39 protein-coding genes and 5 pseudogenes (1 of these 44 running past the window's edge) are annotated in these 57671 nt (G+C 75.0%); 20 read left to right on the plus strand and 24 right to left on the minus strand.

The window, feature by feature from the left end; genetic code table 11:
- From HCK00_RS27110 to dacB, 3 genes and pseudogenes are all read right to left on the minus strand, one after another.
- Positions 1–367 (minus strand): annotated as a pseudogene (locus tag HCK00_RS27110) (tRNA lysidine(34) synthetase TilS); the annotation flags it as partial.
- A gap of 487 nt (positions 368–854) precedes the next feature.
- Positions 855–2021: an Rv3626c family coenzyme F420 biosynthesis-associated protein gene (locus HCK00_RS00010; protein ID WP_168099634.1), complete on the minus strand. Its 1167-nt coding sequence runs from the start codon at positions 2019–2021 to the stop codon at positions 855–857.
- A 72-nt stretch (positions 2022–2093) separates the two neighbouring features.
- A complete protein-coding gene (dacB, locus tag HCK00_RS00015; RefSeq protein WP_375781888.1) occupies positions 2094–3695 on the minus strand; it encodes a D-alanyl-D-alanine carboxypeptidase/D-alanyl-D-alanine endopeptidase in 1602 nt (533 codons plus the stop codon).
- Between the two features lie 86 nt (positions 3696–3781).
- On the opposite strand from dacB, the gene HCK00_RS00020 reads away from it, so the two are divergent.
- Positions 3782–4276, plus strand: a complete 495-nt coding sequence (locus HCK00_RS00020) for an inorganic diphosphatase (RefSeq protein ID WP_168099979.1) — start codon at positions 3782–3784, stop codon at positions 4274–4276.
- A 458-nt stretch (positions 4277–4734) separates the two neighbouring features.
- Positions 4735–6540 (plus strand): threonine/serine exporter family protein, encoded by a 1806-nt coding sequence (locus HCK00_RS00025; RefSeq protein ID WP_168099636.1) that lies wholly within the window; start codon positions 4735–4737, stop codon positions 6538–6540.
- A gap of 438 nt (positions 6541–6978) precedes the next feature.
- On the opposite strand, the gene HCK00_RS00030 is transcribed toward HCK00_RS00025, so the two are convergent.
- The gene (locus tag HCK00_RS00030) at positions 6979–8460 is read right to left on the minus strand and encodes a DedA family protein (protein ID WP_168099637.1); all 1482 of its coding nucleotides are present in this window, start codon (positions 8458–8460) and stop codon (positions 6979–6981) included.
- 318 nt (positions 8461–8778) lie between these two features.
- Here HCK00_RS00030 and wrbA point away from each other — a divergent pair, with 318 nt between their 5' ends.
- Positions 8779–9420, plus strand: a complete 642-nt coding sequence (wrbA, locus tag HCK00_RS00035) for an NAD(P)H:quinone oxidoreductase (RefSeq protein WP_168099638.1) — start codon at positions 8779–8781, stop codon at positions 9418–9420.
- 81 nt (positions 9421–9501) lie between these two features.
- On the opposite strand, the gene HCK00_RS00040 is transcribed toward wrbA, so the two are convergent.
- The 3 genes from HCK00_RS00040 to HCK00_RS00050 form a co-directional block, all read right to left on the minus strand.
- Complete coding sequence (locus tag HCK00_RS00040) at positions 9502–10254, minus strand: PadR family transcriptional regulator (protein ID WP_168099639.1); 753 nt, start codon at positions 10252–10254, stop codon at positions 9502–9504.
- 186 nt (positions 10255–10440) lie between these two features.
- Entirely contained in the window at positions 10441–11898 is a 1458-nt protein-coding gene (locus tag HCK00_RS00045) for an aldehyde dehydrogenase family protein (RefSeq protein ID WP_168099640.1), read from the minus strand.
- Between the two features lie 84 nt (positions 11899–11982).
- On the minus strand, positions 11983–12819 hold the full coding sequence (locus HCK00_RS00050; protein ID WP_206319739.1) for a Sco1979 family transcriptional regulator: 837 nt from the start codon (positions 12817–12819) through the stop codon (positions 11983–11985).
- A gap of 343 nt (positions 12820–13162) precedes the next feature.
- Here HCK00_RS00050 and HCK00_RS00055 point away from each other — a divergent pair, with 343 nt between their 5' ends.
- Complete coding sequence (locus HCK00_RS00055) at positions 13163–13699, plus strand: ATP-binding protein (RefSeq protein ID WP_168099642.1); 537 nt, start codon at positions 13163–13165, stop codon at positions 13697–13699.
- A gap of 397 nt (positions 13700–14096) precedes the next feature.
- Here HCK00_RS00055 and HCK00_RS00060 read toward each other — a convergent pair whose 3' ends face one another.
- Positions 14097–14336 (minus strand): DUF397 domain-containing protein, encoded by a 240-nt coding sequence (locus HCK00_RS00060; RefSeq protein WP_168099643.1) that lies wholly within the window; start codon positions 14334–14336, stop codon positions 14097–14099.
- Between the two features lie 588 nt (positions 14337–14924).
- Between HCK00_RS00060 and HCK00_RS00065 the strand changes: the two genes are divergently transcribed.
- Positions 14925–16460 (plus strand): ATP-dependent DNA ligase, encoded by a 1536-nt coding sequence (locus HCK00_RS00065; RefSeq protein WP_168099644.1) that lies wholly within the window; start codon positions 14925–14927, stop codon positions 16458–16460.
- A gap of 136 nt (positions 16461–16596) precedes the next feature.
- Positions 16597–16860, plus strand: coding sequence for a GlsB/YeaQ/YmgE family stress response membrane protein (locus HCK00_RS00070; protein WP_168099645.1), 264 nt, complete (start codon positions 16597–16599; stop codon positions 16858–16860).
- Between the two features lie 315 nt (positions 16861–17175).
- Here HCK00_RS00070 and HCK00_RS00075 read toward each other — a convergent pair whose 3' ends face one another.
- Positions 17176–18081, minus strand: a complete 906-nt coding sequence (locus tag HCK00_RS00075) for a LacI family DNA-binding transcriptional regulator (protein ID WP_311765080.1) — start codon at positions 18079–18081, stop codon at positions 17176–17178.
- A 168-nt stretch (positions 18082–18249) separates the two neighbouring features.
- Positions 18250–20907, minus strand: coding sequence for a glycoside hydrolase family 2 protein (locus HCK00_RS00080; RefSeq protein ID WP_240965130.1), 2658 nt, complete (start codon positions 20905–20907; stop codon positions 18250–18252).
- Positions 20908–21237: 330 nt separating this feature from the next.
- On the opposite strand from HCK00_RS00080, the gene HCK00_RS00090 reads away from it, so the two are divergent.
- Positions 21238–23634: an alpha-galactosidase gene (locus tag HCK00_RS00090; RefSeq protein ID WP_240965131.1), complete on the plus strand. Its 2397-nt coding sequence runs from the start codon at positions 21238–21240 to the stop codon at positions 23632–23634.
- A 26-nt stretch (positions 23635–23660) separates the two neighbouring features.
- Here the strand turns inward: HCK00_RS00090 and HCK00_RS00095 are convergent, their stop codons facing one another.
- The 4 genes from HCK00_RS00095 to HCK00_RS00110 all read right to left on the minus strand — a co-directional run bounded on the left by HCK00_RS00095 (position 23661) and on the right by HCK00_RS00110 (position 29802).
- Positions 23661–24791: an ABC transporter ATP-binding protein gene (locus HCK00_RS00095; RefSeq protein ID WP_168099646.1), complete on the minus strand. Its 1131-nt coding sequence runs from the start codon at positions 24789–24791 to the stop codon at positions 23661–23663.
- Positions 24788–26866 carry a dipeptide/oligopeptide/nickel ABC transporter permease/ATP-binding protein gene (locus HCK00_RS28325; protein ID WP_168099647.1) on the minus strand — a complete coding sequence of 693 codons (2079 nt, stop codon included), beginning with the start codon at positions 26864–26866 and terminating at the stop codon, positions 24788–24790. The genes HCK00_RS00095 and HCK00_RS28325 overlap by 4 nt, the downstream gene beginning before the upstream one ends.
- A gap of 24 nt (positions 26867–26890) precedes the next feature.
- Positions 26891–27880, minus strand: a complete 990-nt coding sequence (locus HCK00_RS00105; RefSeq protein ID WP_168099648.1) for an ABC transporter permease — start codon at positions 27878–27880, stop codon at positions 26891–26893.
- 224 nt (positions 27881–28104) lie between these two features.
- Positions 28105–29802, minus strand: a complete 1698-nt coding sequence (locus tag HCK00_RS00110; RefSeq protein ID WP_168099649.1) for an ABC transporter substrate-binding protein — start codon at positions 29800–29802, stop codon at positions 28105–28107.
- A gap of 435 nt (positions 29803–30237) precedes the next feature.
- On the opposite strand from HCK00_RS00110, the gene HCK00_RS00115 reads away from it, so the two are divergent.
- Positions 30238–31668 (plus strand): ROK family transcriptional regulator, encoded by a 1431-nt coding sequence (locus HCK00_RS00115; protein ID WP_311765081.1) that lies wholly within the window; start codon positions 30238–30240, stop codon positions 31666–31668.
- Between the two features lie 137 nt (positions 31669–31805).
- On the plus strand, positions 31806–32459 hold the full coding sequence (locus HCK00_RS00120) for an HXXEE domain-containing protein (protein WP_168099651.1): 654 nt from the start codon (positions 31806–31808) through the stop codon (positions 32457–32459).
- Here the strand turns inward: HCK00_RS00120 and HCK00_RS00125 are convergent.
- Positions 32388–33098, minus strand: a complete 711-nt coding sequence (locus HCK00_RS00125) for a sigma-70 family RNA polymerase sigma factor (protein WP_375781889.1) — start codon at positions 33096–33098, stop codon at positions 32388–32390. The genes HCK00_RS00120 and HCK00_RS00125 overlap by 72 nt on opposite strands.
- Before the next feature lie 213 nt (positions 33099–33311).
- On the opposite strand from HCK00_RS00125, the pseudogene HCK00_RS00130 reads away from it, so the two are divergent.
- A pseudogene (locus HCK00_RS00130) lies at positions 33312–34331 on the plus strand (MerR family transcriptional regulator); the annotation flags it as partial.
- Positions 34332–34689: 358 nt separating this feature from the next.
- Here the strand turns inward: HCK00_RS00130 and HCK00_RS00135 are convergent.
- Positions 34690–36075, minus strand: a complete 1386-nt coding sequence (locus tag HCK00_RS00135) for a cryptochrome/photolyase family protein (protein ID WP_168099653.1) — start codon at positions 36073–36075, stop codon at positions 34690–34692.
- A 1419-nt stretch (positions 36076–37494) separates the two neighbouring features.
- On the opposite strand from HCK00_RS00135, the pseudogene HCK00_RS28330 reads away from it, so the two are divergent.
- The 4 genes and pseudogenes from HCK00_RS28330 to HCK00_RS00155 all read left to right on the plus strand — a co-directional run.
- Positions 37495–38772, plus strand: a pseudogene (locus HCK00_RS28330) (polyprenyl synthetase family protein); the annotation flags it as partial.
- Between the two features lie 809 nt (positions 38773–39581).
- Positions 39582–41135, plus strand: a complete 1554-nt coding sequence (crtI, locus tag HCK00_RS00145; protein ID WP_168099654.1) for a phytoene desaturase family protein — start codon at positions 39582–39584, stop codon at positions 41133–41135.
- Positions 41132–42106 (plus strand): annotated as a pseudogene (locus HCK00_RS00150) (phytoene/squalene synthase family protein); the annotation flags it as partial. The gene crtI and the pseudogene HCK00_RS00150, both read left to right, overlap by 4 nt.
- A gap of 428 nt (positions 42107–42534) precedes the next feature.
- Positions 42535–43581 (plus strand): DUF5914 domain-containing protein, encoded by a 1047-nt coding sequence (locus tag HCK00_RS00155; RefSeq protein ID WP_311765083.1) that lies wholly within the window; start codon positions 42535–42537, stop codon positions 43579–43581.
- Positions 43582–43935: 354 nt separating this feature from the next.
- On the opposite strand, the gene HCK00_RS00160 is transcribed toward HCK00_RS00155, so the two are convergent.
- The 4 genes from HCK00_RS00160 to HCK00_RS00175 form a co-directional block, all read right to left on the minus strand.
- Positions 43936–45546, minus strand: a complete 1611-nt coding sequence (locus tag HCK00_RS00160) for an FAD-dependent oxidoreductase (RefSeq protein WP_168099656.1) — start codon at positions 45544–45546, stop codon at positions 43936–43938.
- 194 nt (positions 45547–45740) lie between these two features.
- Positions 45741–46949 carry a lycopene cyclase family protein gene (locus tag HCK00_RS00165; protein WP_168099657.1) on the minus strand — a complete coding sequence of 403 codons (1209 nt, stop codon included), beginning with the start codon at positions 46947–46949 and terminating at the stop codon, positions 45741–45743.
- A 307-nt stretch (positions 46950–47256) separates the two neighbouring features.
- Positions 47257–47457, minus strand: a complete 201-nt coding sequence (locus HCK00_RS00170) for an MFS transporter small subunit (protein WP_168099631.1) — start codon at positions 47455–47457, stop codon at positions 47257–47259.
- The gene (locus HCK00_RS00175) at positions 47454–48920 is read right to left on the minus strand and encodes an L-lactate MFS transporter (RefSeq protein WP_168099658.1); all 1467 of its coding nucleotides are present in this window, start codon (positions 48918–48920) and stop codon (positions 47454–47456) included. The genes HCK00_RS00170 and HCK00_RS00175 overlap by 4 nt, the downstream gene beginning before the upstream one ends.
- A 589-nt stretch (positions 48921–49509) precedes the next feature.
- Between HCK00_RS00175 and HCK00_RS00180 the strand changes: the two genes are divergently transcribed.
- Positions 49510–51024: a N,N-dimethylformamidase beta subunit family domain-containing protein gene (locus HCK00_RS00180; protein ID WP_240965132.1), complete on the plus strand. Its 1515-nt coding sequence runs from the start codon at positions 49510–49512 to the stop codon at positions 51022–51024.
- On the opposite strand, the gene HCK00_RS00185 is transcribed toward HCK00_RS00180, so the two are convergent.
- Positions 51012–51314, minus strand: coding sequence for a hypothetical protein (locus HCK00_RS00185; RefSeq protein ID WP_168099985.1), 303 nt, complete (start codon positions 51312–51314; stop codon positions 51012–51014). The genes HCK00_RS00180 and HCK00_RS00185 overlap by 13 nt on opposite strands.
- 262 nt (positions 51315–51576) lie before the next feature.
- On the opposite strand from HCK00_RS00185, the gene HCK00_RS00190 reads away from it, so the two are divergent.
- Positions 51577–52371, plus strand: a complete 795-nt coding sequence (locus HCK00_RS00190; RefSeq protein WP_168099659.1) for a helix-turn-helix domain-containing protein — start codon at positions 51577–51579, stop codon at positions 52369–52371.
- Entirely contained in the window at positions 52364–52585 is a 222-nt protein-coding gene (locus tag HCK00_RS00195; RefSeq protein WP_168099660.1) for a DUF397 domain-containing protein, read from the plus strand. Before HCK00_RS00190 ends, HCK00_RS00195 begins: the two co-directional genes overlap by 8 nt.
- Before the next feature lie 71 nt (positions 52586–52656).
- On the opposite strand, the gene HCK00_RS00200 is transcribed toward HCK00_RS00195, so the two are convergent.
- Positions 52657–53151: a GNAT family N-acetyltransferase gene (locus HCK00_RS00200; protein WP_168099661.1), complete on the minus strand. Its 495-nt coding sequence runs from the start codon at positions 53149–53151 to the stop codon at positions 52657–52659.
- A 222-nt stretch (positions 53152–53373) separates the two neighbouring features.
- Here HCK00_RS00200 and HCK00_RS00205 point away from each other — a divergent pair, with 222 nt between their 5' ends.
- Entirely contained in the window at positions 53374–53595 is a 222-nt protein-coding gene (locus HCK00_RS00205) for a DUF397 domain-containing protein (protein WP_168099662.1), read from the plus strand.
- Between the two features lie 322 nt (positions 53596–53917).
- On the opposite strand, the gene HCK00_RS00210 is transcribed toward HCK00_RS00205, so the two are convergent.
- Entirely contained in the window at positions 53918–55180 is a 1263-nt protein-coding gene (locus HCK00_RS00210; RefSeq protein ID WP_168099986.1) for a helix-turn-helix domain-containing protein, read from the minus strand.
- A 228-nt stretch (positions 55181–55408) separates the two neighbouring features.
- On the opposite strand from HCK00_RS00210, the gene HCK00_RS00215 reads away from it, so the two are divergent.
- Positions 55409–55876, plus strand: a complete 468-nt coding sequence (locus HCK00_RS00215) for a glycine-rich domain-containing protein (protein ID WP_168099663.1) — start codon at positions 55409–55411, stop codon at positions 55874–55876.
- Positions 55877–55983: 107 nt separating this feature from the next.
- Positions 55984–56679, plus strand: a pseudogene (locus tag HCK00_RS00220) (class I SAM-dependent methyltransferase); the annotation flags it as partial.
- A 688-nt stretch (positions 56680–57367) separates the two neighbouring features.
- On the opposite strand, the gene HCK00_RS00225 reads toward HCK00_RS00220, so the two are convergent.
- On the minus strand, positions 57368–57671 hold the 3' end of the coding sequence (locus HCK00_RS00225) for a Fic family protein (protein WP_168099665.1). It continues 1139 nt past the right edge of the window; only the last 304 of its 1443 coding nucleotides appear in the window; its start codon lies off the right edge, out of view; the stop codon is at positions 57368–57370.

Raw genomic sequence — 57671 nt, forward strand, 5'->3', positions numbered from 1 at the left:
GCCGCGCCGAGGCCGGGCCGGCCGCGGACCGGGCCGGCGCGACCGGGGAACCGGGGGAACCGGCGGAACCGGCGGAACCGGCGTCGGGGGAGCCGAGGGATGCCGGAGCGATGCGCCCGGCCGGAGGCGTGGCAGACGAACGGCCGGCGGCGGCGGACGGCGGGACCGAGGGAGCGGAGGGAGCAGGGGGAGCGGAGGGGACCACGGGGGCGGGCGGCGCCAGGAGGGCGGCCACCGCATGGGGGGAGGCGTAGGCGGCGGGGGCGGCGGGGGCGGCCGCGTCGGGCCGGCCGAGGTCGGCGAGGAGGTCGTGGAGCGTGCGGCGTACCGCCAGGCGTATCGCCGCGACCGCTGGATGGGGACCCATGTCGGTTCCCTTCCTGTCAGGGGGGAGGTCTCGGGGGGCGTGCGCGCCGGGGCGGCGGGAGGCCGGCCCGCCGGAGCCCGGCTTTCGTCACACTGTGTAGGTAGATGGTGACAGAAGCGGGCCGTTACCCGAGCATCGCACGCCTGACGGTTCCTCACGGTCCCTCGGACGGGTGATGTGCGGGACTGTCATTCGGTCACTCCGGTCCGTTCGTCCCCTCGCCCGGATCCTCCGGTCACTCCGGTCACCGTCCGCCGCGCGGCTCCCGGGAGCCGCCACCGGCCCCGGCCGCGCGGCCTTCCCCGTCCGGCCCGGGACTCTCCGTCCGCCCCGGGACCGGGCCGCTCCGGCCGGCCCGCCCTCCCCGGGGCCGGTGGGGACGTTCTTCTCGGCATGTACCGGCCGTCTCCGGTGATCCCCGGCCTTCTCCGGCTTCTCCCGCCATCCGTGGCGTTCCCCAGGATTCCGCGGTCACTCCCAGGCTTCCTCAGGCCTCCTTGCGGTGCACCCGGGCCACCCACTCGGCCGGGGCCGAGATCTCCGCCTTGGTCGGCAGGGTGTTGGGCGAGGTCCAGACCCGGTTGAAGCCGTCCATGCCGACCTCGTCCACCACCGCCCGGACGAACCGCTCGCCGTCCCGGTACTGGCGGAGCTTGGCGTCGAGTCCCAGCACCTTGCGCAGGGCCTGGTCGAGCCGGCTCGCGCCGCTGGCCCGGCGGCGCTGGAACTTCTCGCGGATCTCCGCGACGGAGGGCACCACCTGAGGCCCCACCCCGTCCATGACGTAGTCGGCGTGGCCTTCGAGCAGGGACATCACGGCGGTGAGCCGGCCGAGGACCTCCCGCTGGCCGGGGGTCTGCACCAGCTCGGCGAAGCTGCGGCCGCCGTCCGCCTCGGCGCCCTCCGCCCGGTCCGCCCCGCCCGCCCCGTTCTCCTGACGTCCGCCGACGAAGCTCTGCGCGGCCTCGCGGAGACGTTCGAGGAGGGTGCCGGGGTCGATGTCGGTCTCGGCGAGGAAGGCGTGGATCTCGCCCTCGATGTGGTCCCGCAGCCAGGGGACGGCGGTGAACTGCGTGCGGTGGGTCTCCTCGTGGAGGCAGACCCAGAGCCGGAAGTCGTGCGGATCGACGTCGAGTTCCCGCTCGACGTGGACGATGTTGGGCGCGACGAGGAGCAGCCGCCCACCGTTCGCGCCCCCGGGCAGGTCCCGCCCCACCGGGGCGAACGTCTCGTACTGGCCGAGGACCCGGGAGGCGAGGAAGGAGAGGAGCATCCCCACCTCGACCCCGGTCACCTTGGAGCCGACGGCGCCGAGGACCGCGCCGCCGGGGCGGTCGGCGCGCCGCTCCCCCACCTTCTCCAGCAGCGGCCGCAGCAGCGCGCGGAAGCCGGCGACGTTGGCGCGGATCCAGCCCGCCCGGTCGACCACCAGCACCGGGCCGGCGTCGGGGGCCGGCTCGCCGTCCGCGGACGGGGCCGCCATCCGGGTGAACGAGCGCACATGGGCCTCGGACGCCTCCGCGTGCCGGCGCAGTTCGGCCACGACGGCGCGGGCCTCGTCCCGGCTCACCTCGGGGCCCGGCCGCACCAGCCGGGTCGCGGTCGCCGCCGCGAGATTCCAGTCGACCATCGGGGCACCGCCGAAACTCGTCATGACTTCACCGTACGTGGCCCGCGCGGTGAGCGGGAGGCGCGGCGGGCGCGGGGTGCGCGGGCGCGGGACCGCTCAGCGGCAGCCGCAGTTGGCGAGCGCGGAGGCCAGCCGGTCCAGGGCCGTCTGGGCGCCGTGCGGGTCGGTGGAGCCGTTGGTGACGAAGGCGAAGGAGAGCAGGCGCCCGTCGGCGTCGACGACCGTGCCGGCGAGGGTGTTGACGCCGGTGAGCGTGCCGGTCTTGGCCCGGACCATGCCGGTGCCCGCCGAGGCGTCCGTGTACCGGCCGCGGAGGGTGCCGCTGAACCCGGCCACCGGCAGCCCGGTGAGGACGGGGCGCAGCTCCGGCCGGGCGGGGTCGGCCGAGCGCACCAGCAACTGTGCGAGCAGGGCGGCCGTGAGCCGGTCGTCCCGGTCGAGGCCGCTCCCGTCGGCGAAGCGCGCCCCGCGCAGCGGCAGGTCCAGTCCGGCGAGGCGGTCCCGGACGGCCCGGCCCGCGCCGGAGAAGCTCGCGGGGACGCCGGCGGCGACCGCGGTCTCCCGCGCCAGCGCCTCGGCGATGTCGTTGTCGCTGTTGGTGAGGGCGCGTTCGACCAGGGCGGCGACGGGCATGGAGCGCACGGCCGCCAGCCGCTCCGCGCCGGCACCGGCCGTGGCCTGCCGCGGCTTGCCGCTCACCGTGATCCCGCGCTCCCGGAGCAGCCCGGCGAAGGTCCCGGCCGCGTCGCGGGCCGGGTCCGCCGAGCGCGGCGCGGGGCCGCGGACGCTGTCGTCCAGCCGGCCCATGTCCGTGCTGAGCGGGACGACGGGGGCGATGTTCTCGTTGACGCCGATGGAGTGGCGGGCCTTGCCGGACCAGCGCGAGGTGTCGTAGGCCAGCCGGACCGCGCGGGTGTCCTTCTCCTTCAGTGCCCGGGCGGTACGGTCGGCGAGGTCGCGGAGGCTCGCCGGGTTGCCGGGGCCGCGCGCGGCGCGGGCGGTGAGGGTCGGGTCGCCACCGCCGACCAGCACGATCGTCCCGTCGCCGGCCGCCGCGCGCTTCCGGGCGGCGCTCTTGCCGTCCTCCCCTGCGTCCTTCCCGCCGGCCTCCTCCGTGCCGTCACCGCCCTTGCCGTCACCGCCCTTGCCGTCGCCCTCGCCACCACCGCCGGTGACGACCTCGGTGGTGAGCCGGTGGTCCGGGCCGAGCGCGCTCAGCGCCGCCACGGCCGTGGCGATCTTGATGGTGGAGGCGGGCACGACCGGCGCGTTCCGCCGGGTGCCGTGGACGATCCGGCCGGTGAGGGCGTCGGCCACCGCGACGCTGCTCCGCGAGCCCAGCGCCGGATCGTCCAGCAGCGGGGTCAGGGCGTCGCCGAGGCCGGTGGCGGTGGGCGGCGGCGCCGAGCCCGCGGTGGCGTCGAGCGCCGCGAGCACCGCCGTGGCCTGCGGCGCCACTCCCCCGCCGGGCTGCCCGGGCAGCCCGCCGCCGTGACGCTCACCACCCCCGCGCTCCCCGTGGGCCGCGCGCGCCCGCTCGGCCGTACGCTGTCCGGAGTCCCACGGTCCCGCCGCGGTCACCGCCCCGGCGGTGAGGGCCAGTCCGAGCACGGCGGACACCGCCGCCAGTTGCCACGCCGGCAGGTCCCACCATCCCCCGGCGGGCCGCCTGGAACGCCACCATCCGGTCTCGGGCACCCCGGACCAGCCCCTTTCGCACCCTCGGCCCCGCATACGAGACACTTGACCATCAGAATTATGGCCTGATCATGGAGGAGCCACCCGTGGAGTTCGACGTCACCATCGAGATCCCGAAGGGGTCGCGCAACAAGTACGAGGTGGACCACGAGACGGGCCGCATCCGGCTGGACCGCCGGCTCTTCACCTCGACCAGCTACCCTGCCGACTACGGGTTCGTCGAGAACACCCTCGGCGAGGACGGCGACCCGCTCGACGCCCTGGTGATCCTCGACGAGCCGACCTTCCCGGGCTGCCTGATCAAGTGCCGGGCCATCGGCATGTTCCGGATGACGGACGAGGCCGGCGGCGACGACAAGCTGCTGTGCGTCCCGGCCTCCGACCCCCGGGTCGAGCACCTCCGTGACATCCACCACGTCTCGGAGTTCGACCGGCTGGAGATCCAGCACTTCTTCGAGGTCTACAAGGACCTGGAGCCCGGCAAGTCCGTGGAGGGCGCCAGCTGGGTGGGCAGGGCCGAGGCGGAGGCGGAGGTCGAGGCCTCCGTCAAGCGGCTGGAAGCCGCCGGCGGGTCCCACTGACGGACCGTCCCACCGGGCCGGGGTGACCCGGCCGCGGGCCGCCGCCGCGGCCCGCGCCGACCGCAGGACCGGGCGGCGCACCTCCACCGGGTGCGCCGCCCGAGGTCTGCCCGCCCTGGCGCGCCGTCACATGAGTTGCGGGCGGGGTGGGAACGCATCTGTGGGGCACCCGGGGACGGCGGTGCGCCGGAACGGCCCCCGAACGGGGTCGTCCGGTCCGCGGCCCCGCGGGTGCTCCGAGGGGCGCCCGGACCACGGCGGGTCCACCGCAGAACCCTCCCGGGAAACCGGTGGACGTACGGCAGGAACAAGCAGAAGCACGGCAGAAGCACCACGGAACCACCGGCCCGCGGGTCCCCCCGCGGACCCACTGATCAGACAACCCCAGACGCAGTAACCCACGGACCCGCAGACCTCTGGACGCCCCACGAGAGTCCCGGGAGGAGGAACGGAACACCATGGTGGCGGACCCCCAGCGGGGCGGCGCCGTGTCGGAGCGCGTGCTCGACCGGCCCGACCGAACCGACCGAACCGACCGAACAGACCCGGCTGACCAGGCCGACCGGGCCGAGCCGTCCGGCCGTACCGACCGCGGCACGGACCGCGCCGGCCTCGGCACCGACCGCGCCGACCGCAAGCCCCCGTCCGACGAGGCCCACAGCGCCTTCACCCCACCGCTCGGCCTGCCCCTGCCCCCGACGCCCGAGGAGGAGCACCCGACCTCGGAGTTCGCGCTGCCCGACGGGCTGGCGACGGCGGATCCGGCGGCCGAGCCGGAGGGCTCCGCCTTCACGGCGCCCGGCGGGCGGGGCGGCGGCTCCGGCTTCCCGGCCTTCACGCCCCCGCACGGCATCCCCGCCGTCCGGCTCTCCAAGGAGCAGCCCTGGCAGGACCGGATGCGGACGATGCTGCGGATGCCGGTCGGCGACCGCCCGCTGCCGGAGCGCGCCGAGCGCCACGAGGACGAGTCGGGCCCCGCCGTGCCTCGCGTGCTGGACATCTCGCTGCGGATCGGCGAGCTGCTGCTCGCCGGTGGCGAGGGCGCCGAGGACGTCGAGGCCGCGATGTTCGGTGTGGCCCACGCCTACGGGCTGGACCGCTGCGAGCCGACCGTCACCTTCACCCTGCTCTCCGTCACCTACCAGCCCTCGCTGGTGGACGACCCGGTGACGGCCAGCCGGACGGTGCGCCGCCGCGGCACGGACTACACCCGGCTGTCGGCCGTCTTCCGGCTGGTGGACGACATCACCTCGGACGACGTGGACATCACGCTGGAGGAGGCGTACCGCCGGCTGGCCGACATACGCCGGAACCGGCACCCCTACCCGGGCTGGGCCCTGACGATGGCCGGCGGGCTGCTCTCCGGCTCGGCGAGCATCCTCGTCGGCGGCGGCTGGCTGGTGTTCATCGCCGCGGCCGTCGGCGCGATGCTCGGCGACCGGCTGGCGTGGCTGGCCTCCGGGCGCGGACTGCCGGAGTTCTACCAGTTCGTGGTGGCGGCCATGCCGCCGGCGGCGATCGCGGTGACGCTCGTCCTGTCGCACGCCGAGGTGAAACCGTCAGCGGTGATCACCGGTGGGCTCTTCGCGCTGATCCCGGGACGGGCGCTGGTGGCGGGGGTGCAGGACGGCCTGACCGGCTACTACATCACCGCCTCCGCCCGGCTGCTGGAGGTCGCCTACCTGGTGGTCGGCATCGTCACCGGGGTGCTGCTGGTGCTCGTGGTCGGGGTGGAGCTGGGCGCCAACCTCTCCCCGGACGAGGGGCTGGGCAGCATCCAGCGCCCGGTGACCCAGACCGTCGCGGCGATGCTGCTGGCGCTGGCCTTCTGCATCATGCTCCAGCAGGAACGTTCCACCGTGCTGGCGGCCACCGTCAACGGCGGTGTCGCCTGGGTGGTCTACGGGGCGCTGCACGACGTCGGGAACATCTCCCCGGTGGCGGCGACGGCGGCCGCGGCCGGGCTCGTCGGCCTCTTCGGCCAGCTCCTCTCCCGGTACCGCTACGCCTCGGCGCTGCCCTACGTCACCGCGTCGATCGGTCCGCTGCTGCCCGGTAGCGCGACCTACTTCGGTCTGCTGGGCATCGCGCAGGGCGACCTGAGCGCGGGCCTGGCCTCGCTGACCAAGGCCGCCACCCTGGCGCTCGCCATCGCCATCGGCGTGAACCTCGGAGGGGAGCTGGCGCGGCTCTTCCTCAAGGTGCCGGGGGCGGAGACGGGCGGCGGCGAACGCCGCGCGGCCAAGCGGACCCGCGGCTTCTGACGCGGGGCCGCGGCGGGACGGCGAAGGCAGGTCGGCCGCGGCGGGACGCTGCGACGGGCCGGCGGGGCCCCGCCCCGGCGACGGCCGGCACGCGCGCCGGCGCCCGGCGCGGGGAACAGGGACGCTCCAGCGGCTGCCGGGCCGGGGGCCGGCGGCGCGCGGAGAACGCGGGCGCGCAGGGACGCGAAGGCGCCGGGAACACGAAGGCGGGCACGGAGGCGGGAAACACGAAGGCGCGGAGGCCAGGTCTCGCCGGACCGGTCTCCGCGCCTTCTCAGCATCTCCTGGACGTCCCGGTCTCCCGGGATTCCCCTTCCCCGTCCGCCGTGCTCCGCGGACTCCGCAGACTCCGCAGACTCCGCAGTGACGGGGGTCCCGCGCCTGTCCCTCCCCCGGGCCGGGCGCGGGATCGCCGTCCCGTCGTCCGCTTCTCCGGCCCTACTGCCCGTAGGGGCCCTGGGCATCGTACGGGCCGGGCCGGGCGGGGTTCCGCTCCCCGCCCCGGGGCTGCTGCTCCGGCTGGGGACCGCCGTACGGCTGCTCCTGGGGCCGGGGACCGCCGTACGGCTGGGGCTGCGGCCGGCCGTACGCGCCCTCCTGGCCCTCCTGCCCCGGGTAGGGCTGCTGCCCCTGGCCGTAGCCGCCCTGGCCCTGGGCGTACCCGTTCGGGCCGTATCCGCCCTGCGGGTGACCGCTCCCGGCGAATCCGTCCTGCGCGTAGCCGTTCTGGCCGTAACCGTTCTGGCCGTAGCCGCCCTGCGGCTGACCCTGCCGGCCGTCGCCGCCGTACGGCGCGCCCTGCGCCCCTTGGGGCTGTCCGCCGTAGGGCGGCTGCCCCTGGCCGTACCCCTGCGCGCCGTACCCCTGGCCGCCGTACCCCTGCGCGCCGTATCCCTGGCCGCCGTACCCCTGCTGCGCCTGGCCCTGGCCCGGGCCGTAGGGGCCGGGCTCGCCGTACGGGCCCGGGGCGCCGTACGGCTGGTCCGGACGCGCGGGGTCCCCGTACGGGGGCTGCTGGGGGCCGTGCCCGTGGCCGCCGTTCCCGGCCGCGCCGTTCCGCCCGTCGTACGGGGAGGGCGCACCGGCACCGTTCCGCGATCCGGGCCCGGCGTACTGCTGCGGATGCGGCTGGGCCTGAGGCTGGGCCTGGTCCTGAGGCTGGGCGGAGAAGGTGAGGGTGGGGGCGTCCTGCCCCGGCGCTCCGGCACCGTTCCGCTCGTGGTTCCCCTCCGGGTTCCCGCCGCGCTCCCCGGCGTCCGGCCCGGCGGGGCCGTCCGTCTCCCCGGCGGCCTCGGCCCGGCGCTTCTCCCGGCGGGCCTTGAGCACCTCGATGACGATCGGCAGCACCGAGAGGAAGACGATCAGGAGCAGCACCTTCTCGATGTGCTGCTGGACGAGGGCGATCTGGCCGAGGAAGTAGCCGAGGATCGTCACCCCGGCGCCCCAGAGCACGCCACCCACGATGTTGAAGGTGACGAAGAGGCGGTAGTTCATGCGGCTGACGCCGGCGATGATCGGGGTGAACGTCCGCACGATGGGCACGAAGCGGGCCAGCACCAGCGACTTGGGCCCGTGCTTCTCGAAGAACTCGTGCGCCTTCTCCACGTTCTCCTGTTTGAACAGGCGCGAGTCGGGGCGCTTGAAGAGGGCCGGGCCCACCTTGCGCCCGAAGAGGTAGCCGACCTGGTCGCCCGCGATCGCCGAGAGCACGATGAGTGTGCAGACCAGCCAGAGCGGGTAGGCCAGGACATCGGTGGCCACCAGCAGACCGGTGGTGAACAGCAGGGAGTCACCGGGCAGGAAGAAGCCGATGAGCAGGCCGGACTCGGCGAAGACGATGGCGAGGACGCCGATCAGGCCGAAGGTCTGGATCAGATAGTCCGGGTCGAGCCAACTGGGGCCCAGCGCGATGGTGGTCACGGAAGCGGAGACTCCTGGATCGGCGGCGCAGGCTCGATGATGCCCGGGCGCGGGGGGAGGGGTCGGCTGATGAGCCCTTCCCAAGTTACCAACGCCCGTTCGAGGGGGGCGGTTCCGGATCCTCCCGTTCGCCCGCACGGCCACGGGAGGGCACCCGCACGGGGGTAGGCGCGCGCCGGTGAGCAGGGGCGACGAGTAGCGCCCCCGTCCCCGGGCACTCGAAGTGATGCTGCCCACCCCGGGACGGACGCGGGACCGGGCCCCCGGCCCGCTCACCACCCGTTCCGGGCCCATCCGCGGAACGAATGGAGCAACCTCATGGCCCCTGCGAGCGAGACCGTCCGGCTGGCCGTCATCTACTACTCCTCCACGGGGACCAACGCCGCCGTGGCCAAGGAGATCGCGGACGCCGGCGAGCGGGCCGGAGCCGAGGTCCGGCTCCGCCGGGTGGCGGAACTCGCGCCCCCGGAGGCCGTGTCCGCCAACCCCGCCTGGGCGGCGAACGCCGAGGCCACGGCGGACATCCCCGAGGCGTCCCCGGACGACATGCTCTGGGCCGACGCCGTGGTCTTCGGGACGCCCACCCGCTACGGCAATGTGTCCTCGCAGCTCAAGCAGTTCATCGACACCCTCGGCGGGCTGTGGGCCGAGGGCCGGCTCGCGGACAAGGTCTACAGCGGTTTCACCTCGTCCGCCACCGCCCACGGCGGGCAGGAGACCACGCTGCTGGCGCTCTACACGACCATCCACCACTTCGGCGGCATCGTCGTGTCCCCCGGTTACACCGACCCGTCGAAGTTCGGTGACGGCAACCCGTACGGCACCTCGCACGTGGACGCCCAGGGGGAGAAGCCGGTGGACGAGACGACCCTGGGCGCGGCCCGGATCCAGTCCGAGCGGGTGGTCCGGTTCGCCCGCGCGATCAAGACGGGCCTGGCGGCGGAGCGGCCCGCCGGCTGAGCGGTCCGCCCACCGGGCCGGCCCCGCCGCTCACGCGGCCGGCCACCGCCCGGACGGCATGAGCGGCGGGGCCGGGGCGGGTCAGTCCCGGCCCCGGCCGCCGTCCCGCCCCTCGCCGCCGTCCGGTCCCGGGCCGCCGGCCGGTCCCGTGCCACCGTCCGGTCCCGTGCCACCGTCCGGTGCCGGGCCACCGTCCGGTGCCGGGCCGCCGTCGCGGCCGGCGCCGGCGTGCGGGTTCTCCGCGCCCTCCGGGAGCACGTCAACCGGGCGCTCGCCCTCGCCCGCCATCACGTAGGCGCCGGCCTCCAGCCGGGCGATCAGCCCGCGGGCCCACGCGGCGCCGCTCTCCGCGCTGTGGGTCCACAGCCCCATGATCTCCCCGATGTGGCCCCACTCCTCGGGCGGCCCGGGCGGCAGCCATTCCCGCCGGACCTCGGCGCGCCACTCCTCCAGCGCCGCGACCCGCCGCCGCAGCAGGGAGACGGCCTCCTCGCGCGGGAGGTCGACGAGGAAGCCGACCGCGGCGGTCAGCAGGTCGGGCTTCTGGTCGTGGCGCACCAGTGCCTCGCGGAGCAGCTCCAGGTACTCCCGGTCGCCCTCCGGCGTCAGCTCGTACTCGGTACGGGGCGGGCCGCCGGCCGGGCTGGGCTCGGTGTCGTGCGCCACCAGCAGGCCTTGTTTCGCGAGCTGGCGGAGGGCGTGGTAGATCGAGCCGGGCTTGACGGTGGACCACAGATGGGCGCCCCAGAACTCCAGGTCCCCGCGGATCTGGTAGCCGTGTGCCCGGCCGTGCTGGCGGACCGCCCCGAGGACCAGCAGTCGCGTCGCTGACATCGGCCCGTCTCTTCTCCCGCTCTCCCGCCCCCGGTCGCGTGCTACGGCGCCACCCTAGTGCGGCGCCGGGGCCGGCCGCCGCCCGGACCCCGGCGCGTGCGGCGACGCGGCGCCCCGGGCCACCCCGAGGTGCGGTGCTGTACCGCGGTGCCGCCCGGCGGTTCCCCCGCGCCGGGCGGCGGGCGGTCAGAAGGGGAACCGCGTCCGGCCGTACTGGATGGAGACCCACCGGGTGGTGGTGAACGCCTCCACCATCGCCTCACCGTTGAGCCGGCCGAGGCCGGAGTGCTTCTCACCGCCGAAGGGGACGATGGGCTCGTCGTTGACGGTCGAGTCGTTGACGTGGATCATGCCCGTCTCGATCCGCCGCGCGACCCGCACCCCGCGTTCGACATCGGCGGTGTGGACGGCACCGCTGAGGCCGTAGGGGGTGTCGTTGGCGATCCGTACGGCCTCGTCCTCGTCGTCGAACGGGATGAGGACCACCACCGGGCCGAAGATCTCCTGGCGGAGCGCCTCGGAGCCCTCGGGCACCCCGGTGAGGACCGTGGGCGAGACGAGCGTGCCCTCGGCGGTGCCGTGGACCAGCGCGGTGGCCCCGGCCTCGACGGCGCGCTCCACCAGGGCGGTGACGGAGTCGGCCTGCGTCCGGTTGATCAGCGGGCCGATCTGGGTCTCCGGGTCGGCCGGGTCGCCGACCTTGAGGGCGCGGACCCGGGCGGTGAACTTCTCGGTGAACTCGCGTTCGACGGCCCGGTGGACCAGCACGCGGTTGGCGGCCATGCAGACCTGCCCCTGGTGGACGAAGCGGCTGAAGACCGCCGCGTCCACCGCGTAGTCGAGGTCCGCGTCCTCAAGGACGATCAGCGCGCTGTTGCCGCCCAGTTCGAGGATGACCCGCTTGAAGTGCGCGGCGCCGACGGTGGCCACGTGGCGGCCGACCCGGTCGGAGCCGGTGAAGGAGATGACCTTGGGCACCGGGTGCTCGATGAAGGCGTCGCCCACCTCGGCGATATCGGTGATCACCACGTTCAGCACCCCGGGCGGCAGCCCGGCGTCCTCCAGGATCCTGGCGACCAGGACACCGCCGGCGATCGGCGTGTTCTGGTGCGGCTTGAGGACGGCGGCGTTGCCGAGGGCGAGCGCCGGGGCGACCGATTTCAGCGACAGCAGGAAGGGGAAGTTGAACGGGCTGATGACGCTGACGACACCCACCGGTGTCCGGTAGACCCGGTTCTCCTTCCCGTCGGCCGCCGCCGGGACGAGCCGCCCCTCGGGCCGCAGGGAGAGGTGCATCGCCTCGCGCAGGAACTCCTTGGCGAGGTGGAGTTCGAAGCCGGCCTTCAGCCGGGTGCCGCCCAGCTCGGCGATGATCACCTCGGTGATCTCCGCCTCGCGCTCCTCGACGAGGCGCAGCGCGCGCTCCAGGACGGCCCGCCGGGCGTAGGGGTTGGTGGCGGCCCAGTCGCGCTGGGCGCTCTCGGCGGCCCGGTAGGCCTCGTCGATCTCCCCGGCCGTGGCGATGGTGATGGCGGCGAGCTTGTCCCCGTTAAAGGGGTTGAAATCGATGATGTCCCACGATCCGGAACCTGATTTCCACTTACCTGCTATATATTGCTGAGCCCATTCGGTGAAGTAGGACATGCCACCCCTGTCTGGAGACCGGAGCGCCGTCCCCGGCGCCCGCGGAGGGTTCGGACTCCTGATGGCATGTCATCGTACTTTGTGTCAGTACTCGCGCAGCATTTTCGTGATGAGTTCCCGGCTCTCGGCCGGATCGGGACTGTCCGTGAGCAACCGCTCCATCACCGTGCGGTAGTGCCGCACATCCTCGGGTTTGTCGAGGTAGAGGGCGCTGGTGAGCTGTTCCAGATAGACGACGTCGGGCAGTTCCGGCTCGGGGAAGCCCAGCAGCGCGAAGGCGCCGCTCTCGCCCGCGTGGCCGCCGAAGGAGAACGGCATGACCTGAAGCGTCAGATGCGGATGCTCGGAGACCTCCAGCAGATGACGGAGCTGGCCCCGCATCACCTCGCGGTCCCCGTAGGGACGGCGCAGCGCGGCCTCGTCGAGGACGGCGTGGACACGCGGCCCGTGCTCGGCGACGAGCAGCTTCTGCCGTTCCAGCCGGAGGGCCACCCGTTTGTCGATCTCGGCCGGGGTGGCGCCGGGCAGGCCGCGGGTGACCACCGCGTGCACGTACCCCTCGGTCTGGAGCAGGCCGTGGACGAACTGCACCTCGTAGAGACGGATGTCCGAGGCGGCGCCCTCCAGACCGACATAGGTCTGGAACCAGCCCGGCAGGACGTCCCCGAAACTGTGCCACCAGCCGGCGGCGTTGGCCTCGCGGGCCAGGCCCAGCAGGGCGTCCCGTTCGGCGGCGTCGGTGACCCCGTAGAGGGTCAGCAGGTCTTCCACGTCACGGGCCTTGAAACTCACCCGGCCCAGCTCCATCCGGCTGATCTTCGATTCCGAGGCGCGGATCGAGTAACCGGCCGCCTCCCGTGTGACGCCGCGGGACTCACGCAGCCGTCTGAGCTGTGAACCGAGGAGGATCCGGCGCACCATCGAGCCACTGGATCCCCCCGACCCTTCCGTTCCGCTTCCCGGCTGCCCTGTGCGCATGTACCGACTACCCGTCTCCGTGGTGGATGCACTGCGACCGTCAACAGGCGAAGTGTGCCACCTTCGGGCTCCGTTGCGTGCAGGTCCGGTTACACAGATGGGATGTGGGTGGAAGGCCGGGACGGAACGTCATGAAAGATTAAACGACCTTTCTCCACGAAACGCCGCACTTCCGTCAGCTGCACGTGCATCTGCCCTTGCATCGGGCGTCGGCATTGGGAACCATGGGAGGTGCACCACAGCACGGCTGCCTTGACCGAATTCACTTGGGCCGGGAGTTGCTCGCATGGGGACCAGAGGATCGACCATGCTCGAGCCGTTACGGCGGGAACTCGCGCCCATCGGCTATGAGGCGGTCGCGGGCAGCGCGTCCTGCACCTTGTCGCCGGAGTACGCGTCGGTGCGCGACGCCCGCCGGTTCACCAACTCCGCCCTCGCCGAGTGGAAGCTCGACGATCAGTGTGACACGGTCGCCCTGGTCGTCTCCGAGCTGGTCACCAACGCTCTGCGGCACGCCCTCCCGGAGGCCCTGGCCCTCGGCCGGCGCGTGCCCGCCGGGATACGCCCGCCGGAACCGGTGGTGCGCCTCCATCTGATGCGCTGGCCCACCCACATGGTCTGCGCCGTGCGGGACCCGAGCCGGGAGAGCCCGGTCACGGGCCGGCATCTCCCGGAGGACCCCGAGCGCGCCGGGGAGTCGGGCCGCGGGCTCCATCTGGTCGAGGCATTCAGCGACGACTGGGGCTGGCACCCGCTCGCCGGCCGGCTCTGCGGCAAGGTCGTCTGGGCGATGTTCCGGCTCCAGGTGGCGCGGGAGCACTGAGCCGCGGCGGGCGCGCCGGAACGGCCGCCGGTTCGCGGCCGCCGGCCGGCTCGGCGTCCGGCGTCCGGCCTCCCGCGCCCGGCCGAAGACGCCCCCGCATGGCACCGGAGGCGTCACCCGGGCGTTTCCTGCACCCGGGCGACGCCTCGCCGGGACGGCGTACCGCGCCCGGCGCCGGGGGCACGCCAGGAGGACCTTCCCGCCCGCGGCAGGAGGCCGTTCCGGGCCCGCCGGACCGCGACAGTGCCGCGACCCGGATCCGTCCGGCCGGTCCGGCCGGTCCGGCCCGTCCGGCCACAGTCCCGCGCCCTCCCCCGCCGGGGGAGCCCCGCGCGACGCGTCCGGAAGCGCCCCGGGTGGGGCCGGCGCGCTTCCGTTCAGCGCCGGGCGTGACCGCTCAGTCGCGGATCAGATGGTCGAACTCCCCGTCCTTGATGCCGAGGAGCATGGCCTCCACCTCGGCCGACGTGTAGATCAGCGCCGGGCCGTCGGGGTGGCGCGAGTTACGCACCGCGACGCCCCCGCCCGGCAGCTTGGCGAACTCCACACAGGCCCCCTGTGAATTGCTGTGCCGGCTCTTCTGCCATACGACCTCTCTCAGGTCCGCAGCCGCCATGCCGTTGTATGCGTGGTGCACAGGACTCTCCCGAAAATGCGTCGGCGGTGCCCCCGCCGTACGTGTGGGGGGATTCGGCTGCCCGGATCATAACCGCGTTCACGTGCCTATGCAGAAGCCTTTGCACGTGCACCGCAAGTGTCCGGGCCACTCCGCACTGTTTACGGGGAGTCCGCAATTCCCCGATTTCCACGGAGCGGAGAGCACCCCTCCACTCCTCCGCTCTTTCCCCCCGGCACGTCCCGACCCCGTAAGCGCATGCCGTGACATGCGTCACTCCGCCCCCACAAGTCTTCTCCCGAGGCGGGAGAAGAACCCGTCAGCCAAATCCCGGACCCCTGGACGATATGGAGGACGTGGCAGGGGTTCCCCGGGTTGGTTCCCGCACGGGAATTTCTTCACCGACTTCCGGGGCGACGGGCGCGGAGTGCTTTCTTCTGTTTACACCAGGCGATTTCCGTCGCGCAGGGCGAGGGTCAATGGACCCCGGGTGATCCCGGCCGGGCCCGGCGGGAGACAAACCGCACGTGCGGAACGGGAGCCCCCGCCTTCGCCCCCGAATGCCCCGCCACCGCGCACCCCCGGGGAACACGGGGGTAGGAATGGGCCATGCTGCTGGCCGAACTCGCGGCGACCTCCCGGGACGTCGCCGCCACGTCCTCCCGCTCGGAGAAGGTGCGCCTGCTGGCCCGGCTCTTCCGGGACGCCGAACCGGCCGAGGCGCCCCTGATCATCACCTATCTCGCGGGGCGGCTGCCCCAGCGGCGGATCGGGGTGGGACCCCGTTCCCTGGGCGGGCCCCACCCGCCCGCGCCGGAACCCCGGCTGACCGTGCTGGAAGTGGACGCCGCGCTCGGCGCCGTCGCGGCCGTCTCCGGGGCCGGCGCGCTCGCCGAGCGCAAGCGGCGGACCGGCGCGCTGCTGTCCGCCGCCACCGAGACCGAGCAGCGGTTCCTTCTCGGGCTCCTCACCGGGGAGCTGCGCCAGGGCGCCCTGGACGCGCTCGCCGTGGAGGGCCTGGCCGCCGCCTCCGGGGCCGCGCCCGCCGACGTCCGCCGCGCGGTGATGCTCGGCGGCTCGCTCGGCGGGGTCGCCGAGGTGCTGCTGGAGCGCGGCCCGGAGGGGCTCGCCGACTTCCGGCTCCGGGTGGGCCGCCCGGTGCTGCCGATGCTGGCCCACACCGCGAAGGACGTGGACGAGGCCCTGGACCGGCTGGGGCCCTGCGCGGTGGAGGAGAAGCTCGACGGCATCCGGGTGCAGGTGCACCGGGACGGGGACACGGTGCGGATCTGGACCCGGACCCTGGACGAGATCACCGACCGGCTGCCGGAGGTGGTGGAGGCCGCGCGGGAGCTGACCGCGGAGCGCGCCGTGCTCGACGGGGAGGTGATCGCGCTGGACGGGTCCGGCCGGCCGCGTCCCTTCCAGGAGGTCTCCGGGCGCGTCGGCTCGCGGGTGGACGTGGCGGCGGCGCGGCTGACGCTGCCGCTCTCCGCCGTCTTCTTCGACCTGCTGGCGCTGGACGGCCGGGACCTGCTGGAGCTGCCCGCCGCCGCGCGCCACGCGGAGCTGGCCCGGGTGGTGCCCGGCCCCCTGCGGGTCCGGCGCATGGTCGCGGAGGACCCGGCGGACGCGGAGACCCGGCGCGCTGTACGCGCGTTCGCGACCGCGACGCTCGACCGGGGTCACGAGGGGGTCGTGCTGAAGGGGCTCGACGCGCTCTACGGCGCGGGACGGCGCGGCGCCTCCTGGCTCAAGGTGAAACCCGTGCACACCCTCGATCTGGTGGTCCTCGCGGCGGAGTGGGGCCACGGGCGGCGCACCGGAACGCTCTCCAACCTCCATCTCGGCGCGCGGCGGGCGGACGGCTCCTTCGCCATGCTCGGCAAGACGTTCAAGGGGCTGACCGACACGATGCTCGCCTGGCAGACCGGGCGGCTGCTGGAGCTGGCCACCGCGCGGGAACGGTGGGGGGTGGTGGTCCGTCCGGAACTCGTGGTCGAGATCGCCTTCGACGGGGTACAGCGCTCCACCCGCTATCCGGAGGGCATCACCCTGCGTTTCGCGCGGGTGCTCCGCCACCGCGAGGACAAGTCCGCCGCGGAGGCCGACACCGTGGACTCCGTGCGCGCCCTTCACCACTGACGCACCACCTCCGCCCCCGTGGCCCACCGATGCCTCACCCGGCTTTCACGGCGCCCGAGTGACCCGCCGCGCACGGGGCAGAAGGGCGTCAGAAGCCGCGGGGGATCACGACGGAGCGTTTCACGGAGAGGTTGACATGGAGATAGGTGGCATCTTCAGCGCGATCATCATCGGCATCGTCGTCGGTGTCCTGGGGCGGCTCGTCGTCCCGGGGAGGCAGCGGATCGGCATCCTGATGACGATCCTGGTCGGTATCGTCGCCGCGCTGATCGGCACCGCCCTCGCCGCCGCTCTGGGGGTGGCCGACACCAACGGGCCCGACTGGATCGAGTGGCTCATCCAGATCGCCCTGGCCGCGGTCGGTGTCGCCGCGGTCGACCGGGTGGTGGCGCGCCGCTGACCGGCGCGCCCGCGGCGCCCCTCCCCCGCGCAGGCCGCGGAGGCGGATCAGAGAGTTCTCACGAGGCCCGGACCATGGGGTGACCGATGGTCCGGGCCTCCGGGCATGCGCGCCCGAACTGCCGCGCGTCCGGCGCGGCGCCCCGCACCGGTGCCTGGGCACGTCCGGCCGGGGAACGCCGGCCGTCCCCGCCGGGCACCGGCGCCGGCGGCGGGTGGACGCGGATCCGGACGGACCCCTCGCTACCCGGTGTCCATCGGGTGAGAGGCGCACAGCGGTGGGATGACGGGGGCGGGAGACCCGGCCGGGTGTGTCTCAGGTCTCGGCGGCGACGGCGGTGGGTCCGGGGGCCGCGGGGGCCCCGGGAGCCGCGGCGGTGCCGGCGGCAGTACCGGCGGCCGTCTCCACCGTGCGGGGGCCCGTGGAGCCACGGGGGACGTAGCGCGCGAGGTGGGGCCCGCGCTCCGGTACCGGCCGCCCGTCCACGAGGCCGAGCAGCGCGCGGGCCACCGCGGCGCCGTAGCCGTGGACGTCCAGGCTCATGGTGGTGAGCGGCGGGGACGCCAGGCGGCACAGCACGGAGTCGTCCCACGCGATCACGGAGAGCCGCTCCGGCACCGGGACGTCCAGCGCCCCGGCGGCGGACAGCCCGGCGACCGCCATCACGTCGTTGTCGTAGAGGATCGCGGTGGGCGGGGTCTCCGCGGTGAGCAGCAGGGACGTCAGCCGCTCGCCCGCCTCGGCGGAGTAGTCACCCTCCGCGGTCACCGGCGGTGGCAGCCCCGCCGCCCGGCACCCCTCCTCCAGCGCCGCGCCCCGGGCCCGGGTGTGCAGCAGCGGCGCCGGGCCGCTGACCCGGGCGACGCGCCGGTGGCCCAGCTCCACCAGCCGGGTCAGCGCCTCCCGCACGGCCTGGGCGTCGTCGGTGCGGACGGCGGGGGCGGCGGGATCCTCGTCCCAGCTGCCCACCAGCACGGCCGGCAGGCCCAGCTCGCGCAGGAGCGCCGGGCGCCGGTCCCCGGCGGTGAGGTTGACCACCGCGACGGCCTCCACCAGCCTCCGCTCCGCCCACCGCCGGTAGGCGGCCAGTTCGGCGTCCTGGTGGGCGACGACGTGGAGCAGCACGGAGAGACCCCGCTCCGCCAGGCTCTCCTCGATCCCGGCGATGAACTCCATGAAGAAGGGCTCGACGCCGAGCAGCCGGGCGGGGCGCGCCAGCACCAGCCCGATCGCCCCCGAACCGGGAACGGCGGATACGGCGGGTACGGCGGGTACGTCAGAGGTGACGGGAGTGGCGGAGGTGGCCGCAACGGCAGGGACGCCGGGGGCACCGCCGGGATCCGCGCCGGGATCCGCGCCGGGGCCGGTACGGGGTTCCGTCGCGGCCACTCAGGAAGACACCGCCGGGGCGCACAGGGCGTTGGCGGTGCGCAGCACGAGCGCTCCGGTGAGCTGTTCCGGCGCGGGCCGCGCCGCCGTGCGGACGGTGAAGGAGTGGCGCTCCCCGGCCGGGAGGGAGACCAGCATGTCGTCCACGACGGCGTCGGGGGCGAGCCGGTCGGCCAGCACGGCGATGTCGCGGGCGAAGGACGCCGCGCGGACGTCGATCCGGTAGCCCCCCGGGACCGGGGTGACGCGGGCCGTCAACGGGTCCGGCGCGTAGGCGAGTTCGCGGTCCTCGGCGAAGAGGTGCACGGCGCGCGCGGCGCCGGGGCCGGGCGTCGGCGTCGGCGTCGGCGTCAGCACGAGCACCTCCTGGGTGGGGTCGGCGGGTGTGAGCAGCGACGGGGCGAGCCGGTGCGTGGCCACCGCCCGGGGGGCCACGTCCAGCTCGATGGTAGCCGTGGCCAGCACGGTTCCGTCGAACGCCTGTCGCACGGCGGCCACGGCGCCCGTCCACGGCTCGTCCGTGTCGTTGACGGCGGCGAGCACGGGGACGCCGTCCCGGGGCTGCACCGTGAGCAGCCGGGGCGCGTAGGCGTGCCTGAGGGCGTACCAGAGCGGCTTGGGGCGCTCCCCGGAGTCGATCGCCGCCCAGGAGGTCACGGGCCAGCAGTCGTTGAGCTGCCAGACGACCGAGCCCGCGGTCCGCGGCCACCAGGAGCGGAAGTGCTCGACGCCGAACGCGACGGCGCGGGCCTGGTTGAGCTGCGTGGTCCAGTGCCAGTCGGCGAAGCCGGCCGGCCGGGGCAGGTGCGGGGCGTAGCCGCGCTCCAGCTTGCCGTGGCCGTCCTCGGCCTTCTGGTGGAGCAGGAAGGCGGGCGAGGTGGCGGTGAGGGGCTCGTCGTGGATCCAGTCCGCCAGGGTGGCGGTGGTGGGCGGCGCCTGGAAGCCGAACTCCGAGCAGAACCGGGGGATGTGGTCCCGGTAGGCGGTGTAGTCGAGCTCGTTCCACACCCGCCACTCGTGCCGGGTGCCGTGGTCGGCGTCGTTGGGGTGGACCTCGTCCGGCGGGAGGCCGGGGCTGTACGGGCTGTTGGCGGCGTAACCGCGGGTGGGGTCGAGTCCGGCGACGATCGCCGGGAGCAGCTCGGTGTAGTAGCGCAGGCCCCAGGTACGGCCCTGGAGCCGCTCGGGCCAGCCCCAGTCGCGGTGGCCCCAGAGATTCTCGTTGGCGCCGTTCCACAGCGCGAGCGAGGGGTGCGGGCTCAGCCGGGTGACCTGTTCGCGCGCCTCCGCCTCCACCTCGCTCCACAGCGGCTCCTCCTCGGGGTAGGAGGCGCAGGCGAAGGCGAAGTCCTGCCAGACGAGGACGCCGCGCTCGTCGCAGAGGTCGTAGAAGTCCTCGGACTCGTAGCGGCCGCCGCCCCAGACGCGGAGCAGGTTCATGTGCGCGCCGAGCGCCTGGCCGATCCGGCGGTCGAGCCGTTCGCGGGTGACCCGGGTGAGGAAGTGGTCGTCGGGGATCCAGTTGGCGCCCTTGGCGAAGAGGGGTCGGCCGTTGACGACGAGGGTGAAGGGGGTGCCGATGTCGTCGGGGGTGGTGTCCACGGTGATCGTGCGGAAGCCGACGCGGTGGGCGGCGGAGTCCAGCACGGGTCCGCCGTCGCCGGGGCGCAGTTCCACGCCCAGCGCGTAGAGGGGCTGTTCGCCGTGGCCGGCGGGCCACCAGAGACGGATGTCCGGGACGTCCAGGGTGATCACGGCTTCGGTGGCACCCGCCGGGACGCGCACCCCGCCCTCCCGCCCGGCGACGGTGACGGTGAGCAGCAGGTCCGCGGGGGGCGCGTCCCCGGGCGGGGCGGCGGCGGGGGACGCCGCGGCGGCATCCCCGGCGGACGCCGCGGTGCCGGCGGAGGCGGCTCCGGCCCCGGTGGCGTCACCGGAGCCGGCGGGACCCGCCGGCCGGCCGCCGGTGGCGGCCCGGGCAGAGCCGGGGTGGGGCCCCGCGTGCTCGACGGTGGCGTGGAGCTCCACGCGGCCGGCGCCGTCCTCGCCGACGGTCACCAGGGGGCGCACCCCGGCGAGCCGCGCGGTGGTCCAGCGCTCCAGGCGCACCGGCTGCCAGATGCCCGCCGTCTGGAGGTCGGGGCCCCAGTCCCAGCCGAAGGAACAGGCCATCTTCCGGATCATGTTGAACGGGTGCGCGTTGACGTGCGGGCGGGCGCCGAGCCGCCGCTCCATCTCCTCGGCGTACTCCAGCGCGGAGCGGAACGAGACGGTGAGCCGGTTCGCGCCGCCGCGCAGGGCCGCGCGCGCGTCGAAGCGGTAGGAGCGGTGCATGTTGGCGGTGGCGCCGAGGGCCCGGCCGTTCAGCTCGATCTCCGCGACGGTGTCCAGCCCGTCGAAGACGAGGTCCACCCGCTCGCCGGGGGCGGGCGGTTCCGCCTCGAAGGTGAGGTCGTAGCGCCAGTCGGTGCGGTGCAGCCAGACCAGCTCCTCCTCGGTGCGGTCGAGGTAGGGGTCGGGGATCAGTCCGGCGGCCAGCAGATCGAGGTGGGTGGAGCCGGGGACCCGGGCGGGCAGGGTGCGTCCGGCCACCTCGGGGGGTACGGGGCCGCCGGTGGCGGTCAGCTGCCAGCCCGCGTCCAGAGTCTGACGGATCATCCTCGATCACTCCTCGGTCGGGGCCGGAGGCGCGGCAGCGGCCACGGGCCGGGTACGGCGGGACGGCGGGACGGCGGGACGGCGGGACGGCGGGACGGCGAACCCCTGTGCCGGACGCGGGAGTTCCTCTTGTGCGACCCGGGAACCGTGCGGAATGCTGAGGATTCTTACGCCGCCGAATTAAGTAAGTCAACAGCGCCGTGACCGGCCGGGCGGCCGGGACACCCGTGGGCCCCGCACCGGGACCGGCGGGCCGTCCGGCCACCGCGCCACCGCGCCACCGCGCCACCGCGCCACCGCGCCACCGCGCCACCGACGAGGAGGACGCCGATGACCGCAACGCCGCACCCCGGCACCGCAGCCGACGGTGAGGCGGTCACCGGCGTCGTGCAGTTGCGCGCCGCCGGTGTGGGGCTGATCCTCGACCTCTCCGGCTCCGGCCTGCCCCGCGTCCTGCACTGGGGGCCCGATCTGGGTGAGCTGCCCCCGGCCGGGCTGGAGCAGTTCCGGCTCGCCCGGCGGTGCCAGCCGATCGGCTTCTCCGTCGACGGCCCGGTGGACGTGGCCGTGGTGCCCGAGCAGTCGGCGGGCTGGCTGGGCACCCCCGGGCTGGTGGGCCACCGGGCGGGCGCCGACTTCTCCACCGCGTTCCGGGTGACACGGACCCGGCTCACCCCCGGGCAGCCGACGGACGGGCGCGGACCGGCCCCGGACCGGACCCCCACACGGGCCGCACGGGCCACACGGGCCACACGGGAACGGAACCGGGCCGCCCGGGAACAGGACCCGGAGGCGGAGGACCGGGCCGCCCGGGATCGGGAGACGCGGGACGGGGAGACGCGGGACCGCGGCCCCCGGGAGCACGGCCGGGACACACCGCGGGCCGGCTCCGGAGGCCGGCTCACCGTACGCGCGGCCGACGCCACCGCCGGCCTGCAACTGGACCTCACCGTCGAGCTCTCCCCGGCCGGGCTGGTCCGCCAGCGGGCCGCGCTCACCAACCACGGCGCCACGCCCTTCTCCGTCGACGCTCTCCACCTCACCCTCCCGGTGCCCGCCGAGGCCGTGGAACTGCTCGACTTCACCGGCCGCCACCTGCGCGAACGGAGCCCGCAGCGGACGGCGTTCGGCCACGGGCTGCGGATGCGGGAGAACCGCACCGGCCGCACCGGGTACGACTCCGCGTATCTGCTGGTCGCCGGGGAGGCCGGGTTCGGGCACCGCTCCGGCGCGGTCTGGGGCGTGCACACCGCCTGGTCGGGCAACCACCGCACGTTCGCGGAGCGCACCTTCCACTCCGTGTCGCTGCTCGGCTCCGGGGAACTGCTGGCGCCCGGGGAAGTGGTGCTGGAGCCCGGCGCCACGTACACCACCCCCTGGCAGTACGGGAGCCACGGCGACGGGCTGGACGAGCTGGCCGCCCGCTTCCACCGCACGCTGCGCGCCCGCGCGCACCACCCCGTCACGCCCCGCCCCGTCACCTGCAACACCTGGGAGGCCGTCTACTTCGACCACGACCTGGACCGGCTGAAGCGGCTGGCGGACGCGGCCGCCGCGGTGGGCGCCGAGCGGTTCGTGCTGGACGACGGCTGGTTCGGCGCCCGCCGGGACGACCGGCGCGGGCTGGGGGACTGGTACGTCTCCGACGAGGTCTGGCCGCGGGGGCTCACCCCGCTGACGGACCATGTGACGGCGCTCGGCATGGAGTTCGGGCTCTGGGTGGAGCCGGAGATGATCAACGAGGACTCCGGACTGGCCCGGGCCCACCCCGACTGGATCATGGCCACCGGCGGCCGGCTGCCCGGCGCGGCCCGCTCCCAGCAGGTGCTCGACCTGGCCCGCCCGGAGGCGTACGCCTACCTCCTGGAGCGCCTGGACGAGCTGCTCACCACCTACCCGATCGGCTACCTCAAGTGGGACCACAACCGTGATCTGGTGGAGGCCGGGCACCGGCCCACCGGGCGCGCCGGGGTCCACGGCCAGACCCTCGCCACGTACCGGCTGCTGGACGAGATCCGCCGGCGCCACCCCGGGGTGGAGATCGAGTCCTGTTCCTCCGGCGGCGCGCGGGTGGATCTCGGGATCCTGGAGCGCACCGACCGGGTCTGGGTCTCGGACTGCATCGACGCGCTGGAACGGCAGCGGATCCAGTGGTGGACCAACGTCCTGATCCCGCTGGAGCTGATGGGCACCCATGTCGGCGCGGAGGTCTCCCACACCACCGGCCGCCGGCACACCCTCGACTTCCGCGCCGGCACGGCCCTCTTCGGCCACTTCGGGATCGAGTGGGACCTGACCCGCGCGGAGGAGCCCGAACGGGCGCGGCTCGCCGCATGGGTGGCGCTCTACAAGGAACTCCGTCCCCTGCTGCACTCCGGCACCGCCGTGCACGCCGACCACCCCGACCCGGCGTACCAGCTGCACGGAGTGGTGGCCGGCGACCGCTCGGAGGCGGTGTACGCCCTGGTGGCGACCGCCACCTCGGAGTCGTACCCGACCGGTCCGGTGCGGCTGCCCGGGCTGGACCCGGACGCCGTGTACCGGGTGCGCCCGCAGCCGCCCGGTGACGTGCCGGACGGCAACGCGCACCGGTGGGGGGTCCCGTTGCCCTGGTGGACCCCGGAGGGCGTCGAACTGACCGGTCGCGCGCTCGGGGCGGCCGGTCTCCAGGCCCCGGTGCTCTTCCCGGAGCGGCTGGTGCTGCTCCGGGCGGTCCGCGTGGGCTGAGAGGGTGGCCGCGGCCACCGCCACCGCTACCGTTCCGCCGTCCCGCCGCGTCCCGCCGTGTCCGTGGGCGTGTTCGTGGGCGTGTCCGTGGCCGCGCCCGTCCGGGCCCGTCCCGCCGTGTCCGGGGCCGCGCCCGTGGCCGCGCCCGTTCCGGCGGGGGCCGGGCGCGCTCCGCGTGCCTCGTCCGCGTACAGCCAGCACAGGGCCGTGTGGGAGCGTTCGCCCGCACCGGCCGTGTGCTCGGGCACCGGGCGGGAGCAGATCTCCATGGCGTGCGGGCAGCGGTCGCGGAAGGCGCAGCCGGAGTCGGCGGGCGGCGGCGTGGCCGTGGCGGGTTCCGGCGCGCCGTTCCCGGCGAGCAGTTCGGCGCGGCCCCGGCCGGACTCCGGGTCGGGGGCGGCGGCGGCCAGCAGCCGGGTGTACGGGTGCCGGGGGGTGAGGATGACGTCGTCCGCGGCGCCGCGCTCCACCACCCGGCCCCGGTACATCACCAGGATCTCGTCGGAGAAGTGGCGCGCGGTGGCGAGGTCGTGGGTGATGTAGAGGACGGCCAGGCGGTCCTCGCGCTGGAGCCGGGCGAGCAGGTTGAGCACGCCCAGCCGGATGGAGACGTCCAGCATGGAGACCGGCTCGTCGGCGATGACGACCCGCGCCCCCGGCGCCAGCGCGCGGGCGATGGCGACGCGCTGCCGCTGCCCTCCGGAGAGTTCGTGCGGGCGGCGGCCGGCGACGGAGGCCGCCGGGGTGAGGTTGACCCGCTCCAGCAACTGTTCGGCCCGGCGCCGCAGGTCCTCCCTCCCGTGCGCCCGGCCGTGGAGCTTCAGCGGCCGGACGAGATGGTGCTCGACGGTGTGGAAGGGGTTCAGGGAGGCGAAGGGGTCCTGGAAGACCATCTGGACGTGGTGGCGGTAGGCGCGGCCGCCGATCCGCCCGCCGTCCGCGTCCACCGCGGTGACGGTGCCCGCGGTGGGCTTCTCCAGCCGGGCGATCACGCGGGCCACCGTGGACTTGCCCGAGCCGGACTCCCCGACCAGGGCGACCGTCCGGCCCGGCACGAGGGTGAAGGAGACCCGGTCCACCGCGCGGAACCGCGCGTGGCGCAGCCCGGAGCGGAGGGAGAAGTCCTTGACCAGGTCCCGTACCTCCAGCGTGGTCATCGCGGTGCCCTCTCGTCCGGGTGGTGCTCGTCGGGGTGGAGCCCGTCCCGGTCCCGCTCGCCGGGCCGGCCGGGGGTGCCGGGTTCACCGGGTTCACCGGTGCGGATGAAGGAGCCGCGCTCCCCGGTGAGGCTGGGGAAGGAACCTAGGAGCTTCCGCGTGTAGGGGTGGCGGGGGTGCTCCTTGATCCGTTCGGCCGTCGCGTACTCCACGACCTCGCCGTCCCGCATCACCGCGATGTGGTCGCTCAGCTCCAGCAGCAGCGGCAGGTCGTGGGTGATGAAGACGACGGCGAAGCCCAGTTCGTCGCGGAAGCGCAGGATCTCGCGGAGGATCGAGCGCTGGACGACCACGTCGAGCGCCGTGGTGGGCTCGTCCATGATCATCACCTGGGGGTCCAGCAGCAGCGCCATGGCGATCATGACGCGCTGGCGCATCCCGCCGGAGAGCTCGTGCGGGTAGGAGTCGAGCCGCCGCGGGTCCACCCCGACCAGGCGCAGCACCTCCGCGCACCGGGCGGCGCGCTCGGCCCGGGTCATCGCGGGTCGGTGCGTCGTCAGCACGTCGTCGAGCTGGTCGTGGACGGAGAGCACGGGGTTGAGCGCGTTCATCGCGCCCTGGAAGACCATGGACAGCTTCGACCAGCGGAAGGCGCGCAGCTCCTCGCTCTCCAGGGCGAGGACGTCGATGTCCCGGCCGGTCCCGCCGCCGGCGCCGGGACGGTCGTGGAAGACCACCGAGCCCGCGGTGACCTCGGCGGGCGGCCGGTGCAGCCGGTTGATCGCGTAGGCGAGGGTGGTCTTGCCGCAGCCGGACTCGCCGGCCAGACCGAGGATCTCGCCCCGGCCGAGCGTCAGGGAGACGTTCCGCACGGCGTGCACCGGCGGTTCGACGGCGTAGACGACGTCCAGTCCGCGCACGGTGAGCACCGGATCCCGGCGGACGCCCGCGCCCTCCGGATGGGCCGTCCCCTCCGGATGGGACGTCCCGGCCGGCCCGGCCGTCCCCTCGGGCCCGTCCGCGGTCTCCGGACCGCCCGCGTCCCCGCCGGGCCGCTCCCCGCCGCCCGCGCCGGGGGCGGGCGCCACCGGGCCCCGCCCCGCGGAGACGGAGCCGGGGAGCCCGGCCCGGCCGCGCGGGATGTTCCGCAGCCGCGGGTTGATGATCTCGTCGATGGAGAAGTTGATCAGCGACAGGCCGCAGCCGAAGGCCGCGATGACCAGCCCGGGCGGGACGAACCACCACCACGCCTCCCGCTGGAGCGCGAAGCCGTTCTGCGCGTAGTAGAGCATCGTGCCCAGGGTGTGCGAGTTGGAGGCGCCCAGGCCCAGGAAGGACAGGCCCGCCTCACTGAGGATGGCGAGGATGACCGCGAAGACGAACTGCGAGGCCAGCAACGGCAGCAGGTTGGGCAGGATCTCCACGGAGACCACCCGCCAAGGCCGTTCCCCCGCCACCCGCGCCGCGGCCACGTAGTCCCGGTTGCGCAGCGACAGGGTCTGCGCCCGCAGCACCCGCGACGAGGCCGCCCAGCCGGTGATCGCCAGCACCACGGCGATGGTCCACCAGCCGCGCTGCGCCGCCGGGACGAACCCGGCGATCACGATGACCAGCGGCAGGCCGGGGATGACCAGCATGACGTTGGAGAAGAGCGAGAAACCCTCGTCCACCGCCCCGCCCGCGTAGCCGCCGATGATGCCGAAGAGCGCGGAGAGAGCGGTGGCGAGGACGCCGACCAGCACGCCGATCTGGAGCGATCCCCGCGTGGCGTGCGCGAGTTGGGCGAAGACGTCCTGGCCGGTCTGGGTGGTGCCGAGCAGGAAGCCGTCGCCGGGGGGCGCCATGCCGGAGTTGCGGACGGTGTCCGGATCCCCGGTGAGCAGCGGCCCGAGCAGGCCGAAGAGGGCGATCGCGGCCACCAGGCCCAATCCCACGCCCAGCTTGGGCGACCAGCGGGGCACCAGGGAGCGCCAGCCGCCCGCGGCCTTCCGTCCGGGCGCGGCGCCGGGGGCGCCGTCCGGGGAGGCGGCGCCGGGTTCGGCCGTCTCGACGACGGCCGGGCTGAGATTCGTCACAGGTCGTCTCCTCGGCTCCCCGGCTCAGCCGCCGGCTCGGGTACGGGGGTCGATGAGGCCGTACAGCAGATCGACGACGAGGTTGGCGCCGAGCACGGCCACCGTGATGACCAGGAAGATCCCCTGCATCAGCGCGTAGTCGTTGTTCTGCACGGCCTGGAGCAGCTTTCCGCCGATGCCGGGGTACGAGAACACCTGCTCGGTGATGATGGAACCGGCCACGACGAAGCCGAGGGAGATCGCGAACCCGGCGACCGACGGCAGCACCGCGTTGCGCGCCGCGTAGTGCGTCATGACGCGCCGCTCCCGCAGCCCCTTGGCCCGGGCGGTGAGGACGTAGTCCTCGTCCACCGTGGAGACCATCATGTTGCGCATCCCCAGCAGCCAGCCGCCCACCGAGGAGATGACGATGGTGAGCGCGGGGAGGGTGCCGTGGTAGAGGGCCGAGGCCAGGAACTCCCCGTTCCAGCCGGGGTCCAGGATCACGTCGTAGCCGCCGAGCAGCGGGAACCACCCGAGCGCGGAGCCGAACACCGCCACCAGGATGAGCGCCAGCCAGAAGTACGGCACCGCCGCCAGCACCGTGGTGGCGGGCACCAGCTGGTCCAGCCAGGTGCCGCGCCGCCACCCGGTGAACATGCCGAGCCCGACGCCGAGGAGGAAGGAGATCAGCGTGGCCAGCCCCACCAGCACGATGGTCCAGGGCAGCGACTGCCGGATCACCTCGGCGGCCGGGGTCGGGAAGACGCTGACCGAGATCCCCAGGTCGCCGCGGGCGAGCCCGGCCAGATAGGAGAGGTACTGGTTCCACAGCGGCTCCGAGCTGTCGGTGCCGAGGAGGAGTTCGTACGCGCGGCGGACCGACGGGTCCACGGAGCCGCCGCGCTGGGCGAGCCGGGCCATCAGGGTGTCCACCGGATTGCCCGGCATCAGCCGGGGGATGAAGAAGTTCAGGGTCAGCGCGGCCCACAGGGCGACCGCATAGAACCCGAGCTTCCGGATGTAGTACCTCACGGGCCGCCGCCCGGCGCGCCGTCGCGGGTGGGTCCGCGCATGCTTCCTCCTCGGAACCGGCCGGACGGCGGGCCTGCCCGCCGGGCCGTCCGGTGGATCGTGAACACCGGCGGAACCGCCGCCGAACCGCTCGTCACCGCTCGTCGCCCACCCGGCCGGCGGCCCCCAGGGGGCGGCCCGGCCGGGTGTGGCCGGCTCCGGTGGGTTCCGGAGCCGGCTCCCCGTCACCCCGCGGGCTTCAGCCGCTTGAAGATCTCCGAGTGGTCGGGGCGCTGCCAGACCGCGGGGAAGGCGTACAGGTCCTCCTCGCTGGGCCAGCCGGTGAACTTCTCCGCGTTGTACTCGCTGGTGGTGCCCGCGGTCAGCACGGGGATGTAGGGCATCTCCTCCTCCAGCGCCTCCTGGATGGCGTCGAAGTGCGGCTGCCGCCCGGCGGTGTCCTCGCGGTCGATGCCCTTGAGCGCGGCCAGCGCCCGGTCGACCCTCGTGTCCGACCAGCGGGAGTAGTTCGGCTGGGCGGTCTCGCCGACCTTCGCGGTGGTCTCGGAGGAGTAGAAGTAGTGGTAGAGGTAGAAGGGGTCGGCGGAGGGCCCCTGGTAGAGAGAGTCGATCAGCAGCTCGAAGCGGCCCTGGCCGCGGGCGTCGGACCACTCGTTCCAGGAGAGCTGCTGCGGCGTCACCTTGATGCCGGCCTTCTTCAGCTGCTGGCCCATGGTGTCCACGGCGGTGATGTAGTCGGTCCAGCCGGTGACGACCTTGATGGTGAGTTCGACGGCCTTGCCGTCCTTGGCGTAGATCCCCTCACCGTTCTTCGTGTAGCCGGCCTCCTCAAGGAGCTGTGCCGCCTCGCTCACCTGCGGCTGCATGGGCGCGAGCCGGTCCCCCAGCCCGTCGGAGAGGAGCGCCTTGTCCCGCTCGGGGAGGGCGAAGCCGGGGGATATCGCGGAGGAGGTGGACTGGAAGGCCAGTTCGTTGAGCTGGGTGCGGTCCAGGGCGTGGTAGATCGCCTTCCGCACGGCGGGGTCGGTCTGCGGGCCCTCGCAGCCCCGGTCCTTCTCGGCGCAGGTCATCAGCACGGTCTGGTTCATGGGGACCGTGATGGCCCGGTAGCCGGGGTAGTTCTTCTCGACGCCGGCGATGTCGGGCACCGGGCCGGTCTGCCAGTCGATCTTCCCGGCGGCGAGGGCGTCGGCGCCGGCCTGGTTGCCGGAGAGGGAGAGGTAGCGGATCCGCTTGACGGCCGGTTCGCCGTCCCAGTAATCGGGGTTGGCCTTGAGGGTGAACGCCTGCGGCTTGAAGGTGTCGAGCGCGAACGGGCCGGTGCCGACCGGCTCGCGGATGACGTCCTTCGAGGGGTCCTTGATCCCGCGCCAGAGGTGCTCGGGCACCATCCACACCCGGCCGAGCACGTACGGGCCGTCCAGGAAGGAGGGCTTGTCGAAGGTGATCTTCACATGGGTGTCGTCGACGGCCGTGGCCTCGCCCTCGAAGCCCACGGCGTTGAGGGTCGGGTGCTTGTCGATCATGTCCAGGGTGAAGACGACGTCGTCGGCGGTGAACTTCTCGCCGTCGCTCCAGGTGACGCCCTCGCGGAGGGTCACCGACAGCTCGGTGCCGTCCTCGTTCCAGGCGTACTCGGTGCCGAGCCGGGGCTGCGGCTCCTCGTTCTTGGTGAGGTTGTAGAAGAAGAGCGACTCGAAGATGGTGCCGTCCCCGTCGAGCCGGGCGGGGGCGTAGGGGTTGAAGTTGATCTGGTAGTCGCCGGCCTGGCCGGTGTAGACGATCAGGGTGCCGTCGCCGCGGCCCGAGTCGCCGCCGCCGGAGCACCCGGCGAGCAGGGCGGCCGTCGCGGCCAGGGAGACCCCCGCCGCGCGCACGCGCCCCCGCCGTCGCCCTGACCCCCGGTTCTGCTGCAGGAACATCGTCAGTCCTCTCACTCGCCGGGTGACGCCCGAAGCCGTCACCGGAGCCGAGCCGCCGCCTCCGCGGGGGTCCCTCGTCCTGGGCCCGCCATGTGTCGGAGATTGTTAAGACGCCGAATAAACAAAGTCAAGGCCCGTGCAGCGGTGGGATGTTGAGGGCCGGTGTGGCACACCCGGCACCCCCGCGCGGACCTCGGACGGGGCTTCATGAGCGCCCCGCCGCCCCGCCGCCGCGATCCGCGCCGTCACGGGTGAACGGGGGAGCCGTCGCGGTGGCGCCACCGCCGGCGCCCGGCTCCGCCGGCCGCACGGGAACGGCGGACCCGGGGGACACGTCGTCAGGCCACGGAACCGAGCCCCCACGTAAGGCCGTCGCCCGGCCCGGACGGCATGGGTACGGTGGGGCGCGCATCAGCGGCGCGGGCGGAGGGCACAGTGGGCGTACCCGTAGGAGCCGGTGGATCCGGCGGACCGGGCGGACCGGGCGGACCGGGCGGACCGGCGCAGTCCACCCCGCACACCAGCAGCAGATCGGCCGTCCTGGACGTGATCCGGGCCGCGGGCACCATCAGCCGCGTCGGTCTGGTGCGGGCCACCGGCTTCACCGGGGCGACGATCTCCACCGTGGTGCGCCGCCTCATCGACGACGGGCTGGTGGTGGAGACCGGACGGGCCGAGTCCACCGGTGGCAAGCCGCGGGTGCTGCTCCAGCTCAACCGGTCCGCCCGGTACGCGGTCGGCGTCCATCTCGACCAGGCGGGCCTCACCTACGTCCTGACCAACCTGGGCGGCGCGGTCGTCGCGCGGATGTCCCGCGCCGGTGCGGGTGCCGAGGACCCGCCGGTGGTCGTCGCGCGGATGGCCGGGGAGGTGGACGCGCTGATCGACGGCGTCGGTGTGGACCGGGGCCGGGTGCTGGGCCTGGGCCTGGTCTCCCCCGGCCCGCTCACCCCCACCAGCGGGATGCGGCTCACCCCGCCCGCGATGCGGCCCTGGGAGGACTACCCGCTGGACCGGGCGCTGGCGGAGGCCACCGGCCTGCCCGTCGTCCTCGACAACGACGCCACGGCGGCGGCGCTCGGCGAGCACTGGTCCGGCGACGTCGGCGGCGCCGCCACCTTCGCCGCGCTCTACATGGGCACGGGCATCGGCGCGGGCCTGTTCGTGGGCGGCCTCCCCTACCGGGGGGCCAGCGGCAACGCGGGCGAGATCGGCCACGTCTGCCTGGACGTCGAGGGCCCGGAGTGCTGGTGCGGGGCGCGCGGCTGCACGGAGGTGCTGGCCGGGCCGGCCGCCGTGGTCGCCGCCGCCCGCGCCGACCGGGAGCTGGCCCGGCTCACCGGGCTGACCGGGAGCGACGGCCGGGAGCGGCACCGTCCGTCCGTGGTCGCGGAGTTCGCGGCCGTCGCGCGCGCCGCCCGCGCCGGGGAGCCCGCGGCCCGCGCCCTGCTGGAGCGCTCCGCCCGCCACCTCGCGGTGGCGGCCCGCACCCTGGCCAACGTCATGGACCTGGAACTGCTGGTGCTGACCGGGCCGAGCCTGGCGATCGCGGGCGCCACCTACCTCCCCGTCGTCCAGGAGGAACTGGACCGCTCCTTCTTCTCCCGGGCCACCCACCCGGTCACCGTCCGCCTCTCCGCCTCGGCCGCCACGGCCCCGGCCATCGGCGCGGCCACCATGGTGCTCCAGAGCGAACTGGTCCCGCTCCGCCAGGGCCTGCGCCTCCCGGACAACCTCGCGGACGCGGAACCGGGGGCGGTCCGGACGCCCCCCGCCGGACCGGCACCGACCGGCGTCAGGAGCGGGGCGCCCCCTGAGCGGCCGTCGCCACCGCACGCGCGGACCGGCGGGCGACAGCCGCGGTGACGATCTGCTGGGCCAGCGCGCCGAGCATGACCGGCCCTGCACCACCCGGGGCCGGCGGCGCCTCCCCGGTGGTACCCCCGGCCGGGGGGCCGGGGCAGCGGTGCAGACGCGAGCGACGACGAACTTCGAGGAGCGGGATGTCTGAGCGGGAAGCGGAGACCGGGGGCGTCCCCCCGGCGGTCACCTGGGGGCTGCTGGCCGCCTTCGCGGTGCACGACCTGGAGGAACTCGCCACCATGCCCGGCTGGGCCGCGGCCGAGGTGGACCGGCTGCGCAGGCGTCACCCGAAGGTCCCCGAGCGGGTGTGGGCCACGATGAGCGTGACACCCGGGCACGCGGCCACCGCCATCGGCCTGATGGGCCTGGTGGTCGGCGCGGCGTCGGCCGACGGAGCCAGAACCGGCGGGCGGTCACCGTTCTTCCAGACCGTGCTGGCCGGTTTCGGGCTGCACGCGGTCTCCCACGTCGCCCAGAGCGCGGCCCTGGGCCGTTACACCCCCGGTGTGGTCACCGCGCCGCTGGTGGTCGCCCCGTTCTCGCTCTGGGCCTGGCGTGAGCTGCGGCGCGCCGGAGTCCTCCAGGAGGTCGGCACCCGGAACGTGGTGAGCGGCGCCATGATGTTCCCGCTGGGCATCCTCGGCGTGCACCTGGCCGCCTTCGGGGCCGGACGGCTGGCCCGGCGGGCGCGGGCCCCCCGCCGCCCGGCCGCGCGGCTCCCGTCAGGCCGCCTCGTCCGGATCCCCCGCCGCGGTACGGGCGCCCTGCGGCCCCAGGGTGGTGCGCAGCCGTAGCAGGCCCCGGCGGGCGTGGCTCTTCACGGTGCCGAGGGGCAGCCCGGTCCGGCCCGCTATCTGACGTTGCGTCAGGTCTTCGTAGAACGCCATCCGGAGGACCTGGCGCTGCGCCGGTGGCAGCCGTTCCAGCTCCTGGCGGATCACCACGCGGTCCAGGACCGCCTCCGGCCGCGCCGGTTCGGGCGCTCCGGTGAGCGCCGCGCCCGCCACGGCCACCAGCTCCGCGCGGCGGGTGCGGCCGGCCAGCGCGTCGGCGATCTTGTACCGGGCGATCCCGGCGAGCCAGCCCGGTAGCGTCCCGCGCTCGGGGCGGAAGCCGTCGCGGCCCCGCCAGGCGGCGAGGAACACGAGCTGCGTGACGTCCTCGGCCTCGCGCTCGTCGCCCAGCGCCCGGCGGGCCAGGGCGTGCACCAGACCGCCCCAGCGCCGGTGGACCGCCGCCAGGCACGCCTCGTCACCCGCGCGGAGGCCGGCGGCCAGCTCGTCGTCGGGGACGGAAAGACCAGAGGGGGCGGAGGGGGCGGAGGCGACGCAGACGGAGGACGCCGCGAACGGAGCGGGGACGGCCCGGGAGCGGCGGCCTTCCACGGCGCCGCGCACGGCGGGGCGAGGGGTGGGGGCGGCCGTGGACGACACGTTCGTTGCGCTCCTCACGCCGGGGCCGGCACGGGCCGGCGGTGCGGACGGGGGCGGGCCCGCGCGCTCCCGGGAGGCCACCGGGGCGCGCGGGCCGCCACCGGGCGCCTCCACGGCGCCACGGTCCGGTCAGCTTCGGACGCCCCGGGAGGCGGGGGCAACTCGCATCGTTTGCGCATCGGAATGGCCGCGCACCGGCCGTACGCTGGCCACATGAGCGACACGGCGGACCGTACGGGGCGGAACGGGGGCGCGGCGACGCCTGTACCGGCGGGGCTTCCCACCGGAGCGGTCGCGCGACGGCTCGGGGTCTCCCCCACCACCCTGCGCTCCTGGGAACGGCGCTACGGCATCGGCCCCGCCACCCGCCCGGAGGGCCGCCACCGCCGCTGGACGCCGGAGGACATCGCCCTGCTGGAGGAGATGTGCCGGCTCACCGCGTCCGGCGTCCCCCCGGCGGAGGCGGCGCGGGCCGTCCTGCCCCGGCCCGCCCGGCTTCCGGACCCCGCGCCGTCCGCCGCGCCGGAGCCGGCGGGGCGGGAGCGGGTGCGGATACGGGTGCGGGAGCCCGGGTCGGGCAACGGGCTGCCGCTCGGCCCGGTACGGCCCGACGTGGTGCGGGAGTGCCGTGGGCTGGCGCGGGCCGCCGTGCGGCTGGACGCGGCGGCGGTGGAGCGGCTGCTGGGCTCCGCCGTCGCGCGGCACGGGCTGGTGACGGCGTGGGAGGAGGTGATGGTGCCCGCGCTGCGGGCGGCGGGCCGCAAGTGGGCCACGGCCGGGTCGCGGTATGTCGAGGTGGAGCACCTGCTCTCCTGGCACGTCTCCTCGGCGCTGCGCCGGGTGCCCGCCGCGCCCGCGGCCGGGACCCCTCCGGTGCTGCTGGCGTGCGTCCCGGCGGAGCAGCACACCCTGCCGCTGGAGGCGCTGGCCGCGGGGCTGGCCGAACGGGGCGTCACCGTACGGATGTTCGGGGGCGCCGTGCCGCCCGAGGCGCTGGACGCGGCCGTGCGGCGCACCGGGCCGGCGGCGGTCGTCCTGTGGTCGCAGAGCCGTTCGACGGCCAGCCGGGCCCTGGCGCTCCGCACCGCCGCCGGCGAGTGGGGCATCCAGGGCGCCCGGACCCGTCCCACCGTGCTGCTCGCCGGGCCGGGCTGGGCGGGCGCCGCCGTGCCCGGCACCGTCCGCCCGGCGACCCTGCGCGAGGCGCTCGGGGCGCTGACCGGGCCGGAGGCGCCGGGCGCGCCGGGCGCCCAGGACGTGCGGGACGTGCGGGACGTGCGGGACGCTCGGGACGTGCGGGACGTGCGGGACGTGCGGGACGCTCGGGACGTGCGGGACGCTCGGGCCGTGCGGGACGCTCGGGACGTGCGGGACGCTCGGGCCGTGCGGGACGCTCGGGACGCGTCAGGTCTCCGAGGCGTACCGGGAGTCCCGGAAGCGCGGGCGCCCCGCGGAGCGCCGACGGTGCCGGCAGCGCCGGCAGGCCCGGGGGCACCGGAAGGCCCGGGGGCACCGGAAGGCCCGGGGGCGCCGTAGCACCCAGGGGCGCCGGAAGGCCCGGGGGCGCCCGGATCGGGCAGCGCGCCCACGCTCACTCCTGCCCGCGGGCGCGCCGGAAGCGGAGCAGCCCGTCCGTGAGGTCGACGATCGGCTCCGGATAGCCGAGCCGCGAGCGTTCCGCCGCGGGCAGCCGCCACGGTTCGTGGAGATACGGCGGTTCCAGTTCCGCCAGTTCGGGGACCCAGCGCCGGACGTACGCCCCGGCGCGGTCGAACCGCCGGCCCTGGGTGACGGGGTTGAGCACCCGGTTCGGCCGGGTGTCGGTGCCCGTTCCCGCCGCCCACTGCCAGTTGAGCTGGTTGTTGGCGAGGTCCGCGTCGGCCAGCCACCGGGTGAAGTGCCGGGCCCCGATCCGCCAGTCGACGTAGAGGGTCTTGGTGAGGAAGCTCGCGACGAGCAGCCGCCCCCGGTTGTGCATCCACCCCTCGTGGCGGAGCTGGCGCATCGCGGCGTCGATCACCGGGTAACCCGTGCGCCCCTCCCGCCAGGCGGCGATCTCCGGGGCCGCCTCGCGCTCCGTGCGCCAGCGGTCGTGCCGTGCGCGGTAGTCGGCGTGGGCGGCGGCGGGCCGTGCGGCCAGCACCTGGTGGTGGAAGTCCCGCCAGCAGAGCTGACGGACGAACGCCTCACCGCCGGGGCCGCCCGCGCGCCGCGCCCGGTGCGCCAGTTCGGCCGGGGAGACGGTGCCGAAGTGCAGATGCCCGGAGAGGTGCGAGGTGGCGTCGCCCGCCAGGTCGTCATGGCGCTCCTCGTAGGCGGCCAGGCCGTGACGGAACCAGGACGCGGCCCGGGACCGGCCCGCCTTCTCGCCGCCCGCCGCCAGCCCCGGGGAGACGCCCGCCACGGAGGCGCGGTCCGGCAGCGGCTCCGAAGCCGGCCCGTCCGGCACGCGCACCCGGCGCGGCGCCGCCAGCGGGGTCCGGTGCGGCTCCGCCGACCAGCGGCGGAAGTACGGGGTGAACACGGCGAAGTGATCGCTGCCGGCGCCGGAGGGGGTCACCGCCCCCGGTGGGACGACCGTCACCACCGCGTCATGCGCGACCAGCCGCCGCCCGGCCGCGGCCAGGGCCTCCCGCAGCCGCCGCTCCCGCTGCCGGGCGTACCCGCTCACCCCCGCGGCCAGATGGACCTCGGCGGCCCCCACCTCGGCGGCGACCTCGCACACCCGCTCGACCACCGGGCCGGAGCGCACCACGAGCCGGCCACCGCGCTCGCGGAGCCCGGTGTCGAGGGCGGCCAGGCAGTCAGCGAGGAAGGCGCGGCGGTTGGGGGCGGGGAAGCCGGCCGCCTCGATGCCCTCGTCCCGGACGAAGAGCGGCACGACGGCATCCGCCGAGCCGAGCGCGGCGCGCAGCGGGGGGTGGTCGTGGAGACGCAGGTCGGAGGTGAAGAGGACGACCGAGACCGAGACGTTCATGGCGCGCTTTCCGGGATCGGATGGGTGTGGGTGTGGGGGTGGGGGTGGGGGGACGGGAACGGGACGCGAGGAGGAAGGCCGGCCGGGTCCGGGCGCGGGGTGGGGTGGGGGGGGGTGGGGTGGGGTGGGGTGGGGTGGGGTGACGGTGACGCGGAGTGTCAGGGGAGTAAGGGCCATCGGGGGCGAGTGGTGACGGACGGGTGATGAGCGGGCGGGAGGTGGTGGACTGCTGGTGGCGGGAGGGTCGTAAGCGGCGGGGCAGGGGACGGGTTCTGGGTTCCGGGTACCGCGCGCCGCACGCGTCCGGGGTGCCCCGGGCACGGCCCCAGGCTCCAGGGGCCCGGGGCCGTGCCCGGCGGGCTCCGGGCTCCGGGCTCCGGGCTCCGGGCGGAGTGGTGCGTGGCGGCCGTGTCCGTGGGGTTCGGGCCGGGGGCCGTCCCCGGATGCATGGCGCCGTGGGGGTGGCCGGCGTCCGTCCGGGGCAGGCCCCGCGCGCTTGTCCGTACCCCGCGCGGGACCGGGGCAGCGCCGTCCGGAGGTCCGACCGCCCGGACGGGCGCCGCCCGGTGGCCGCGTGCGGGCGACGGCGCGTCCGGCCCCGCTGCCCGGCACGCGCCGCCCGCCGCCGGGCACGCGCCTCCCGGTACCCGGCACGCACCTCCCGGCACCCTTCGCCCGGCGCCCGGCGCCCGGCACCCGGCGGCACCTGGCACCCGGCGGCCGGCGGCCGAGGGCCGAGGGCCGAGGGCCGGCGACCGGCACGCCCGAACGGTCCTCGCCCGGACGTGGCGCGGGCCTCCGCGGCGCCCGGCGTGATCGACTGGAGCGGTGGCGTCCGGCGCCGTCCGGCGGGCCGCCTCGGTGACGTGGCCGTCCGCCCGCATCCGAACGGTGCCCGTGCCCCGAAGGAGAGATGAGAGGAAGTCAGCCGGCTGCCGTGACGAGAGGACGTGCGAAGTGCGCCGCACCCAGGCCGAGGAGTCCCGAGCCGCAGCCGCCCGGCACCGCCCGGAGCCGGCCGCCGCCCGCCACCCCCGGGAATCGGCGGAATCGCCGCGTCCGCACCGTTCCGGCGGGTACGCGGGGCTTGTGGAACCCAACAGCCCGGCCGCCGGAGCCCTCGCCGTGCCCGCCCACCCGGAGCCGGGCCCGGTCCCCGATCCGTCCCGGGACCCGGCTCAGGCCCCTTCCCCGGGTCAGGACCCGTCCCCGGCTCAGGCCCCTTCCCCGGCGCAGGCCCCGCCCCCGGCTCCGACCCCTTCCCCGGCTCCGAACCCTTCCCCGGCTCCGCCGTCGTTCCCGGTCCGGGCCGCGGCCGGTTCGCCGTCCGCACCCGCGTTCGCTCCCCCCGCCTCCCCGAGCCCGCGCGCCCTGGACCCGTCGGCCGTGGACGCGGACGTACCGGGGACCGTCGGGCACATACTCGGTGACGTGCTGCGGGAACGGGTCTCCGCCGCGGCCGGGGTCGACGAGGTCTTCGGCCGCGACATCGCCGAGCGCGTCCTGCGCTTCACCCTCGACGGCGGCAAGCGGATGCGCAGTCAGTTCCTCTGGTGGGGCCTGCGCGCCTGCGGCGGCGGGAACGGCCCCGCGGAGGCGGCGTCGGCGCTGCGCGTCGCCGCGGCGCTGGAGCTGATCCAGACCTGCGCCCTCGTCCACGACGACGTGATGGACGACTCGCCGCTGCGGCGTGGCCGTCCTGCCCTCCACCTGGACATCGGCGCGCAGTACGGCGGCAGCGGCAGCGATGGGCCGTGGGGTGCCCAGTGGGGTGCCCCGCGCGGCGGCCGTGACGGTGCCCCGAACGGCCCCGCCCCCACCGGCCCCACCGGCCCCGCCGGCCCCGCGTCCCCGGACGGGACGGACACGGCCGACGCCCCGGGGACCCCGGCCGGCGCCGAGGACACCGCGCGCCGCGCCGGAAACGGCACCGGCACCGGCATCACCTTCGGCCGCGCCGCCGCCGTCCTCGCCGGTGACCTCGCCCTGGCCTGGGCCGACGACACCCTGGCCGAGACGCCGCTGCCGCCGGAGGCCCACCGCCGGGTGCGCGAGGTCTGGCGGGCCATGCGCACGGAGATGGTGGCCGGCCAGTATCTCGACCTGCACGGACAGCGGACCGGCGCACGTTCGGTGATCCGGGCGGTCCGCACCGCCTGCCTCAAGAGCGCCCTGTACTCGGTGGAGCGTCCCCTGGCGCTGGGCGCGGCGCTCGCCGGCGCCGACGAGCGCACCACCCGTGCCCTGTGCGCGGCGGGCCGCTGCGCCGGGATCGCCTTCCAGCTCCGCGACGACCTGCTCGGCGTCTTCGGCGACCCGGAGCGCACGGGCAAGCCGTCGGGGCAGGACATCCGCGAGGGCAAGCCCACCTACCTGGTCGCCGTCGGGCGCTCCCGGGCCGAGGCGGCCGGTGACCGGGCGGCGCTCGTCGTGCTGGACGGCGCCCTGGGCGATCCGGAGTTGCCCGAGGCGGACCTGGACCGGGTCCGCGCCGTGCTCACCGCCACCGGGGCGCGCGCCCTCACCGAACGCACCATCGACCGCCTGGTGACACGGAGCCGTCACCACCTGGCGTCCGCCGACATCGAGCCGGTGGCGGGCGCCCGGGTGCGGGCACTGCTGTCCGCCGTCGCGGGCGCCACCAATCCCGGCCCGGGCCCCGGCTCCGGGGCCGACCCCGCATCCGGTCCGGGCCCCGCATCCGACGCCGCCCCCGGCACCCACCGTGACGCCGGCACCCGCCCCACGGCGGGCGGCCGTCCCGAAGCGCACACCCGCCCCGGCGCGAACGGCGACCCCGGCACCTACGCCGAGGCCGACACCTACGCCCACACCGAGGCCGAGGCCGGCGCCTACCCCTACCCCTACGCCGAAGCCGAGGCCGGTGCCGACACCTACACCGAGGCCGACACCTACACCGAGGCCGAGGCCGGGGCCGGTCCCGGGGCCGACGGGAGCACGGCCCCGCGCCCGGGCCCCGTGCGGGAGCCCGCGCCCGAGCACGGGCGCGACGACCACGAAGGGGACCCCGTTCCGGACGAGTTCGGCCTGGCGCTGCCCCTGCTCCTGGCCACCACCGCCGAAGGAGACCACCGTTGAGTCCGACCCCGGCCGGCACCCCCGCACCCCGGAACGACCCGAACCCTCCGGCCGGCCCGCCGGGCGATCCGGCCACCCCAGCCACCCCGTCGGGGACGGCGCCGGCCTCTGCCTCGTCGTCGTCGGCGTCGTCGTCGGCGGCGGCGGAGGTGGCGGCGGCGGAGGTGGCGGCGGCGGCGAGTACACCCCGCCCGCCGTCGAGCGCGGCGGCCCCACCGCCCACGGCGCCGGGCGCGGCGGCCCCACCCGCGAGCCCACCGCACCGGCCGGCGGGCACACCGGCCCCGCCGCCGGCCCCGGCGGACGCACCCGGGCCGCCCGCGCCACCCGCCCCCTCCGGACGGGGCCCACGCACGGCGGCCGTCGCGCGGCGCGGGCCGCGGACCGTCCCCGGCCGCACCGACCATGTGGTGGTCGTCGGCGCCGGGCTGGCGGGGCTCTCCGCCGCGCTGCACCTGCTGGGCGCGGGGAGGCGGGTGACCGTCGTCGAGCGCGGCGCGCTGCCCGGCGGCCGCGCCGGGCGGCTGGACCTGGGCGGCGGCTACCACGCCGACACCGGGCCCACCGTGCTGACGATGCCGGAGCTGGTGGACGAGGCGCTGGCCGCCGTCGGCTCCGGCCTCCACGAGCGGCTGGACCTCGTCCCCCTCCACCCCGCCTACCGCGCCCGGTTCGCCGACGGCGAAGTGCTCGACGTGCACACCGGGGCCGCGGCCATGGAGAGCGAGATCGAGCGGTTCGCGGGCGCGCGGGAGGCGCGCGGCTACCGGCGCCTGCGCCGCTGGCTGGAGAAGCTGTACGCGGTGCAGATGCGCCGTTTCATCGACGCCAACTTCGACTCGCCCTTCCAGCTCGTCCACCCCGATCTGGCGCGCCTCGCCGCCCTCGGCGGCTTCGGCCGGCTCGACGCCCGCATCGGCCGGTTCCTCTCCGACGAGCGGCTCCGCCGCGTCTTCTCCTTCCAGGCGCTCTACGCGGGCGTGCCCCCGGCCCGGGCGCTGGCCGCGTACGCCGTCATCGCCTACATGGACACCGTGGCCGGGGTGTACTTCCCGCGCGGCGGGATGCACGCGCTGCCCCGGGCGCTGGCGGACGCGGCGGCCGAGGCGGGCGCCGAGTTCCGCTACGGCGAGGAGGTGACGGAGCTGGAGCGGGCCGGCGCGGCCGCGCCCCGCGCGGGTGGCCGGATCTCGGCCGTGGTCACCGACCGGGGCCGGATCGCCTGTGACGCGGTCGTGCTCACCCCCGACCTGCCCGTCACATACCGGCTGCTGGGGCGCGTGCCGCGCCGGCCGGTGGCGCTGCGTCACTCCCCCTCGGCGGTGGTGCTGCACGCGGGCACCGACCGCACCTGGCCGGAACTCGCCCACCACACGCTCTCCTTCGGCGCCGCCTGGAAGTCCACCTTCCGGGAACTCACCCGGGACGGCTCCCTGATGAGCGACCCGTCGCTGCTGATCACCCGGCCCACCGCGAGCGACCCCTCGCTGGCGCCGCCCGGCCGCCACCTCCACTACGTCCTGGCGCCCTGCCCCAACACCGACCTCGGCCCGGGTCCCCGGGAGTGGGCGGAGCTGGGCCCCCGCTACCGGGACGCCGTGCTGCGCGAGCTGGAGGGGCGCGGGCTGGCCGGACTGGGCGCCGCCATCGAGACGGAGGCCCTGGTCACCCCGGCCGACTGGACCGCCGAGGGGCACGCCGCCGGCACCCCGTTCTCCGCCGCGCACACCTTCGCGCAGACCGGCCCGTTCCGGCCGCGGAACCTCGTACGGGGGACGGAGAACGCCGTGCTCGCCGGCTGCGGCACCACACCCGGCGTCGGGGTGCCGACAGTCCTCGTCTCCGGCAAGCTCGCCGCCGCCCGGATCACCGGCGGACCCGGCGCGCACCGCCCGGGGCGCCCGGGACGCCCCACCGGCGTCCGCGTCCCCCGTCCCGCCAGAAAGGGCAGCCCCGCATGACCGCACGTGAACTCGGCGCGGCCGGCATCACCGATCCCGCGCTGCGCGCCGCCTACCGGGAGTGCCGGCGGCTGAACGCGCGCCACGGCAAGACGTACTTCCTCGCCACCCGGCTGCTGCCGGTGGAGCGGCGCCCCGCCGTCCACGCCCTGTACGGCTTCGCCCGCTGGGCCGACGACATCGTCGACGACCTGGGCCAGGACACCCCCGCGGCCGAACGGGCGCTCGCCCTCGCCCGGTTGCGGGACGAACTCCTGGCGGGGCTGCGCGACGGCGCGGGGGCGGCCCCGCGCTCCCCGGCGGGCGACGCCGAGCCGGTGGTCCGCGCCCTCGCGCACACCGCCGAGCGGTACGCCATCGACCACCGCCACTTCGCCGACTTCATGGACTCCATGCGCGCGGACCTGGAGGTCACCGACTACCCCGACTACGCGGCGCTCCGCGGCTACATGCACGGCTCGGCCGCCGTCATCGGGTTGCAGATGCTGCCGGTGCTCGGCACCGTCGTCCCCCGTGAGGAGGCCGAGCCGCACGCCGCCGCGCTCGGGGTGGCGTTCCAGCTCACCAACTTCCTGCGGGACGTGGGCGAGGACCTCGACCGGGGCCGGGTCTACCTCCCCGCGGACCTGCTCGCCGCGCACGGCGCCGACCGCGACCTGCTCGCCTGGAGCCGGGCCACGGGCCGCCGCGACCCGCGGATCACCGCCGCGCTGCGGGCCGCCGCCGAGCTCACCCGCGGGGTCTACCGGGAGGCGGCGCCCGGCATCGCCATGCTCGACCCCGTCTCCCGGCCGTGCATCCGCACCGCCTTCGTCCTCTACGGGTCCATCCTGAAGGCCGTGGCCGACGACGGGTACGCGGTGCTCCACCGGCGGGCCGTCGTACCGCGGCGGCAGCGGGCCGTGGTCGCCCTGGACGGACTGGCCCGGCTCACCGCGGCCCGCCTGCGGGCCCACGGCCGGGGCGGGCGGGGTGACCAGGACGACCGGGGCAGCCGGGGCGGCCAGGACGACCGGGGCGGCCACGGCGGTCCGGGAGCCGGGCGCCCGTCCGCCGGTGCCCGCCCCTCCGGCCCGGCACCGACGGGCGGCGGTGCCGGGCCGACGGCCGCCGGAGACCCGGGCACCGGCCACCACCCCGCCGCCGCCCGCCCCACCGGCGAGCGTCCGGACACCGGCCGGCCCGTCACCGGCCGCCCACCGCACGGCCGTTCCCGCACCGTCCGTTCCCGGAGGGACCTCGCAGCATGACCGACACCGGGCCCCAGACCCCATCACCGTCCCCGTCCCCGTCCCCGCCCTCATCACCAACCCCTCCCCCGGCCCCGGCCGCATCCTCCTCTCCCTCCGCCGGTCCGCCCCGGGCCGGCCGGTTCGCGCTGCGGCTCCGCCGCGACCCCGTGCCCTGGGAACGGCAGCGGCCCACCTGGCGCGAGGCCTCCCCCGCGCTGATCGCCGCCGCGCTGAAGCGGGCGCAGGCCCGGCCGTCGGGCAACTGGTACGTCGTCGGCGCGTCCGCCGCGCTCCGCGGCGACCGCCCGCTGGGCCGGACCGTCGCCGGCACCGAGGTCGTGCTCTGGCGGGACGAGGACGGGCGCCCGCAGGCCGGGCCCGGGGCCTGCCCGCATCTGGGCGCGCCGCTCCGGCGGAGCCCGGTCCGCTGCGGCACCCTCGTCTGCCACTGGCACGGACTCGCCCTCGACGGACGCCCGTTCGCGGGCTGGAAGCCGTACCCGGTGCACGACGACGGGGTGCTCCTCTGGGTCCGGCTGGACCACGCCGGCGGTGAGGAGCCGCTGGAGCGCCCGGTGATCCCCGAACGGCCCGCCCCGGATAGCGCCCTGCCCGCGGTGTGGACCGGTTTCGGCCGGTGCGAGCCGGAGGACGTCGTCGCCAACCGGCTCGACCCCTGGCACGGCGCCTGGTTCCACCCGTACTCCTTCGTGGACCTGACGGTGACCCGCGCCCCGGAACCCGACGCCGCCACGGGAGGTGGCGCGGACTCGCACCCGGGCGCGGGGCCGGATGCGAACGCGGACGGGGGGACGGGCTCGGGCGGGGGCACCGACGCGGACGCCGACGACGGGTTCGTGGTCGACGTCTCGTTCAAGGTGGCGGGCCGGGCGGTGGTGCCGGTCCGCGCGGTCTTCACCGCGCCCGAACCCCGCACCGTCGTCATGCGGATCACCGAGGGCGAGGGCGAGGGCTCCGTCGTGGAGACCCACGCCACGCCGCTCACCGCGCCCGGCGCCGCCGGACCGCCGCGCACGGCGGTGGTCGAGGCGGTGATCGCCGGCTCCGACCGGAAGGGCTTCGCGCTGGCCCGAGCCGCCGCGCCCCTGGTCCGTCCGCTGATGCGCGCCGCGGCGGGCCGGCTGTGGCGCGACGACCTGGCCTACGCGGAACGCCGCTGGTCCCTCCGCACCACGGGCCGCTTCCCCGGCTGACGGCCGACCGACGGGCAGGCCCGGCCGAAGGGCAGTCGTCCAGCGGAAGACGGCCGGTGACCAGCGGTCAGCCATCGGCCGTCGGCCGTCGGCAGCCGGCGGTCGACGGTCGACGGTCGGCCGTCGGGACACCGGGACACGGCGGCGGGCCGGCCGGTGGCGGAACGGAGCCGGTGGCGGAACGGCGGGCCGGCCCGCGTCGATCCGCCGTGCTCCCCTCCGCCCCGCGCACACCCCACCGCTGCCCCGGGCGCACCCACACCGCCGCCCCCGGCCGGCCTCGTGCCACCCCGCCCGGCCCGGTGACCCACCGGGCCACACGGGCCACACGGGCCACACGGGCCACCGGATCAGCTACCCGGCACCCCGGCGCGCCAGCGCCCGCAGGGCCGGGACGCGGCCGCGGTCCGGCACCGTCCACAGCGTCTGGCCGCGGACGCCCCACCGCTCCAGCAGCGCGTTCGACGCGAGGAACCCGCTGGTCGCGGCGCGTTCCATCAGCGCGACCGGGAGTCCGGTGCGCACCAGGTCCCCGGCCACCTTCAGCGCCGGGTCGGGGGTGTCGACGGTGGGCCGGTCCGCGTAGCCGCCCACGGGGAAGAGCGGGCAGTCGGCGCGCCACTCATGGCGGGCGTCGACCACCCGGGCCCCGGCGGTCTCCGGGTAGACCCGGCGCAGCTCGTCGAGGAGCCGCCGTTCCACCGCCGGGCGGTCGGCGGCGGGATCGACGGCGTAGGCGTGGAGTTCGACGACCGAGCCGCCCGTGCGGGCCGCCCGGCGCGCCGCCTCGCCCTCCCAGCGCTCCAGCACGCTCACGTTGTCCAGCGGCCCGTAGCCGCTGGTGCCGAGGAAGCCGGGGCGGTCGGCGGCCACCGGCCGGTCCAGCCAGAGCCGGGAGACCAGGAACGGCGGCGCGGTGCGCAGTCCGGCGATCCGCGCGCGCCAGCGCTCGTCGCCCAGCCGCGGTGAGGCGGCCACGAGCCGGCGCAGCCCGCCGGTGTCGAGGGCGAGCACCACCGCGTCGAACGCGCGCGCCCCGGGCGTCCCGTTCCCGGTGGAGGTGTGCTCGTCCGGCGCGGTGGTGACGGTGAATCCGCCCCCGGTGGCGGGGGTGACGGTCTCCACCGCGTGCCCCGTGCGCACCTCGGTGCCGTGCCCGGCCAGGTAGCCGGCCAGCGGCTCCCACAGCGCCTGCGGGAACGGCTCGTCCGGCACGTCGAAGAGGAGCCCCTCGCTGGAGCCGAGGAAGTAGATGTGGAACATCAGCACCATCTCGGCGGCGGACAGCTCCCGCGGGTCGGCGAAGAAGCTCCGCGAGAACACCTCGAACGCCAGGTGGTGCGCCGCTTCGGGGAAGCGGATGCGCGCGAGCAGTTCCGCGGCGCTGACCCCGTCCAGCTGCTCGTAGACCTCCGGGACCCGCACGTCGAGCAGGGGCAGCGCGGCCCGCGGGTTCATCCGCGCGAGGTCGCGCAGGCCGAAGGTGGGGCTGCGGGCGACGAAGCCGAGGGCGGACCACGGCGGGGTGCGCGGCACCCGCGCGAAGCTGTCGGCGAGGCCGGAGCTGTGGCGGAGGGGATAGTCGGGCAGGCCGGTGAGGCGCGTGAGCGACGGATCGGCCCGGCGGAGCAGGCCCCGCAGGTTGTAGTACTGCCGGAAGAAGGCGTGGAACCCGCGGCTCATGGTCGCCCGGGAGCCGTCGGCCAGCTCCTCGGACCAGCCGGCCAGCCGCCCGCCCAGGCTGCCCTCGCGCTCGTACACGACGACCCGCACGCCGCGCTCGGCGAGCCCGGTCGCCGCGGCCAGCCCGGCGATGCCGCCGCCGACGACGGCCACCGACGGCGGCTCGCCCGTGACGCGCGGCCGCCCGCCGGGGGCCGGGAGCACCCGCGCCCGGCGGTCACGCCCCCGGCGGGGGGCCGGGGGCCGGACGGGGCGGTGGCTCGGGTCGGTGCCAGGGCGCATGCGACGGTCTCTCTCGGCTCGGACGGACGGGACGGACGGGACGGGCGGAAGGGGCGGGACGGAACCGGGGGGCCGGGACGACGGGGTGGACGGGACGCGGGTGCCGGTGGCCAGGGGCGTCCCGGGAGCGCCCGGGCCCGGCCGCCACCGGCACCCGCGTCCCGTCGGGCCCCCGCCGGCCGCGCCGCCCCCGCTCAGGGGTCGCCGTTCCCCGCCGGCGAGGGCCGTCTGCGCAGCCAGGGCACTTCGACGGCGGTGCGCAGCATGGGCCCCACCGGGGTGCGCAGGCCGATGGCCAGGTCCTCGGGTATCCGGGTGCGCCCGTCGAGGAAGCGCAGCAGCCGTTCGGCCGGGACGCGGCGGAAGAGGCCGGTGAAGAAGGCGGCGCCGTCCACCCGGCCGCTGTCGAGGGCGCGCAGCAGCACCGCGTCCATGGCGCGGGACCACGGGGAGTGCGGCGGGGGCGGGAGCGGGGTGCGGCCCTGGTGGTAGGCGGCGGCGATGGCGCGGGTCTGGCGCTGCACGGCGGCGAAGGTGTAGCCGGTGGAGGGGCGGGTGGCGCCGCCCGCCGTGCCGATACGGAAGACGGCGGGGGCCGCCTGCCGCGGGTAGCGGCCGTCGGTCATGGGGATGACGCCCTGTTCGGTGCCGGTCACCTCGTAGCGGTCCACACCCAGCACCTCCCGCGTGTAGTGGCGCAGCGCCCGTTCGTACCCCTCGGGGGTCAGCACGGAGCGGGAGAACTCGGTGTACTCGACGAGCGCCTCGTACGGGCTCGTCGGCAGGACGTAGCCGAAGGAGAGGCCGTGCGCGGGCTGCGGGGTGCGGAAGTCCATGAGGTCGGCGGTGCCGGGGTCGAACACGGGGCGTTCCGCGCGGAGGAACCAGCCGCGGAAGTGCTGGAGCAGCGTGGTGCGGGCGGGCGGCAGGCCGCGCGGCGGGCGGGAGTCGAACACCCAGCGGGCCCGCAGGCGCAGCGGTTCGCCGTCCGCGCCGGTGCCGCGCACCTCCGCGCCCTGCCCCAGCGCGGCCACCTCCGTGACCCGCGCGGAGACGGGCCGGAGGAACGGGGAGCGGCCCAGCCGCCGCCCCACCTCGGCCTCGAAGTCGCCGGAGCGGAGCATCTTGTAGCGCAGCGGGGCGGTCGTGCCGGTGATCTCCTCGCCCGCCGGGCCGCGTACCCGCAGCCGGTCCCAGGAGGCGGTCAGGACGTCGTCGTACTCGCCGCCGGGCTCCTCCCAGAAGCACCAGGTGCGCTCGGGGGGTCTGAGCGGGCCGGGCGGCGCGTCCACCAGCGTCACCTCGGGGCCGAGCCGCCCGCCGGGCTTCTCCGCGCTCAGCCGGTACGCGAGCGACAACCCGGCGGCCCCCGCGCCCACAATGGCCACTTCGGTGTCGTACACGCCGCCCGACCCTCTCGCCCGCTCCCGCTCCGGTTCCCGGCCCGTCCTCCCGCGCGGGCCACGCTGCCCGCCGCCTACCCGTTCGCGGGCCGGAGGTTCCTCCGCCGGTCGCCGGTTCTTCTGGTTCTCCCCCAGCATTCCGCAGCGGGCGGGCCGGCGGATGCAGGCGCGGCGGGCGGGAGGCGAGTGGCAGGTGGGGGCGTCGGCGCGCCACGACGGCGCGAAAGGGCCGCCGGGCCCCGCGCGCGTGTCGGCGGCGGGGCCCGGCGGCCCGGAAACGCTCGTCGCTCCACCGGGGAGCGGCGGATCAGCCGACGAACAGCTGCTTCATCTTCAGCACCAGTTCGTAGACGCCGTAGGCGAAGGGAACCCCTACCCAGACCCAGGCGAAGGCCATCAGGGGGCGCCGGCCGCCGTCCCCCGCCGCCGCGCCGCCCGCAGTGTCCGTGCCGTCCGTCGTGCCGACGGTGCCGGTGCCATCCGTGGTGCCGTTGGTGGACTGCGTCACTGTGCCGCCTCCTCGGGCTGCTGGGAGCGGGCGCCCGCGGTGCCTGCCGTCCCGGTGCCTTCCGCCCCGGTGCCCGCCGCGGGCTCCGGTGCGGGGGACGGCTCGGGGGACGGCTCGTGGTGGCGCTTGTTGACCGGGCGGACCAGTTCGTTGGCCACGAAGCCGACCAGCAGCACGCCGATCATGATGGTGAAGGTCAGGTTGTACAGGTCCGGGCCGGAGCGCCCGGCCGACTCGGCGGAGTCCGCGATGGCGTTGACGATCAGCGGGCCGAGGATCCCGGCCGTGGACCAGGCGGTGAGCAGCCGGCCGTGGATGGCGCCGACCTGGAAGGTGCCGAACAGGTCCCGCAGATAGGCCGGGATCGTGGCGAACCCGCCGCCGTAGAAGGAGACGAGCACCGCGGTGCAGGCGATGAAGAGCAGCTTGGAGCCGTCTCCCATCAGCGAGATCGCCAGGTACATCAGCATGCCCACGCCGAGGTAGAGCCGGTAGATGTTCTTCCGCCCCACCAGGTCGGAGGTGGAGGACCAGGTGAAGCGGCCCAGCATGTTGGCGAGGGAGAGCAGCCCGACGAAGCCCGCCGCGGCCGTGACGCTGATCGGGGTGGCGGACCCGGCGAAGAAGTCCCGGATCATCGGGGCGGCCTTCTCCAGAATGCCGATCCCGGCCGTGACGTTGGTGCAGAGCACCACCCACAGCAGCCAGAACTGCGGGGTGCGCAGGGCGCTGTTGGCCGAGACCTGGTGGGTGACGGGCGCCCCGGCGCCCTCGCCCTCCGCCCCGGAGGTGCCCTCGGGGGCCTTCCACCCCGGCGGGCGCCAGCCGTCGGCGGGTACCCGGATCAGCAGGACGCCCAGCGTCATGAAGACCGCGTAGACCAGCCCCATGACCAGGAAGGTCTGCGCGATGCCCGAGGTGCCGGGCCCGAACGTGGAGAGGAGCTGCGTGGACCAGGGCGAGGCGATCAGCGCGCCGCCGCCGAAGCCCATGATGGCGATACCCGTCGCCATGCCCGGGCGGTCGGGGAACCACTTCAGCAGGGTGGAGACGGGCGAGATGTAGCCGATGCCGAGGCCGATGCCGCCCACCCCGCCGTAGCCGAGGACGATCAGCCAGTACTGCCCCGTGGCCGCGCCGAGCGCCGAGATCAGGAAGCCGGAACAGAAGCAGAGGGCGGAGACGGCCATCGCCCAGCGCGGCCCGTTCCGCTCGACGAGGGTGCCGCCGAAGGCCGCGGAGAGCCCCAGCATGACCATGGCGAGCTGGAACGGCAGCGCGGACGCGGTCCCCGACAGGTCGAGGGAGTCCTCCAGCGGAGGCTTGAACACGCTCCAGGCGTACGCCTGTCCGATGGCGAGGTGGATGGCCAGCGCGGCGGGCGGAACGAGCCAGCGGCTCCACCCGGGCGGGGCGACACTGCGGGAGCGCGCGAGCACACCCGGGACGGGAAGTGGGGCCATATGGTTCTCCTCCACCGGCCTTGCGAACACCGCGGCGCTCCCACGGAACGCGCCGCGCTCATGCCGAACACCCGGTCCCGGAAAACGTCATCCACGATGAGAAATTGAACTGACCAGCGGACCGTATAACTTTCAGCCATCCGCGTGAAGCCTCTACCCGCCGTCGCCCTCTCGACTCCCCCGGAGCGCGTGCCTCTCCTCCCGCGCCCCCGCGCGGCCTCCCGTTCCGTCACTCGCACGGCGGCGGGCCGGGCTCCCGCCCCCGGCCCCCCGCGCCCCGCGTCCCGCGCCGGGATGCGGAAACCGGGACGCCGCCACGGCGCGCGCCCACGGCCCACCCCACGGCGCGAGCCCGTAGCGGGGCCCACCCGTCCGGCCGACAGCGCTCCGGTTGCCGCCCGTACCGGCCCGTCCGACGATGACGGCCAGGGCCACGGCACGGAACCGCCGTGCCCGGACACGGCCGTGGCGGTCCGTCCACGGGACCGGCGGAGTCGCCGGAACAGGCGGAACCGGCGGAACCGGCGGCATCGACAGGACCGGCGGAATCGGCAGAACCGGCGGCATCCGCGGAAAGGGGCACGGCGCCATGGCATCACCGGAGACGGGCCCCTCCGGCGCGCCGACCCGGCGGCGGTTTCTCGGCGTCTGCGCGGGGGTCACGCTGCCGGCCGCGGGCGCCTGCACCCCGGGCGTGACACGGGAGCGGCCGGCGCCCCGCGTGGACTGGCGCATCCGCAGCCGCGGTCCCGACGAGGCGGTGAGCGGCTACAGCGACCAGGTGAGCGTACGGCCGGGGGAAGAGGTGACGCTGCGCGTCTCGACCACCGCCCGCCGGTTCCGCGTGTCGGCGTTCCGCGTCGGCTGGTACGACGGGGCACAGGCGCGGCTGGTGTGGCGGTCGGAGCGGGTGCCCGGCCGCGCCCAGCCGGGACCGGTGATGCACCAGCCCACCCGTACCGTGCTGGCCCGCTGGCGCCGCTCCCTGACGGTGGGCACCGATGGCTGGCCCGGCGGCGCCTATCTGCTGCGGCTCGACTCCGACGACGGCCACCAGCGGTACGTCCCGCTGGTGGTGCGCTCGGAGAGCGCCGCGGGGCGCACGGTGCTGCTGCACGCCCCGGCGACCTGGCAGGCCTACAACCGCTGGGGCGGCTACAGCCTCTACGCCGGCGCGGACGGCGGCTACCGGGCCCGTTCCACCGTGGTGAGCTTCGACCGTCCGTACGACAAGGACGGGGCGGAGAAGTTCCTCGTCCACGAGCGGGCCGCCGTGGTGCACGCGGAGCGGCTGGGGATCCCGCTGGCCTACACGACCGGCAACGACGTCCACCGCGACCCCGGCTTCCTCAAGGACGCCACCGCGGTCGTGGTGCTCGGCCACGACGAGTACTGGACGCCCCGGCTGCGCGAGGCCGTGACCCGGGCGCGCGACGCGGGCAGCAACCTCGCCGTCCTGGGCGCCAACACCTGCTTCCGCCGCGTCCGGCTGGAGACCGGCCCCGAGGAACCCGAGCACCGGCCGGGACGCGCCGTCGCCTGCTACAAGAGCTCCTACATGTACGACCCGTCGTTCCGTCACGATCCCCGGAAGGTCACCACCGACTTCCGCCAGGACCCGGGGGCGGACCCGGAGTCCTCGCTGACCGGCGTGTTGTACGAGGGCTTCCCCACCGACGCGCCGTACGTCGTGCACCGCCCCCGCCACTGGCTGTTCAAGGGCACCGGAGTCCGCCGCGGGGAGGGCTTCGACCATCTCGTCGGCGTCGAGTACGACCGGGTCACGCCCGGCTCCCCCACCCCGGAACGGCTGGAGATCGTCGCCCACTCCCCCCTGCGCTGCAAGGGCCGGGCCAGCCACCACGACTCCGCGTACTACACGGTGGACAGCGGCGCCGGAGTCTTCGCCGCGGGCACGATGCGCTGGGTGGAGGGGCTGATGGCCGGCACCGGCGAGAACGGCCGCAACCACGGCATGGACGCCCGGACCGGTGCCTTCGTCACCCGCACCACGGGCAACCTGCTCCGCGCCTTCGCCGAGGGCCCGGCCGCCCGCCACCGGCCGGAACCGGAACCGAACGTCGACCGCGTCTACGGCGGCTGACGCCGCGACCGCGCGCCGCGGCTCTCCGCGATCCGGTGGACGTCGCGCAGCGCCTCGGTCAGCCGGGCGGCGAGATAACGCAGCTGGGGCGCGGTGGCCCGCCGGTCGCCGAGCAGGTCCTCCGCGTGGCCGAGCAGATCACCGGCCATGCCGAGCTGCACGCGCTCCACCTCGTCCGCCATCCGCGAGACGTAACCGTCACTGCCGCCGTCGCTGCCGCCGAGCAGGTAGCACGGCCTCCCCTCGTTCGTCCACGGCAACAGCCGTGCCCCCTCCGGGCCGCCGCCCATCGCGCCACCCCTACGCTCCGGCTCGGACGCTGCCGCCGGGGGCACGCACCCGGCGCCTTGACCGTCCCAGGCCACTTCCCGCCACCGGAACCGCCACAGCGGTTCGAAGAGGCGAGCCAAGCGATCCAACATGTTCAACTCCCGCACACCATGAGGTCTCATCTGTCGCTCTGTAGCGATCCACTCACACTGTGAGACCGGCGCGGCTAGGCTCGCCAGAGAACAGCAGGTGACGGGGGATTTGTCGCAGGAGGGGGCGGCGATGGGCAACGTATACGGCGAGTGGCTCAGGGCTCAGCGCGAAGCGGCGGGCATGACGCAGCAGGAGCTGGCGGACGCGGCGATCATGACGCGCTCGCACATCTCCCACATCGAGGCGGGCCGCCGCATCCCGTCCAAGGAAGACGCCCGCCGCCTGGACAGGGCGCTGAACACGGGAGATGTGCTGAGCAACTTCCTCCCGCAGACGGAGATGGCCGTCGCGGACTACTTCGAACCGGCCCGCCTCCTCGAACAACAGGCGACCGTCATCCGCGAGTTCGCCCTCTCCTACGTCCCGGGCATTCTCCAGACGGAGGCGTACGCCCGTGCGGTGCTCTCCACGAACTTCCCACCTCGGAGTGGAGAAGAACGTGACGAACTCGTCGTCACACGCCTGGACCGGGCAAAGATTCTGAACGATCCGGTGAAGCCCGCAGTATGGGCCCTGCTGGACGAGTCGGTACTGCGCCGCCCCGTCGGCGGCCCTGCGGTCATGGCCGAACAGATCACGCACATGATCCACCTGGCGGAATGCGCACGTCTACGCGTCCACGTCCTGCCGCTCGGCGTGGGCAGCCACCCCTTGTTGATGGGCATGGTGACGCTGATGTGGTTCGAGGACCAACCACCGGTCGCCTACACCGAAGGCATGTTCATGGGGAAGCTCCACGAATCCCCGGCCCTGGTCGAGCGCATCCACAGCGACTACGCTCTCGCGATGGGCGAAGCGCTCCCGCAGAAGGAATCGCTGGCCCTGATGAGGGCGACCGCGAAGGAGTTCGGGCACCATGACTGAGCACATGATCCGGAACGCCGATGCACTCACGGGCTGGCGTAAGTCGTCCTACAGCAACAGCGACGGCGGCAGCTGCCTCGAAGTGCTCGACGGCCACCCGGCGGGCGTTCCGGTCCGCGACTCCAAGAACCCCGACGGCCCGGCCCTGCTCGTCCCGGCACCCGGCTGGTCCGCCTTCGTCACCGCCGTGAAGACCGGAACCTTCCCGGCCTGACACGGCCGCTCAGCCCATCACCGGCCCGGGGTCGCGGTACCGCGTCCGCAGCGCCCGGGCCTGGCGGCCCGTCAGCCGGACGCGAGCCGCTTCGCCATGACGTGCGTCCGCCGCCCGTCGGGCAGCAACTCACCGGCCTGTCCGGCGTCGGTGAAACCGTGCCGGCCGTACAGCGCGAGCGCGTGCGCGTTACCGGGCATGACCGCGAGCTCCAGGACTTCCGCGCCCTCGCGCACGGCCCACTCCTCGACCGCCCGGATCAGCCGGTCCCCCACACCGCGTCCCCGCGCGCCCTTGCCGACCCACATGGAGATCAGCTCGATGACACCGTCCTCCGGGCCCGGAACGCCGCCGGCCATCCCGGCCGGTTCCCCGTCGAGCGTGGCGAGGACGCTGCACGAGCCGGGCAGGCTCAACCGGGCGCGCCACCGCTCCTCCCGGTCGCCCTCCCCCTGCCACTGGGCGAGCGTGGCCCCGAAGGCGTGCGGATCCTCGGCGAGCGAGGCCAGCCTCAGCTCACGCCACACCGCCCAGTCGTCCGCCGCCAGTACCCGCAACTCGATCATCCGGAGAGACTGACCCAGGAGGAGCCCCGGCCGCAACGCGGAACCGCCTCCCGTCCCCCGCTTCCGCGCACACAAGACGGCACTCCCCTTATCCGGGAAAGCTCCACGAGTCCCGTCCCTGGTCGAGCACATCCGCGACACCTACGCTCAGGATGGTTGAAGTGCTCCCGCAGATGGATCCCCCTACCCCGTTGAGGGCGACGGTGAAGGAGTTCGGTCGCCATGGCTGAGTACACATTCCCGAACGCAGGCGTGGCCCTGGGCTGGCGCAAGTCGTCGTACAGCAACAATGAAGGCGGTAGTTGCCTCGAAGTGCTCGACCACCACCCGGCGGGTGTCCCGGTCCGCGACTCCAAGAACCCCCACGGCCCGGCCCTGCTCGTCCCGGCCTTCAACTGGTCGGCCTTCGTCACCGCCGTGAAGACCGGAACCTTCCGGGCCTGATACGGGTCGGGCACCAGGTCCGGGAAGCCGGACAGGGCAACCGCGTCCGCCGTTGGGGCCGGCGCGGCTGTCCGGCTCAGTCGGGCCGGCGCGGTGGGCATGGGAGAAGAGGCAGGAGCAGGCACGGACTCGCCAAGTGTTCATGGGACTTCGACACTCACATGATCACCGAGATCGTGCCTGCACTGTGCCCGCACCCTGCCTGAACCGGGACGTCAACCCAGGCTCGGGGCCGGCACGGCGTTCGGGACGGATCGACCTACGCAACGGCCCCTGTACCGGGACCGCTGAACAACATCGGAGCCGGGTTGGAGGCTGCGCCTCAACCGGTCTGTGTCACGGCGGCGTGCAACTCGCGTACACCGCTGGTGCGCGGATGCCGCTCGGCGAGCTCGGTGACGATGCGGCGGATCGCGGGCCGGTCGCGGACTTCGCCGGGACTGGCCCGATAGGCCTCCAGCAGTGCGCGGGCGGTCTGCTCGGGCCGCTGCCAGGCCCACCAGGCACGCGCCATGTCAGTGCCCAGCCGGGCCTTGCGCTCGGCGGTCGGGAACTGCCCGGGCCGCAGATCCTTCCCCGCTTCCAGCGCGGCACCGGCGTCGCCCAGTGCCCAGTGCACCCCCACCGCGTACAGGTCGACAGCGGCCGGACTGATCGCGAACAACCGACCAGGAGGAGCCACTTGCGGCAGCCTCCCGGCCGCGCGGCGCGCCTCCTCGGCCATCGCCAGGGCCTCGGCGCGCCGCCCACCCCGGGCGGCGGTGTAGGCCAAGGTACACAGCATCTGCGCGTACGCGGCCGCCGCGGCGTCGCTGCGCAGCCCACTTGCCTCCAGGTCCGCGGCCGCCGAGGACATCAGACGCCGGGCCGCGCCATGGTGGTCCTGGTGGCGCAGCACGATCGCCAGCTCCCGCGCTGCCGCCGCAGCCGCGAGCGGGGAACCGGAGATCTCCGCCCAGGTCCGGGCACGGTCCGCGGTGAGCCGGGCACGGTCGTAGGAGCCCAGCTTGATCAGCACGGCAGAGGCGAGGCTGTACACGGCGGACAGCCGTGCCTGGTCCAGCTCGCGGCGGGAAGCGGCGCCGCGGTGCGCGTCGGCGATCAGGCCGGGCAGCGCGGCGAGAAGCCGAGCATGCGCACCCCGGTCGTACAGTGCGCGGGCGCCGGCCAGGCGCTTGTCCAACGGGCCGGCTCCAGGTGGGGCGGGGGTGGCGGCCAAAGCGTCGTCCAGCCCCATCAGCACAGCGGCGGGACCTGCGGCCGCCGTGGCGGTGAACAGCGTACGGCGTCGCATGGGGCCCTCCTCGGCGTCACACGGACTGGCCGTCACTGTAGTGGCCACCAGGCCCGTCGCAGGAGGCGGCGCCAGGGACATCACCAGGATGGGTCGCGCCACCCCGACCTCGTGAGCGGCACGGTGGACCAAGGCCAGGTCGACGATCCGCGTGCGGCGCTCCAGCCGGGAGACCGTGGCCGCCGAACAGCCGATCCGGCCCCCGAGCACAGCCAGCGTCCAGGCACGGTGCCGGCGCCCGAGCCGCACCAACGCACCAGGACGCCGCTGAGCGGCCAACTCCAGCGCCATCGCGCTGTTCCAGAGCGGGTCAACAGGCACACGTCCCCCTCCCACACCGCCACAAACCGGGGGGACCTCCACGCTACGGACACCGGCCCGGCACGTCGAGGCCCCTTGCACTCCGTGCAAATGCCGTGCGCCACAGGCGAGTTGATCACACAGCAACCGGCCGGCGCGCTGTGCTGGGAGGAGCAGCCGCCCCGACCCGCGGGGCCACCATCCACCGGAAGGCACGCCATGATCACGACAGCTACCGCGCCCGCCCTGCCTGCCGACGCGGCGACCGGTCCAATCCGCAGCGCACGACAGGCCGTACCCACCCAGCTGTGGGACAAGCAGGTCGGGCTCCTCATGCGGGACTACCCCTACGACTCGGTCATGGCCACCCGGGTCCTCGGCCAGGGATACGCCTACCTGCTGACCGCCATGAACCACCGGGGCGAGGGTCTGGGTCTGGCGCCCAGCACGCTCGTCGACATCGGCGTCCACACGATCATCCTGGACACCGTCGCCTACGCCGAGCTGTGCCAGAACTTCAACGGCGGGCACTTCCTGCACCACGTGCCCGAGGTCGACATGAAGAACGACGACTCGGTGATGACGACGGCCCACGTCATTGCCGCCGACGGCTGGGAGGTCGACCTGCCGCTGTGGACGGATGCCGCCGACTGCGGCCCGTGCCACCCCGGCAACGACTCACACTGACCACCCCGGCGAGCGCCTCGGGCCCCGGCCATCCGGCCCGGGCCCGAGAGCACGCGCCTGAGTGAGATTCCGCAGAACCGCCCCGCCACCCTGTCACGGGCGCCAGGATGGGCCCGGTGACCACCAGCACCCCGGACCTCTGGCACCACTACGGCCGCACCCGCGCCACCCTCGACCGCACGGTCCCCAGCACCTTCCGCTGGAGCTGGAGCCAGAACACCGGCCCCGGCCCCGAGATCCTGGGCGATCTCACCGGCCGCCGTGTGGGCGACCTCGGTGCCGGCGCGGCCCGGCACGCGGCACACCTGACCGTGCATCACCAACCGGCCCGCGTCACCGCCATCGATGCCTCACCCGCCCAGCACGCCATGGCAACCGACCTCTACGCCCATCTCGCGCCACGCCTGCGCATCGTGCAGGCCGACGCGGTGCCCCACCTGCGGGCGAAGACCGGCGCGTACGACGTGCTGTACAGCGTCTTCGGCGCTCTGGACTTCACGGACCCACGCACGGTGCTGCCGGCAGCAGCAGCCGCGCTCAAGCCGGGCGGCAGACTGGTATTCGCAACCCTCGCCCACCACCTGAACGGGGCGCCCGCCCAGCCTGATGCCGTGGCCACCGACATCCCGGCAAAGTCGCCCGAGGGCGAACCCACCACGATGCACCGCTGGGTCCTCCAGGAACATGTGTGGGTCAAGCTGCTCGACGAAGCCGGATTCACCACCATCACGGTCGACGTACTGCCTGCCGCCACCGGCGGGCCGCGCACCGCCGACACGCAGCTGGTGAGCGGATACCACCCGCTCTGGAGCGGGGTCAGGCACGGAGCAGAGATCCCAGACCCGCCCACACAAGGGCGCCGGGCCATTCAGCCCGAATCGAACCCGCGAAAACCCGTCGAACCCTGGACGCCGACCCCAACGGGGGGTCTACCACGCCGGCCAGAGCCCTGGCCACTCGGTGACCGGAAACAATCCCACACCTGACTCGAAATGCAAGGGCGTAAGCCGAATATGAAGTCGCGGTGTAACATCGGCCCGGCCTCCAGCCGGACCATGACGAAGGGACCGGTCACATGAGAGCCAGGCCCTTTACGCAACTGGAACAACAAGGCGGACACCATCAAGCCTTCCAGACGTGTCGGCAATCCTCCCCGCACATGTGAAATATGGAGGCGGTTCGACACTTCAGAACATTCGACCAGAGTTAAGGATGACATGTTTCCTCCCGCTCGACGTCTCGCCGTTTCCCTGATGGCGGCAACGTCAATCATCACGGCGACCGGATGCGGCTTCTTCATCTCCGAACCGGAGGCCACATCACCCGTCCCGGCCCCTCGCACAATTCCGGAAGATTCCCACCCTGACCAGTCGAAGAAGATCGCCCGAGAATTCGTCGAGCACGTCGCCAACAACGGACCGAACGAGCCCACTGTAGTAGGGCACGTAAAAGCCGTGATCGGGAACTGGGGGAAGGAAGGAGGCAGAGTTTTCATTTCGACCGATCACGCGCCCGCGAATCCGGACGACGAACCCCCGACGGGCACCGGCGTAGCGGACGCGTTCGCCGAATGGGCCAAGGGTCAGGACAAGACGGGATCCGTTGCCGTCTACGACGCCCAAGGCGAATTGCTGTACGGCAATTCCCTCTTCTGACCCCGCCTCCCACTAAGGATTTACCGAGCGGTCGAAAGCGAGGGGGCAGGCGGGTCCGCGCCGCCACCCGCGACTCGGTCATCCGGAGAGACCGACCGCGGAGAAGGCCCGGCCGCAACGCGAAGCCGCCCGCCCCTCCC

It is taken from the genome of Streptomyces zingiberis, assembly GCF_012034935.1.
GTDB classification, from domain to species: Bacteria; Actinomycetota; Actinomycetes; order Streptomycetales; family Streptomycetaceae; genus Streptomyces; species Streptomyces zingiberis.

Excerpts from the sequence above, each read along its gene's own strand:
- HCK00_RS00010 (WP_168099634.1), bottom strand. The coding sequence starts at position 2,021 with ATGACGAGTTTCGGCGGTGCCCCGATGGTCGACTGGAATCTCGCGGCG.
- HCK00_RS00025 (WP_168099636.1), top strand. The coding sequence starts at position 4,735 with ATGGTGGCGGACCCCCAGCGGGGCGGCGCCGTGTCGGAGCGCGTGCTC.
- wrbA (WP_168099638.1), top strand. The coding sequence starts at position 8,779 with ATGGCCCCTGCGAGCGAGACCGTCCGGCTGGCCGTCATCTACTACTCC.
- HCK00_RS00040 (WP_168099639.1), bottom strand. The coding sequence starts at position 10,254 with ATGTCAGCGACGCGACTGCTGGTCCTCGGGGCGGTCCGCCAGCACGGC.
- HCK00_RS00045 (WP_168099640.1), bottom strand. The coding sequence starts at position 11,898 with ATGTCCTACTTCACCGAATGGGCTCAGCAATATATAGCAGGTAAGTGG.
- HCK00_RS00050 (WP_206319739.1), bottom strand. The coding sequence starts at position 12,819 with ATGGTGCGCCGGATCCTCCTCGGTTCACAGCTCAGACGGCTGCGTGAG.
- HCK00_RS00055 (WP_168099642.1), top strand. The coding sequence starts at position 13,163 with ATGGGGACCAGAGGATCGACCATGCTCGAGCCGTTACGGCGGGAACTC.
- HCK00_RS00065 (WP_168099644.1), top strand. The coding sequence starts at position 14,925 with ATGCTGCTGGCCGAACTCGCGGCGACCTCCCGGGACGTCGCCGCCACG.
- HCK00_RS00070 (WP_168099645.1), top strand. The coding sequence starts at position 16,597 with ATGGAGATAGGTGGCATCTTCAGCGCGATCATCATCGGCATCGTCGTC.
- HCK00_RS00080 (WP_240965130.1), bottom strand. The coding sequence starts at position 20,907 with ATGATCCGTCAGACTCTGGACGCGGGCTGGCAGCTGACCGCCACCGGC.
- HCK00_RS00090 (WP_240965131.1), top strand. The coding sequence starts at position 21,238 with ATGACCGCAACGCCGCACCCCGGCACCGCAGCCGACGGTGAGGCGGTC.
- HCK00_RS00095 (WP_168099646.1), bottom strand. The coding sequence starts at position 24,791 with ATGACCACGCTGGAGGTACGGGACCTGGTCAAGGACTTCTCCCTCCGC.
- HCK00_RS00110 (WP_168099649.1), bottom strand. The coding sequence starts at position 29,802 with ATGTTCCTGCAGCAGAACCGGGGGTCAGGGCGACGGCGGGGGCGCGTG.
- HCK00_RS00120 (WP_168099651.1), top strand. The coding sequence starts at position 31,806 with ATGTCTGAGCGGGAAGCGGAGACCGGGGGCGTCCCCCCGGCGGTCACC.
- HCK00_RS00135 (WP_168099653.1), bottom strand. The coding sequence starts at position 36,075 with ATGAACGTCTCGGTCTCGGTCGTCCTCTTCACCTCCGACCTGCGTCTC.
- HCK00_RS00160 (WP_168099656.1), bottom strand. The coding sequence starts at position 45,546 with ATGCGCCCTGGCACCGACCCGAGCCACCGCCCCGTCCGGCCCCCGGCC.
- HCK00_RS00175 (WP_168099658.1), bottom strand. The coding sequence starts at position 48,920 with ATGGCCCCACTTCCCGTCCCGGGTGTGCTCGCGCGCTCCCGCAGTGTC.
- HCK00_RS00180 (WP_240965132.1), top strand. The coding sequence starts at position 49,510 with ATGGCATCACCGGAGACGGGCCCCTCCGGCGCGCCGACCCGGCGGCGG.
- HCK00_RS00185 (WP_168099985.1), bottom strand. The coding sequence starts at position 51,314 with ATGGGCGGCGGCCCGGAGGGGGCACGGCTGTTGCCGTGGACGAACGAG.
- HCK00_RS00190 (WP_168099659.1), top strand. The coding sequence starts at position 51,577 with ATGGGCAACGTATACGGCGAGTGGCTCAGGGCTCAGCGCGAAGCGGCG.
- HCK00_RS00195 (WP_168099660.1), top strand. The coding sequence starts at position 52,364 with ATGACTGAGCACATGATCCGGAACGCCGATGCACTCACGGGCTGGCGT.
- HCK00_RS00200 (WP_168099661.1), bottom strand. The coding sequence starts at position 53,151 with ATGATCGAGTTGCGGGTACTGGCGGCGGACGACTGGGCGGTGTGGCGT.
- HCK00_RS00205 (WP_168099662.1), top strand. The coding sequence starts at position 53,374 with ATGGCTGAGTACACATTCCCGAACGCAGGCGTGGCCCTGGGCTGGCGC.
- HCK00_RS00210 (WP_168099986.1), bottom strand. The coding sequence starts at position 55,180 with ATGGCGCTGGAGTTGGCCGCTCAGCGGCGTCCTGGTGCGTTGGTGCGG.
- HCK00_RS00215 (WP_168099663.1), top strand. The coding sequence starts at position 55,409 with ATGATCACGACAGCTACCGCGCCCGCCCTGCCTGCCGACGCGGCGACC.